59 protein-coding genes (2 of these 59 only partly in view) are annotated in these 57671 nt (G+C 74.6%); 44 read left to right on the top strand and 15 right to left on the bottom strand.

The features are described from left to right. From map to truA, 9 genes are all read left to right on the top strand, one after another. Positions 1-63, top strand: the 3' end of a protein-coding gene (gene map, locus BLS67_RS02300; protein ID WP_242653732.1) for a type I methionyl aminopeptidase. 795 nt of this gene lie to the left of the window's left edge; the window shows 63 of its 858 coding nt (coding positions 796-858); the start codon falls outside the window, past its left edge; its stop codon occupies positions 61-63. A gap of 352 nt (positions 64-415) precedes the next feature. Next, positions 416-637 carry a translation initiation factor IF-1 gene (infA, locus tag BLS67_RS02295; RefSeq protein ID WP_012950459.1) on the top strand — a complete coding sequence of 74 codons (222 nt, stop codon included), beginning with the start codon at positions 416-418 and terminating at the stop codon, positions 635-637. A 66-nt stretch (positions 638-703) separates the two neighbouring features. Further along, positions 704-817: a 50S ribosomal protein L36 gene (rpmJ, locus tag BLS67_RS02290; RefSeq protein WP_012950458.1), complete on the top strand. Its 114-nt coding sequence runs from the start codon at positions 704-706 to the stop codon at positions 815-817. A gap of 13 nt (positions 818-830) precedes the next feature. Next, positions 831-1205, top strand: coding sequence for a 30S ribosomal protein S13 (gene rpsM / locus BLS67_RS02285; protein WP_091061434.1), 375 nt, complete (start codon positions 831-833; stop codon positions 1203-1205). A gap of 110 nt (positions 1206-1315) precedes the next feature. After that, positions 1316-1720 carry a 30S ribosomal protein S11 gene (gene rpsK, locus BLS67_RS02280; RefSeq protein ID WP_055764664.1) on the top strand — a complete coding sequence of 135 codons (405 nt, stop codon included), beginning with the start codon at positions 1316-1318 and terminating at the stop codon, positions 1718-1720. Positions 1721-1765: 45 nt separating this feature from the next. Beyond that, the gene (gene rpsD / locus BLS67_RS02275) at positions 1766-2392 is read left to right on the top strand and encodes a 30S ribosomal protein S4 (RefSeq protein WP_091238774.1); all 627 of its coding nucleotides are present in this window, start codon (positions 1766-1768) and stop codon (positions 2390-2392) included. 95 nt (positions 2393-2487) lie between these two features. After that, a complete protein-coding gene (locus tag BLS67_RS02270; protein ID WP_091238771.1) occupies positions 2488-3552 on the top strand; it encodes a DNA-directed RNA polymerase subunit alpha in 1065 nt (354 codons plus the stop codon). 139 nt (positions 3553-3691) lie between these two features. Next, positions 3692-4417, top strand: coding sequence for a 50S ribosomal protein L17 (gene rplQ / locus BLS67_RS25045; RefSeq protein ID WP_091238767.1), 726 nt, complete (start codon positions 3692-3694; stop codon positions 4415-4417). Between the two features lie 7 nt (positions 4418-4424). Beyond that, on the top strand, positions 4425-5273 hold the full coding sequence (truA, locus tag BLS67_RS02260; RefSeq protein ID WP_091239390.1) for a tRNA pseudouridine(38-40) synthase TruA: 849 nt from the start codon (positions 4425-4427) through the stop codon (positions 5271-5273). On the opposite strand, the gene BLS67_RS02255 is transcribed toward truA, so the two are convergent. Both BLS67_RS02255 and mobA read right to left on the bottom strand, forming a co-directional pair. Further along, on the bottom strand, positions 5248-5922 hold the full coding sequence (locus tag BLS67_RS02255; RefSeq protein WP_091238764.1) for an SDR family oxidoreductase: 675 nt from the start codon (positions 5920-5922) through the stop codon (positions 5248-5250). The two genes, truA and BLS67_RS02255, sit on opposite strands and share 26 nt — an antisense overlap. Before the next feature lie 34 nt (positions 5923-5956). Then, positions 5957-6544, bottom strand: a complete 588-nt coding sequence (mobA, locus tag BLS67_RS02250; RefSeq protein ID WP_091238761.1) for a molybdenum cofactor guanylyltransferase — start codon at positions 6542-6544, stop codon at positions 5957-5959. Positions 6545-6576: 32 nt separating this feature from the next. Here mobA and fdhD point away from each other — a divergent pair, with 32 nt between their 5' ends. Next, on the top strand, positions 6577-7410 hold the full coding sequence (fdhD, locus tag BLS67_RS02245; protein ID WP_091238756.1) for a formate dehydrogenase accessory sulfurtransferase FdhD: 834 nt from the start codon (positions 6577-6579) through the stop codon (positions 7408-7410). Here fdhD and BLS67_RS02240 read toward each other — a convergent pair. From BLS67_RS02240 to moeA, 3 genes are read right to left on the bottom strand one after another with little or no spacing between them, the layout of a single operon-like run. Then, positions 7404-7892: a MogA/MoaB family molybdenum cofactor biosynthesis protein gene (locus tag BLS67_RS02240; RefSeq protein ID WP_091238752.1), complete on the bottom strand. Its 489-nt coding sequence runs from the start codon at positions 7890-7892 to the stop codon at positions 7404-7406. The two genes, fdhD and BLS67_RS02240, sit on opposite strands and share 7 nt — an antisense overlap. Then, positions 7889-8353, bottom strand: a complete 465-nt coding sequence (moaC, locus tag BLS67_RS02235; protein WP_165617438.1) for a cyclic pyranopterin monophosphate synthase MoaC — start codon at positions 8351-8353, stop codon at positions 7889-7891. Before moaC ends, BLS67_RS02240 begins: the two co-directional genes overlap by 4 nt. Further along, the gene (gene moeA / locus BLS67_RS02230) at positions 8350-9582 is read right to left on the bottom strand and encodes a molybdopterin molybdotransferase MoeA (protein WP_091238748.1); all 1233 of its coding nucleotides are present in this window, start codon (positions 9580-9582) and stop codon (positions 8350-8352) included. Before moeA ends, moaC begins: the two co-directional genes overlap by 4 nt. Positions 9583-9698: 116 nt before the next feature. Here moeA and BLS67_RS02225 point away from each other — a divergent pair, with 116 nt between their 5' ends. The 15 genes from BLS67_RS02225 (at position 9699) to tsaD (ending at position 26271) form a co-directional block, all read left to right on the top strand. Beyond that, positions 9699-10184, top strand: coding sequence for a beta-class carbonic anhydrase (locus tag BLS67_RS02225; RefSeq protein ID WP_091238744.1), 486 nt, complete (start codon positions 9699-9701; stop codon positions 10182-10184). 18 nt (positions 10185-10202) lie between these two features. Further along, on the top strand, positions 10203-11450 hold the full coding sequence (locus tag BLS67_RS02215) for a DUF7373 family lipoprotein (RefSeq protein WP_131801656.1): 1248 nt from the start codon (positions 10203-10205) through the stop codon (positions 11448-11450). 136 nt (positions 11451-11586) lie between these two features. After that, positions 11587-12030 (top strand): 50S ribosomal protein L13, encoded by a 444-nt coding sequence (rplM, locus tag BLS67_RS02210; RefSeq protein ID WP_091238734.1) that lies wholly within the window; start codon positions 11587-11589, stop codon positions 12028-12030. Next, positions 12027-12458: a 30S ribosomal protein S9 gene (rpsI, locus tag BLS67_RS02205; RefSeq protein WP_479723809.1), complete on the top strand. Its 432-nt coding sequence runs from the start codon at positions 12027-12029 to the stop codon at positions 12456-12458. The genes rplM and rpsI overlap by 4 nt, the downstream gene beginning before the upstream one ends. A gap of 11 nt (positions 12459-12469) precedes the next feature. Continuing rightward, positions 12470-13822 (top strand): phosphoglucosamine mutase, encoded by a 1353-nt coding sequence (gene glmM / locus BLS67_RS02200; RefSeq protein ID WP_091238731.1) that lies wholly within the window; start codon positions 12470-12472, stop codon positions 13820-13822. Between the two features lie 40 nt (positions 13823-13862). Beyond that, positions 13863-15725, top strand: coding sequence for a glutamine--fructose-6-phosphate transaminase (isomerizing) (gene glmS, locus BLS67_RS02195; protein WP_091238728.1), 1863 nt, complete (start codon positions 13863-13865; stop codon positions 15723-15725). Positions 15726-15764: 39 nt separating this feature from the next. Further along, entirely contained in the window at positions 15765-18986 is a 3222-nt protein-coding gene (locus tag BLS67_RS02190; protein ID WP_091239381.1) for a S41 family peptidase, read from the top strand. Continuing rightward, complete coding sequence (locus tag BLS67_RS02185; protein ID WP_091238725.1) at positions 18983-19369, top strand: holo-ACP synthase; 387 nt, start codon at positions 18983-18985, stop codon at positions 19367-19369. The genes BLS67_RS02190 and BLS67_RS02185 overlap by 4 nt, the downstream gene beginning before the upstream one ends. Beyond that, a complete protein-coding gene (locus BLS67_RS02180) occupies positions 19366-20829 on the top strand; it encodes an NAD(P)H-hydrate dehydratase (protein ID WP_091238721.1) in 1464 nt (487 codons plus the stop codon). Before BLS67_RS02185 ends, BLS67_RS02180 begins: the two co-directional genes overlap by 4 nt. 112 nt (positions 20830-20941) lie before the next feature. Continuing rightward, the gene (gene alr / locus BLS67_RS02175; RefSeq protein WP_091238718.1) at positions 20942-22081 is read left to right on the top strand and encodes an alanine racemase; all 1140 of its coding nucleotides are present in this window, start codon (positions 20942-20944) and stop codon (positions 22079-22081) included. Then, the gene (locus BLS67_RS02170; protein ID WP_091238715.1) at positions 22078-23247 is read left to right on the top strand and encodes an alpha/beta fold hydrolase; all 1170 of its coding nucleotides are present in this window, start codon (positions 22078-22080) and stop codon (positions 23245-23247) included. Before alr ends, BLS67_RS02170 begins: the two co-directional genes overlap by 4 nt. Further along, positions 23244-24182: a tRNA (adenosine(37)-N6)-threonylcarbamoyltransferase complex ATPase subunit type 1 TsaE gene (tsaE, locus tag BLS67_RS02165; RefSeq protein ID WP_091238712.1), complete on the top strand. Its 939-nt coding sequence runs from the start codon at positions 23244-23246 to the stop codon at positions 24180-24182. Before BLS67_RS02170 ends, tsaE begins: the two co-directional genes overlap by 4 nt. 25 nt (positions 24183-24207) lie before the next feature. Beyond that, on the top strand, positions 24208-24810 hold the full coding sequence (tsaB, locus tag BLS67_RS02160) for a tRNA (adenosine(37)-N6)-threonylcarbamoyltransferase complex dimerization subunit type 1 TsaB (protein ID WP_091238709.1): 603 nt from the start codon (positions 24208-24210) through the stop codon (positions 24808-24810). Positions 24811-24824: 14 nt separating this feature from the next. Continuing rightward, positions 24825-25244 (top strand): ribosomal protein S18-alanine N-acetyltransferase, encoded by a 420-nt coding sequence (rimI, locus tag BLS67_RS02155; protein ID WP_091239246.1) that lies wholly within the window; start codon positions 24825-24827, stop codon positions 25242-25244. Beyond that, on the top strand, positions 25237-26271 hold the full coding sequence (tsaD, locus tag BLS67_RS02150; protein ID WP_091238706.1) for a tRNA (adenosine(37)-N6)-threonylcarbamoyltransferase complex transferase subunit TsaD: 1035 nt from the start codon (positions 25237-25239) through the stop codon (positions 26269-26271). The genes rimI and tsaD overlap by 8 nt, the downstream gene beginning before the upstream one ends. An 86-nt stretch (positions 26272-26357) precedes the next feature. On the opposite strand, the gene BLS67_RS02145 is transcribed toward tsaD, so the two are convergent. Next, entirely contained in the window at positions 26358-27581 is a 1224-nt protein-coding gene (locus tag BLS67_RS02145; protein ID WP_165617436.1) for a class I SAM-dependent methyltransferase, read from the bottom strand. A gap of 184 nt (positions 27582-27765) precedes the next feature. Here BLS67_RS02145 and groES point away from each other — a divergent pair, with 184 nt between their 5' ends. Continuing rightward, a complete protein-coding gene (gene groES / locus BLS67_RS02140; RefSeq protein ID WP_055764705.1) occupies positions 27766-28074 on the top strand; it encodes a co-chaperone GroES in 309 nt (102 codons plus the stop codon). Between the two features lie 108 nt (positions 28075-28182). Beyond that, a complete protein-coding gene (gene groL / locus BLS67_RS02135; protein ID WP_091238700.1) occupies positions 28183-29823 on the top strand; it encodes a chaperonin GroEL in 1641 nt (546 codons plus the stop codon). A gap of 88 nt (positions 29824-29911) precedes the next feature. Here groL and BLS67_RS02130 read toward each other — a convergent pair whose 3' ends face one another. Next, on the bottom strand, positions 29912-30211 hold the full coding sequence (locus tag BLS67_RS02130; protein WP_091238697.1) for a WhiB family transcriptional regulator: 300 nt from the start codon (positions 30209-30211) through the stop codon (positions 29912-29914). 276 nt (positions 30212-30487) lie between these two features. Here BLS67_RS02130 and BLS67_RS02125 point away from each other — a divergent pair, with 276 nt between their 5' ends. The 3 genes from BLS67_RS02125 to BLS67_RS02115 are packed head-to-tail and all read left to right on the top strand — an operon-like array spanning position 30488 to position 33864. Further along, positions 30488-31243 (top strand): response regulator transcription factor, encoded by a 756-nt coding sequence (locus tag BLS67_RS02125; RefSeq protein ID WP_242653730.1) that lies wholly within the window; start codon positions 30488-30490, stop codon positions 31241-31243. A gap of 43 nt (positions 31244-31286) precedes the next feature. Further along, entirely contained in the window at positions 31287-32753 is a 1467-nt protein-coding gene (locus BLS67_RS02120) for a glycosyltransferase family 39 protein (protein ID WP_091238693.1), read from the top strand. Then, positions 32740-33864, top strand: a complete 1125-nt coding sequence (locus tag BLS67_RS02115) for a glycosyltransferase (protein WP_091238690.1) — start codon at positions 32740-32742, stop codon at positions 33862-33864. Before BLS67_RS02120 ends, BLS67_RS02115 begins: the two co-directional genes overlap by 14 nt. Before the next feature lie 12 nt (positions 33865-33876). Here the strand turns inward: BLS67_RS02115 and BLS67_RS02110 are convergent, their stop codons facing one another. After that, on the bottom strand, positions 33877-34275 hold the full coding sequence (locus BLS67_RS02110; protein ID WP_091238686.1) for a DUF5319 family protein: 399 nt from the start codon (positions 34273-34275) through the stop codon (positions 33877-33879). Between the two features lie 139 nt (positions 34276-34414). Between BLS67_RS02110 and guaB the strand changes: the two genes are divergently transcribed. From guaB to guaA, 3 genes are read left to right on the top strand one after another with little or no spacing between them, the layout of a single operon-like run. After that, on the top strand, positions 34415-35938 hold the full coding sequence (gene guaB / locus BLS67_RS02105; RefSeq protein ID WP_091239240.1) for an IMP dehydrogenase: 1524 nt from the start codon (positions 34415-34417) through the stop codon (positions 35936-35938). Between the two features lie 12 nt (positions 35939-35950). Beyond that, entirely contained in the window at positions 35951-37072 is a 1122-nt protein-coding gene (locus BLS67_RS02100) for a GuaB3 family IMP dehydrogenase-related protein (RefSeq protein WP_091238683.1), read from the top strand. A gap of 2 nt (positions 37073-37074) precedes the next feature. After that, complete coding sequence (gene guaA, locus BLS67_RS02095; protein WP_242653728.1) at positions 37075-38637, top strand: glutamine-hydrolyzing GMP synthase; 1563 nt, start codon at positions 37075-37077, stop codon at positions 38635-38637. Between the two features lie 107 nt (positions 38638-38744). Here guaA and BLS67_RS02090 read toward each other — a convergent pair whose 3' ends face one another. Next, positions 38745-39131 (bottom strand): hypothetical protein, encoded by a 387-nt coding sequence (locus tag BLS67_RS02090; RefSeq protein ID WP_091238677.1) that lies wholly within the window; start codon positions 39129-39131, stop codon positions 38745-38747. Further along, a complete protein-coding gene (locus tag BLS67_RS02085; protein WP_091238673.1) occupies positions 39124-40050 on the bottom strand; it encodes a PspC domain-containing protein in 927 nt (308 codons plus the stop codon). Before BLS67_RS02085 ends, BLS67_RS02090 begins: the two co-directional genes overlap by 8 nt. Positions 40051-40185: 135 nt before the next feature. On the opposite strand from BLS67_RS02085, the gene BLS67_RS02080 reads away from it, so the two are divergent. Beyond that, positions 40186-41382, top strand: a complete 1197-nt coding sequence (locus BLS67_RS02080) for an ATP-binding protein (RefSeq protein WP_242653726.1) — start codon at positions 40186-40188, stop codon at positions 41380-41382. Continuing rightward, positions 41379-42026, top strand: a complete 648-nt coding sequence (locus BLS67_RS02075; RefSeq protein WP_091238666.1) for a response regulator — start codon at positions 41379-41381, stop codon at positions 42024-42026. The genes BLS67_RS02080 and BLS67_RS02075 overlap by 4 nt, the downstream gene beginning before the upstream one ends. A gap of 109 nt (positions 42027-42135) precedes the next feature. On the opposite strand, the gene BLS67_RS02070 is transcribed toward BLS67_RS02075, so the two are convergent. Together BLS67_RS02070 and BLS67_RS02065 are read right to left on the bottom strand one after the other, a co-directional pair. Continuing rightward, positions 42136-42873, bottom strand: a complete 738-nt coding sequence (locus BLS67_RS02070) for a PIG-L deacetylase family protein (protein ID WP_091238661.1) — start codon at positions 42871-42873, stop codon at positions 42136-42138. Between the two features lie 22 nt (positions 42874-42895). Beyond that, positions 42896-43177, bottom strand: coding sequence for a chorismate mutase (locus tag BLS67_RS02065; protein ID WP_091238657.1), 282 nt, complete (start codon positions 43175-43177; stop codon positions 42896-42898). Positions 43178-43419: 242 nt separating this feature from the next. Between BLS67_RS02065 and pcrA the strand changes: the two genes are divergently transcribed. Then, entirely contained in the window at positions 43420-45711 is a 2292-nt protein-coding gene (pcrA, locus tag BLS67_RS02060) for a DNA helicase PcrA (protein WP_091238654.1), read from the top strand. A 4-nt stretch (positions 45712-45715) separates the two neighbouring features. Here pcrA and BLS67_RS02055 read toward each other — a convergent pair whose 3' ends face one another. Beyond that, positions 45716-46633 carry a M23 family metallopeptidase gene (locus tag BLS67_RS02055; protein ID WP_091238650.1) on the bottom strand — a complete coding sequence of 306 codons (918 nt, stop codon included), beginning with the start codon at positions 46631-46633 and terminating at the stop codon, positions 45716-45718. Positions 46634-46884: 251 nt separating this feature from the next. Then, positions 46885-47784 (bottom strand): alpha/beta fold hydrolase, encoded by a 900-nt coding sequence (locus BLS67_RS02050; protein WP_242653724.1) that lies wholly within the window; start codon positions 47782-47784, stop codon positions 46885-46887. Between the two features lie 154 nt (positions 47785-47938). On the opposite strand from BLS67_RS02050, the gene BLS67_RS02045 reads away from it, so the two are divergent. Next, positions 47939-49054 (top strand): hypothetical protein, encoded by a 1116-nt coding sequence (locus tag BLS67_RS02045; protein ID WP_242653722.1) that lies wholly within the window; start codon positions 47939-47941, stop codon positions 49052-49054. Here the strand turns inward: BLS67_RS02045 and BLS67_RS02040 are convergent. Then, positions 49044-50870, bottom strand: coding sequence for a CocE/NonD family hydrolase (locus BLS67_RS02040; protein ID WP_165617435.1), 1827 nt, complete (start codon positions 50868-50870; stop codon positions 49044-49046). The two genes, BLS67_RS02045 and BLS67_RS02040, sit on opposite strands and share 11 nt — an antisense overlap. A 105-nt stretch (positions 50871-50975) precedes the next feature. On the opposite strand from BLS67_RS02040, the gene sucC reads away from it, so the two are divergent. The 7 genes from sucC to BLS67_RS24010 all read left to right on the top strand — a co-directional run. Further along, positions 50976-52139, top strand: coding sequence for an ADP-forming succinate--CoA ligase subunit beta (gene sucC / locus BLS67_RS02035; protein WP_091238641.1), 1164 nt, complete (start codon positions 50976-50978; stop codon positions 52137-52139). A gap of 33 nt (positions 52140-52172) precedes the next feature. Continuing rightward, a complete protein-coding gene (gene sucD / locus BLS67_RS02030) occupies positions 52173-53051 on the top strand; it encodes a succinate--CoA ligase subunit alpha (protein ID WP_091238637.1) in 879 nt (292 codons plus the stop codon). Between the two features lie 147 nt (positions 53052-53198). Then, entirely contained in the window at positions 53199-54506 is a 1308-nt protein-coding gene (locus BLS67_RS23630; RefSeq protein WP_165617434.1) for a hypothetical protein, read from the top strand. A 146-nt stretch (positions 54507-54652) separates the two neighbouring features. Further along, positions 54653-55831, top strand: a complete 1179-nt coding sequence (locus BLS67_RS02020) for a cell division protein PerM (protein WP_091238634.1) — start codon at positions 54653-54655, stop codon at positions 55829-55831. A 25-nt stretch (positions 55832-55856) separates the two neighbouring features. Next, entirely contained in the window at positions 55857-56372 is a 516-nt protein-coding gene (locus BLS67_RS02015; protein ID WP_091238630.1) for a DUF501 domain-containing protein, read from the top strand. After that, on the top strand, positions 56369-57316 hold the full coding sequence (locus BLS67_RS02010; protein WP_091238627.1) for a Ppx/GppA phosphatase family protein: 948 nt from the start codon (positions 56369-56371) through the stop codon (positions 57314-57316). The genes BLS67_RS02015 and BLS67_RS02010 overlap by 4 nt, the downstream gene beginning before the upstream one ends. 47 nt (positions 57317-57363) lie before the next feature. Next, positions 57364-57671: the start of a type III PLP-dependent enzyme domain-containing protein gene (locus BLS67_RS24010; RefSeq protein ID WP_207500175.1), read on the top strand. Its footprint extends 1879 nt past the window's final position; only the first 308 of its 2187 coding nucleotides appear in the window; it begins with the start codon at positions 57364-57366; the stop codon falls past the right edge of the window.

Below are 57671 nucleotides of genomic sequence, written 5' to 3'. Positions count from 1 at the left end.
CTCACCGCCGAGGACGGCGGCGTCGCCGGCCTGGCCCAGTTCGGCGTGACCGCGAGGTCCTGACTGCCGTGAAGCCAGGAACGGCACCCGCCCGGTCCTGAGGAGGGGGCCCGGAGGGTTCCCGACCGAAGGACGGATGCGCTCGTCGCGGCTGGGGACGGCTCCTGGCCGCGGTGCGATCCGGAGGATCGCGATGTGATCCACCCTGGGTTGGAGCTGGTGGGGTGGCCGGGGTACAGTCTGCGATGGCGTTCGCGCCGTCCGTCGTCGTGCTGTGGCCGCACACCGGCGGGCGCCCTCTGCGAGATCGCCCGCACCAGACACCCAGCACCAGCCCACCGCGCCGCATCCGGCGTGGGTGGAACGCGAGTCGGCATGCGTGCCGGAGACACCAGACCGGGAGGTCGTGCAGGGAATGGCGAAGAAGGACGGGGCCATCGAGGTCGAGGGTCGAGTCGTCGAGCCGCTCCCCAATGCGATGTTCCGGGTGGAACTCCAGAACGGGCACCGCGTGCTCGCGCACATCAGCGGCAAGATGCGGCAGCACTACATCCGCATCCTGCCCGAGGACCGCGTCGTCGTGGAGCTCTCGCCCTACGACCTCACGCGCGGTCGCATCGTCTACCGCTACAAGTGACCTCCGCGGTCCGTCCCGCTCGGACGGTCCCGCGACCCACGAACTACCAGAAATGAGGGCGGCCCGGTGAAGGTCCAGCCGTCGGTCAAGAAGATCTGCGACAAGTGCAAGGTGATCCGCCGGCACGGCCGGGTCATGGTCATCTGCGACAACGCCCGGCACAAGCAGCGCCAGGGCTGAGGGAGTACAGAACATGGCACGACTGGCCGGCGTCGATCTGCCCCGCGAGAAGCGGATGGAGATCGCGCTCACCTACATCTACGGGATCGGCCCGACCTCGGCGAAGGCCACCCTGGCCGCCACCGGTGTCAGCCCGGACCTGCGCGCCAAGGACCTCTCCGACGAGGACCTGCTGAAGCTGCGCGACTACATCGACGAGCACTTCCGCGTCGAGGGTGACCTCCGTCGCGAGGTCGCCGCCGACATCCGCCGCAAGGTGGAGATCGGCTGCTACCAGGGTCTGCGGCACCGCCGCGGCCTGCCCGTCCGCGGACAGCGCACCAAGACCAACGCGCGCTCCAGCAAGGGCCCGCGCAAGACGATCGCCGGCAAGAAGAAGGCCCGCTGATCCAGCGGTAGCCCTCACCGGCTCACCAGCCCGACCGTCGTGCCCCCGCAGAGGGGGCGGCCGGGCGACCCACCTCCGCTCCACCCAGGCCACGAACAGAGAAGAGAGTCATGCCTCCCAGGGCACGCGCGGCAGGCGCCAAGAAGGTGCGCCGCAAGGAGAAGAAGAACGTCGCCCACGGCGCGGCGCACATCAAGAGCACCTTCAACAACACGATCGTGTCGATCACGGACCCCACGGGGAACGTCATCAGCTGGGCCTCGGCCGGCCACGTCGGGTTCAAGGGCTCGCGCAAGTCGACGCCGTTCGCGGCGCAGATGGCTGCCGAGAACGCCGCGCGCAAGGCGCAGGAGCACGGCATGCGGAAGGTCGACGTCTTCGTGAAGGGTCCCGGCTCCGGCCGCGAGACCGCCATCCGCTCCCTCCAGGCCACGGGCCTCGAGGTCGGGCAGATCTCCGACGTCACCCCCCAGCCGCACAACGGCTGCCGCCCGAAGAAGCGCCGCCGGGTCTGACCCGCGCCTTCGCCTGACTCTTCAGAAAACCCAGGGAGACCCACCGTGGCCCGTTACACCGGAGCCGACTGCCGCCTGTGCCGGCGCGAGAAGATGAAGCTGTTCCTCAAGGGCAGCAAGTGCGAGTCCGCCAAGTGCCCGATCGAGATCCGCCCCTACCCCCCGGGTGAGCACGGTCGTGGTCGCACCAAGGACAGCGAGTACCTCCTGCAGCTGCGCGAGAAGCAGAAGGCCCGTCGCATCTACGGCGTGCTGGAGAAGCAGTTCCGCGGCTACTACCAGGAAGCCAACAAGAAGTCCGGCAAGACCGGTGAGGTCCTGCTGCAGATCCTCGAGTCCCGCCTGGACAACGTGGTCTACCGCGCCGGCTTCGCCAAGTCGCGCGACATGGCCCGCCAGCTGGTCCGCCACGGCCACATCAAGGTGAACGGCCGCAAGGTCGACATCCCCTCGTACCGCGTGGTCGCCAACGACATCGTCGAGGTGGCCGCCAAGTCCGCCGAGATGGTGCCCTTCCAGGTCGCCCAGGCCGAGGCCGGCTCGCGTCCGGTCCCGGCGTGGCTCGAGGTCATCTCGAGCCAGCTGAAGGTGCTCGTGCACTCGATCCCGGCCCGGCAGGTCATCGACACCCCGGTCCAGGAACAGCTGATCGTCGAGCTGTACTCGAAGTAACGCAGGACGGCGGGACGGGCGGACAGATGCCCGTCCCGCCGGCACGTCCACCCACCGGCGTCATATAGCGGTCGCCGGAGGCCAGAAGGAGAACCATGCTCATCGCACAGCGCCCCACCCTGACCGAGGAGACCATCGACGCCTCCCGCTCACGGTTCGTCATCGAGCCGCTGGAGCCGGGCTTCGGCTACACCCTCGGCAACTCCCTGCGCCGCACGCTGCTGTCCTCGATCCCCGGTGCTGCCGTCACGAGCATCCGCATCGAGGGCACGCTGCACGAGTTCACCACCGTGCCCGGGGTCAAGGAGGACGTCACCGAGCTGATCCTGAACCTCAAGGGCCTGGTCGTGAGCTCCGACTCCGACGAGCCGGTCACCATGTACCTGCGCAAGCAGGGCCCCGGTGAGGTCACCGCCGCCGACATCGCACCCCCGGCCGGCGTCGAGGTGCACAACCCCGACCTGCACATCGCCACGCTGAACGCGAAGGGCCGGCTGGAGATCGAGCTGGTCGTCGAGCGCGGCCGCGGCTACGTGCCGGCCACCCAGAACAAGCAGCCGGGCCAGGAGATCGGGCGGATCCCCGTCGACTCGATCTACTCGCCGGTGCTCAAGGTGACCTACGCCGTCGAGGCCACCCGCGTCGAGCAGCGCACCGACTTCGACCGCCTCGTGGTCGACGTCGAGACCAAGCCCTCCATCGAGCCCCGCGACGCCATCGCGTCGGCTGGTTCGACCCTGGTCGAGCTGTTCGGCCTGCTGCGCGAGCTGAACGTCGACGCCGAGGGCATCGAGGTCGGGCCCAGCCCGGCCGAGGCCGCCGACATCGCGAACTTCTCGATGCCGATCGAGGACATGGACCTCACCGTCCGGTCCTACAACTGCCTCAAGCGCGAGGGCGTGCACACCGTCGGTGAGCTCGTCACCCGCTCCGAGGCCGACCTGCTGGACATCCGCAACTTCGGTGCGAAGTCCATCGACGAGGTCAAGCTGAAGCTGGCCGCCATGGGCCTCGCGCTCAAGGACAGCCCGCCCGGGTTCGTCCCCACCTCGGTGGAGAGCTACGACGAGACCTACGACGACAGCTACCCGGGCGAGGCGCAGTACGCCGACGGCCAGGAGTACACCGAGGGCGACTTCCGGGAGACCGAGCAGCTCTGATCGACGGACCCCGCCGCCGACACCCCACCGGGTGGCGGCGGCGGGATCCCGCCGGGACCGGCACACCGGGACCGGAGTACCACCCATCAGATGAACGCGCGGCCGGCACAGTTCTCCGGCGGCCTGAGAAGGGACCGACATGCCCACCCCCACCAAGGGCCCCCGCCTCGGCGGATCCCCGTCGCACGAGCGGCTCATGCTGGCGAACCTCGCCACCTCGCTGTTCGAGCACGGCCGGATCACCACCACGGAGACCAAGGCCAAGCGGCTGCGCCCGCTCGCCGAGAAGCTCGTCACGATGGCCAAGCGCGGCGACCTGCACGCCCGCCGCCAGGTGATGACGACCATCCGCGACAAGAACGTGGTCCACCACCTCTTCGCCGAGATCGGGCCCCGCTTCGAGAACCGCCCCGGCGGCTACACCCGCATCACCAAGGTCGGCCCGCGCAAGGGCGACAACGCCCCCATGGCGGTCATCGAGCTCGTCGAGGCGCTGACCGTCGGCCAGCAGGCCGTCGGCGAGGCCGAGCGCGCCCGCGGCACGACGTTCGCCTCCGGGGCCGGTTCCGCCGCGGCCGCCGGTGAGGTCACCGCCTCCGCCACGGAGATCGCGGACGAGGCCGGCGACCAGGCCGACGCCGAGGGCACCGTCACCGACGTGTTCACCCCCGACGACGACGTCCAGGACGAGAACGTCACCGACGAGCAGCCCACCGCCGAGAACGGCGTGGTCGTCGAGGCCGACGGCGTCTCCCCGGAGGTGGCCGACGCCGCGGCCGCCGAGGTCAACGCCGCCGAGAACAGCGACGCCGCCACCGCCGGCGACGACGCCCCCGGCGGGGAGTCCCAGCCCGACCCCAAGTGAGTCCGCGCTGAGCACCAGCTCCACCGACGAGCCCGTCACCGACCACGGTGGCGGGCTCGTCCGCGTCCGGCTGGACATCGCCTACGACGGGACGGCGCTGCACGGGTGGGCGCGGCAGCCGGCCCTGCGCACGGTGCAGGGTGAGCTCGAGCTGGCGCTGACGACCGTCCTGCGGCACGACGTCGACCTCACCGTGGCCGGCCGCACGGACGCCGGGGTGCACGCCACCGGCCAGGTCGCGCACCTGGACCTGCCCACGGCGCTGTGGCACCAGCACGAGCCGAAGCTGCTACGACGGCTGCGCGGCGTCCTGCCCGGCGACGTGTCGGTGACCGGCGCCCGGGTGGCCGCCGACGGGTTCGACGCGCGCTTCGCCGCACTGGCCCGCCACTACGCCTACCGGCTGACCGACGCGCCGTCGGGACCCCCGCCGCTGCGCCGTGCGGACACGGTGGGGTGGCCGCGCACGGTCGACGTCCCGGCGATGCGGGTGGCCGCGGCGCTGCTGCTGGGCCAGCACGACTTCGCGGCCTTCTGCCGGCGCCGTGAGGGTGCGACGACGATCCGCGTGCTGCAGGAGCTGGACGTGCAGCGGGACGACGACCTGGTGACCGTGTCGGCGTCGGCCGACGCGTTCTGCCACTCCATGGTCCGCAGCCTCGTGGGGGCGCTGCTGGCGGTGGGGGAGCGCCGTCGTCCGCCGGGGTGGCCGGCCGGTCTGCTGGCCCGGACCAGCCGGGCCGACGACGTCCCGGTGGCTCCGGCCGGCGGGCTGACGCTGCTGGCGGTGGACTACCCGCCCGACGACCAGCTCGCCGCCCGCACCCTCGTCACCCGCGCCCGGCGCGACGCGTGACGGCCTCGCTGATCGGCGTGCCACCGGAGGTCAGCTCGAGGACCTCGCCGGGGCGGGGGTGGTCCAGCAGGGCGACCAGCACGGCGGCGACGTCGTCGCGGGTGACCTCGCCGCGGTCGACGTGGTCGGCGATGTGCACGGTGCCGGCACCCGGGTCGTCGGTCAGGGTGACCGGGCGCAGCACCACGGCGTCCAGCCCGGACCGGGCCAGCACGTCCTGCTCCGCCGCAAGCTTGGCCCGCAGGTAGGCCACGAAGGTCTCGTCCATGCCGTCGGGGGTGGCGCCGTCGGCGACGGAGTCGGCACCGATGGAGGACACCAGCAGGTAGGGCCGGACCCCGGCGGCCTCGGCGGCGTCCGCGAGCAGCACGGCGGCGCCGCGGTCGACGGTGTCCTTGCGGGCGACCCCCGAGTTCGGGCCACCGCCGGCGGCGAAGACGACGGCGTCGGCGCCGCGGGCGACGTCGGTGACCTCGTCGACGGTGGCCGACTCCAGGTCCAGGACGACCGACTCGGCGCCGTCGGCGGTGAGGTCGGGGGTGTGGTCGGGGTTGCGGACGATGCCGACGACGGTGTCCCCGCGAGCGGCGAGCAGGCGGGTGAGGCGACGGGCGATCTGGCCGTGGGCTCCGGCGATGACGATGCGCATGGCCGGTGCCCTACCCGGGGAGCCGGCCGGGCAGTCAGGACGAGGGCGGGCTCACGGCGCGGGCGCGGGCCAGGTCGGCCGGGGTGTCGCAGTCGGTCCACGGGGCCGGTGCCCCGGGTGCGGTCGCCGGTCGGTACCGCCGCACGGCGAGCGGGGCGAGGAGGGCGCGCACCGACGTCGGCCCGGAGACGTCGGCCACCGCGGCCCGCAGCGCCGCCGTCCGCCAGACCCCCAGCAGCAGCTGGTCGCGGCCGGCGCCGTCGACCACCAGGACGCCGTCGCCGGTGAGCCGGGTACGCAGCTCGCCGACCAGCGCCGGGGTGAGGAAGGGCAGGTCGGCGGCCAGGACGGCGACCACCTCGGCGGTGACGGCGGTCAGCCCGGCGCACAGCGCGGGCACCGGTCCACCACCCGGTGGCTGCTCGCGGAGGACGACCACCCCGGTCGGGACCTCCTGCGGCGGTCCGACGACGACGCGTTCGTCGGCGTCGGCGACCGCGGCGAGGACCGTGGACAGCATCGACCGGCCGCCCACCGCCAGCTGCGGCTTGGCCTGCCCACCCAGCCGGGCCGCCCGTCCGCCGGCGAGGACGACGGCGGCGTAGCCCGGCAGCTCGGTCACACGGGAGACGGTAGGTGCGTACCGTCGCAGCCGTGGGACGAGTGACCAGCCGGACGCCGGTGCTGCGCATCCGCGGGCCGCAGCACAGCACCCGGCCGGACACGGTGGCCAGCGAGGAACCGCTGGAGATCCGGCTCGACGGCACGCCGCTGGCGGTCACCATGCGCACCCCGGGCGACGACTTCGACCTGGTGCACGGCTTCCTGACCACCGAGGGCGTCATCCGCTCGGCCGACGACGTCCTGGCCCTGCGCTACTGCGACTCCGTGGACGACGAGGGCCGCAACACCTACAACGTCGTGGACGTCGACCTGGCGCCCGGCGTCGAGGCGCCGGACACCGCGCTGGACCGGAACTTCTACACGACCAGCTCGTGCGGGGTCTGCGGCAAGGCCAGCATCGACGCCATCCGCACGAAGACGGTGTTCGACGTCCCCGCGGACGAGACGCGGCTGACGCTGGCGACCCTGCTCGCGCTGCCGGACCGGCTGCGGGCGGCCCAGGCCGTGTTCGACCGCACGGGCGGGCTGCACGCGGCCGGCCTGTTCACCGCCGAGGGCGACCTGGTGGCCCTGCGCGAGGACGTCGGCCGGCACAACGCCGTGGACAAGGTCGTCGGCGATGCCGTGCGGGCCGGCCGGTTGCCGCTGGCCGGGCACGTGCTGATGGTCAGCGGGCGGTCCAGCTTCGAGCTGACCCAGAAGGCCGCGATGGCCGGGGTGCCGGTGCTGGCCGCGGTGTCGGCGCCGAGTTCGCTGGCCGTCGAGCTGGCCGACTCCACCGGCATCACGCTGATCGGGTTCCTGCGCGGCGACGGGTGCAACGTCTACAGCCACACCCGCCGGTTGGTGCTCCCGGCTCAGTGATCGCCCCCGCGCAGCTGGCTCACGACGTGCGGCAGCAGCGGCCCCAGGACGGCGAGGCCGTCGCGCACCCCGCCGGTCGACCCGGGCAGGTTCACGACCAGCGTGCGGCCCGCGGTGCCGGCCAGGCCGCGCGAGAGCACGGCCGTGGGGACGGCGGGCTGGCCGTACCGCCGGATCGCCTCGGCGATCCCGGGCGCCTCGCGCTCGAGGACCAGCCGGGTGGCCTCGGGGGTGACGTCGGTGGGGGTGAGCCCGGTGCCGCCGGTGGTGAGCACGACGTCCGCGCCCGAGGCCACGGCCTCCCGCAGCACGGCGGCGAGGGCCTCGACGTCGTCCGGGCGGACGTGCGGGCCCTCGACCTCGAAGCCCAGCTCGCGCAGGCCGGCGGCCAGCGCCCGGCCTGAGCGGTCCTCGTAGACCCCGGCCGAGGCGCGGTTGGAGGCGGTGACGACCACGGCGCGGGCGCCGTCGGGCAGCGTCATCGGGTCCAGTCACCCTTCTTGCCGCCGGACTTCGCCAACAGCCGGACGTCGGTGATCACCGCGCGCGGGTCGACGGCCTTGACCATGTCGATCACCGTCAGCCCGGTCACGGCCACCGACGTCAGCGCCTCCATCTCGATGCCGGTGCGGTCGGCGGTGCGGGCGGTGACGGTGATCTCGACGGCCTCGTCGGTGACCTCCAGGTCGACGGTCACCCCGTGCAGCGCGACCGGGTGGCACAGCGGGATGAGGTCCGGCGTCCGCTTGGCCCCGGCGATGCCGGCGATGCGGGCCACGGCGATCGCGTCGCCCTTGGGCACGCCCTCGCCGCGGAGCAGCGCGACGACCTCCGGGCTGACCAGCACCCGGCCGGCGGCGGTCGCCACCCGGGCGGTGACGGCCTTGGCGGTGACGTCGACCATGCGGGCGGCACCGGACTCGTCGAGGTGGGTGAAGCTCACTGCAGCGCTCCTTCGATCAGCACGACCTCGACCTCGCTGCCGGCCGGCAGCTCGGTGACGTCCTCGGGGACGACGACGAGGGAGTTGGCGCGGGCCAGGTGGGCCACCAGGTGCGAGCCCGGCCCGCCGACCAGGTCCACGCCGGCGCCGTCGTAGCGGCCGCGGAGGAACTGCCGCCGTCCGGCCGGCGAGGTGAGCGGGCCGGCCAGCCGGGCGGTGGTGCGCAGGCGGCCGGGGTCGGTGATGCCCAGGGCGGCCCGCAGCGCCGGCCGGACGAACACCTCGAAGGAGACGAAGGAGCTGACCGGGTTGCCCGGCAGGGTGACCACCGGGACGCCGTCCACGGTCCCGGCGCCCTGGGGGCCACCGGGCTGCATGGCCACCCCGACGAACTCGACGGTGCCCAGCGCCCCGAACGCGTCCTTCACCACCTCGTAGGCCCCCATGCTGACGCCGCCGCTGGTGATCAGCAGGTCGGCGTCCGCGAGCTCCGCCCGCACGGTGGCCAGGAACTGGTCGACGTCGTCGGGCACGAAGTGCAGGGTCCGCGCCGCACCTCCCGCGGCGTCGACCGCGGTGGCCAGCAGCAGGGAGTTCGACTCGTAGATCTGCCCGGGCGCCAGCGGCTCGCCGGGGGCGACCAGCTCGGTGCCGGTGGACAGCACCAGCACCCGCGGGCGCCGGGCGACGACGACGCTCGACCGGCCCACCGAGGCGACCAGCCCCAGCTGCGACGCGCCCAGCACGGTGCCCGCCGGCAGCGCCGTCGTGCCGGCGGCGAGGTCCTCGCCGGCGTGCCGCAGGAAGCTGCCGGCGGCGGGGGAGGAGGTGATGACGACGGTGCCGGTCCCCCCGTCGGTCGCCTCCACCGGGACGACGACGTCGGCGCCCTCCGGGACAGGGGCCCCGGTCATGATGCGGTGCACGGTGCCCGGGGCCAGCGCGGGGACGTCGGTCCGCCCGGCGGGGAGGTCCTCGGCCACCGGCAGGGACACCGGCGCGGAGTCCGAGGCCGCGCCGACGTCCGCCCAGCGGGCGGCGTACCCGTCCATGGCGGAGTTGGTGAACACCGGGAGGGGCACCGCGGCGTGCACGTCCTCGGCCAGCACCCGCCCGGCGGCCGACGTCAGGGGCACCTCCTCGGTACCGGGGGAGGCGTGGGCCAGCAGGTCGGCCACCACTGCCCGGTGCTCCTCGATCGTGCGACGTCGCTTGCTCGGGGTGCTCACCGCCCCATCCTGGCCGACGCCGCTGGCGGGCGTCCCGGGCGGACCGCCGCGGCCGGCGCTAGGTTGCTGGTCGCGCGCCCGCCCGGGGCGACCCGCACTCCGGACAGGGGGTCCAGGTGACCGAGATCGACCGCATGCTCGAGGCCAACACGCAGTGGGCGGAGCGCTTCCCGGGTTCGCGCCCGGTGGCACCGGCCCGCAAGGTCGCCGTGGTGGCGTGCATGGACTCCCGCATGCCGCTGTTCCCGCTGCTGGGGCTCGAGGTGGGCGACGCGCACGTCATCCGCAACGCCGGCGGCGTCGTCACCGACGACACCCTCCGGTCGCTGACCATCTCCCAGCACCTGCTGGGCACCCGCGAGGTGGTGCTGGTGCACCACACCGACTGCGGGATGCAGAAGACCGACGACCAGGGGCTCGCCGACCTGGTCGAGGAGACCACGGGGCACCGGCCGCCGTGGACGGGCCGGACCTTCACCGACCTGGACGCCGACGTCCGCGAGTCCATGGAGATCCTGCGCGGGACGCCGTACCTGCTGTCGCACGAGGTGCGCGGCACGGTCTACGACGTGGCCACCGGGCAGCTGCGCGAGATCGTCTGAGCTGGCTAGGCTCGTCCCGTGCTGAGCGTCCGCCGAGCCCGTCGTCCGGGCGCGGTCGCCCTGCTGGCGGCGGCGGTGCTGCTGGCCGGCTGCACGAGCACCGTCGAGGGCACGGCGAGCCCGGCCGCCACCAGCGGCAGCCCGACCTCCTCGAGCCCGTCGACGACCACCGGCAGCGCGCCGCCCGCGGGCCAGGTGACCCCTGCCCCGGAGGTGGGGCCGGGCACCGGGGCGGAGGCCCGCCGCATCGCCGGGGTCACCTCGCTGCCGGTCACCGTCACCCCCGACCGCACCGACAGCTGCTTCCCCAGCGGTCCCTTCGGCACGGCCAGCGGCATCGACGGCATCTACTTCGGCGACGGGCGGGCGGGGCAGGAGCTTGACCGCTGGGGCTTCGTGGCCGGGTGGGGCAACTGCAGCCAGGACGCCGCGAACAACGCCACGCTGGTCCTGCTCACCGAGATGTCGGACCCCGCGTCGGCCGCGTCGGCGGCCGACGCGCTCAACGAGATCTCCCTCGACTTCGGCGGAGGTGACTACGAGCCGGTCGACCTGCCCGCGCTGGGGGTCAGCGGCGCGCTGTCCACCGGGGGCTCCGACTCCGCCGGCGCCCCGAGCGACACGATCCAGGCGTGGGTGGCCAGCGACCGGATGCTCGCCTACACCTACCTGGACGCGCCGACCGGCTCCGCGCCGGACCTGGCGGTGGCCCAGCTGCAGGACCAGATCGCGTTGCTGGCCGGGTTCCTCCCCACGCCCCAGGACCAGGTGGCCGACCTGCCCACCGATCCCCTCGGCCTGGCCGGGTTCGCGCTCACGACCCCGGGGGAGCAGACCCGGTTCACCGGCTCGTACGACCTCGAGGGCTACCTGCGGCTGGCCATCGACCCCACCGTCGAGCGGCAGCTGCTCTCGGCCAACGGCTTCTCGGGTGCCTACTACCGCACCAGCTACGACGAGTCGGCGTCCCTGGACTACGCCGTCTCGCTCTACACCTTCCCGACCTCGGCCCAGACCAACGCGGTCTACACCGGGTTCGCCCAGCTCGAGGCCACCGCGTTCGGCGGCGCCCCGTTCGTGCTGCCGGCCATCCCCGAGGCACCCTGCTTCGCGTTCCCGAGCGGGTCGGACAGCTACTACCAGCGCTGCTACGTGGGCTACGGGAGCTACCTGGCCAGCATCGACGTGCTGGGCCTGACCGCCGCCGACGACTACGGGCAGATGAACGCGCTGCTCCCGCAGCAGCGGGACCTCATCGACGGCTGACCGGGCCACCGGTCCGGGCTGGTATCGTCTACCGCTGGCGCGCGCTGCCGGCTGGTGCCCGCGCGTCGATCATCGGTCTCCCGTGCTCGGTGAGGCGAATCCACCAGCTACCCCGACGACGAGGAAGTGGGCCCCCGTGCGCACGTACACCCCCAAGCCCGGTGACATCACCCGGGCCTGGCACGTCATCGACGCCACCGACGTGGTGCTCGGTCGACTGGCCAGCCAGACCGCGCAGCTCCTGCGCGGCAAGCACAAGCCGCAGTTCGCCCCGCACGTGGACGCCGGCGACTTCGTCGTCGTCATCAACGCGGGCAAGGTGGCCCTCACCGGCTCCAAGCGCGACGCGAAGACGGCCTACCGCCACTCCGGCTACCCGGGTGGGCTGCGGGCGATCAACGTCGGCGACGAGATCAAGACCCGTCCCGACCGCGTGATCGAGCGCGCCGTCAAGGGGATGCTGCCGCACAACACGCTGGGCCGGCAGATGCTCTCCAAGCTCAAGGTCTACGCCGGGCCCGAGCACCCGCACGCCGCCCAGCTCCCCCAGACCTACGAGATCAAGCAGGTGTCCCAGTGACCACCCCGATGACGGCGCCCCAGACCGTGACCGACGCCGACGGTCGCCCGATCCAGACCGTGGGTCGCCGCAAGGAGGCCATCGTCCGGGTGCGTCTGCTCCCCGGCACCGGTCAGTTCAAGCTCAACGGCCGGACCATCGAGGAGTACTTCCCGAACAAGGTCCACCAGCAGCTCATCCGTGAGCCCTTCACCATCCTGGAGAAGGGCGAGCAGTACGACGTCGTCGCCATCCTCGGTGGCGGCGGTGTCTCGGGCCAGGCCGGTGCTCTGCGCCTGGCCATCGCCCGGGCGCTCATCGAGGTCGAGCCCGAGGACCGTCCGGCCCTCAAGCGTGCCGGCTTCCTGACCCGCGACCCGCGCGTCATCGAGCGCAAGAAGTACGGCCTGAAGAAGGCCCGCAAGGCGCCCCAGTACTCCAAGCGCTGACCGGGTCGGTCGTGGGTCGCCTCTTCGGCACCGACGGCGTCCGGGGTCTGGCCAACGCCGACCTCACGCCGGAGCTCGCCCTGGCGGTGGCCCGAGCGGCCGCCGGTGTGCTCGCCGACCGCGACGGGACCTCGCGTCCCGTCGCGGTCGTCGGCCGCGACCCCCGCGCGAGCGGGGAGATGCTCGAGGCCGCGGTGGTCGCCGGCCTGACCAGTGCCGGGGCCGAGGTCCTGCGGGTCGGGGTGCTCCCCACCCCGGCGGTGGCCCACCTGACGGCCGTGCTCGGCGCCGACCTGGGCGTGATGCTGTCGGCCAGCCACAACCCGATGCCCGACAACGGCATCAAGCTCTTCTCCCGCGGCGGGCACAAGCTGCCCGACGCGGTCGAGGCCGCCGTGGAGCGCGCGGTCACCACCGGGAGCGCGCTCGACCGCGCCGCGCACCGGCCCACCGGCGCCGACATCGGCCGCGTGCACGACCTGCCCGACGCCGGTGGCCGCTACGCCGACCACCTGCTGGCCGCCGTCCCGGACCCGCTGGCCGGCATCACGGTGGTGGTGGACTGCGCCCACGGCGCAGCCAGCGGGCTCGCCCCCGAGGTCTACCGGCGGGCCGGGGCGACCGTGCACGTGATCGGGGCCGAACCCGACGGCTGGAACATCAACGACGGGGTCGGCTCGACCCACCTGGACCCGGTCCGCGACGCGGTCCGGCGGACCGGGGCCGACCTGGGCCTGGCCCACGACGGCGACGCCGACCGCTGCCTGGCGGTCACGGCCGACGGGGACGTCGTCGACGGCGACGGGATCCTCGCCGTCTGCGCCCTGGGGCTGCACGAGGCCGGCGCCCTGACCGGAGGCACGGTGGTCGCGACGGTGATGAGCAACCTGGGTTTCCACCACGCCATGCGTGATGCCGGCATCCAGGTCGCGACCACCGCGGTCGGCGACCGCTACGTGCTCGAGGCCCTGCGTTCCCGCGGCCTGTCCCTCGGGGGCGAGCAGAGCGGGCACCTGGTCTTCCTCGACCACGCCACGACCGGCGACGGCCTGCTCACCGGTCTCATGCTGATGGCGCGCATGCGGGGGACCGGTGCCACGCTGGCCGAGCTCGCCGGCGCCGTCCGCAAGCTCCCCCAGGTGCTGGTCAACGTGCCGGTGGCCGACCGCATCGCGGTCAGCGAGAGCGACGACGTGGCCCGCGCGGTCAACGCGGTCGAGGAGGAGCTCGGCGAGTCCGGCCGGGTCCTGCTCCGCCCCTCGGGCACCGAGCAGCTGGTCCGCGTCATGGTCGAGGCCCCTACGCAGGAGCAGGCCGACCGGGTCGCCCACCAGCTCGCCGAGGTCGTCGCAGCCGTCGGCTGAGCGACCGGCCGGGTGTCGGCGCCCGGTACTGTCGGTCACCATGTGCGGCATCGTGGGGTACGTCGGTCCTCAGAACGCGTTGGACGTGGTCCTGGAGGGCCTGCGGCGGTTGGAGTACCGCGGGTACGACTCCGCCGGGGTGGCGGTGCTCGCCGACGGCGAGCTGAGCACGGCGAAGAAGGCCGGCAAGGTCGCCAACCTGGAGAAGGAGCTGGCCGAGCGCGCGCTGCCGGCCGCCACGATCGGGCTCGGGCACACCCGGTGGGCCACCCACGGCGGGCCCACCGACCGCAACGCGCACCCGCACACCTCGGCCGACGGCCGGGTCGTGGTGGTGCACAACGGCATCATCGAGAACTTCGCGGCGCTGCGGGCCGAGATCGAGGCCACCGGGGTCGAGTTCAGCTCCGAGACCGACACCGAGGTGGTCGCGCACCTGATGGCTGCGGTCTACCCGACGCTGCCCGCGGGGCCCGGCCGGCTGGCCGAGGCGATGCGGGTCGTGTCCCGCCGGTTGGAGGGCGCCTTCACCCTGGTGGTCAGCCACGCCGACGAACCCGACACCCTGGTCGCCTCCCGCCGCAACTCCCCGCTGGTGGCCGGCGTGGGCGACGGCGAGTACTTCCTGGGCTCCGACGTCGCCGCCTTCATCGGCCACACCCGCGACGCCCTGGAGCTGGGGCAGGACCAGGTGGTCGAGATCCACCGCGAGCGCGGCGTCACCGTCACCGACTTCGCCGGCAACCACGTCGAGCCCGTGCCCTACCGGGTCGACTGGGAGGCCGAGGCCGCGGGCAAGGCCGGCTACGACTGGTTCATGCTCAAGGAGATCGACGAGCAGCCGCAGGCCGTCGCCGACACCCTGCTGGGGCGGCTCGGCGAGCGCGGCGAGATCGTGCTGGACGAGGTGCGGATCTCCGACGAGGACCTCCGCGGCATCACCAAGATCTTCGTCATCGCCTGCGGCACCGCCTACCACGCCGGGTTGATCGCCAAGTACGCCATCGAGCACTGGACCCGCATCCCGGTCGAGGTGGAGCTGGCCAGCGAGTTCCGGTACCGCGACCCGGTGCTGGACCGCTCGACGCTCGTGGTCGTCATCTCCCAGTCCGGCGAGACGATGGACACCCTCATGGCGGTGCGGCACGCCAAGGAGCAGCAGGCCCGGGTGCTGGCGATCTGCAACGCCAACGGCTCGACCATCCCGCGCGAGTCCGACGCCGTCCTCTACACCCGGGCCGGGCCCGAGGTCGCCGTGGCCTCCACCAAGGGGTTCCTCACCCAGGTGGTGGCCTGCTACCTGGTCGGGCTGTTCCTGGCCCAGGTGCGGGGGCTCAAGTACGAGGACGAGGTCGCGGCCGTGGTGGCCGAGCTGCGCAAGCTGCCCGACCAGGTGCGTGAGGTCCTCGCCGGCATGGACGAGGTCCGCGAGCTGGGCCGGTCGCTGGCCACCGAGTCCACCATCCTGTTCCTGGGCCGGCACGTGGGCTACCCCGTGGCCCTGGAGGGGGCGCTCAAGCTCAAGGAGCTGGCCTACATCCACGCCGAGGGCTTCGCGGCCGGCGAGCTCAAGCACGGGTCGATCGCCCTGGTCGGGGCCGGTACCCCGGTGATCGTCGTGGTGCCCTCCCCGCACGGGCGGGAGTCGCTGCACGGCAAGGTCGTCTCCAACATCCAGGAGGTCCGCGCCCGCGGCGCACGCACCATCGTCATCGCCGAGGAGGGCGACGACGACGTGCTGCCCTACGCCGACCACGTCATCCGGGTGCCCCGCACCCCCACGCTGCTGGCGCCGGTGGTCACCACCGTCCCGCTGCAGATCCTGGCCTGCGAGATCGCCGACACCCGTGGTCTGGACGTCGACATGCCCCGCAACCTGGCCAAGTCCGTCACCGTCGAGTAGGCGGAGCCCGGGTGACGGGGGTCTCCTAGGGTGGGCGGGGTGCGGCCCTACCTGCGGTTCCCCGATGTCCGAGACCAGCTGGTCGTCGTCGTCGCGGCCGACGACGTGTGGGCGGTGCGCACCGACGGGGGGCGGGCCTGGCGGTTGACCGACGACGCCACCCCCGTGCGCAACCCGCGGATCTCCCCGGACGGCACGCTGGTCGCGTTCGCCTCGACCCGCGACGGGCACCCGGAGGCCTACGTCGTCCCGGTCGACGGCGGGGACCCGCGGCGGTTGACCTGGTGGGGCAGCCCGACGACGGCGGTGCTGGGCTGGACACCCGAGGGCCGGGTGCTGGTGGCCTCGGCAGCTCGGGGCCCGTCCCTGCGCACCACGGTGCCCGCGGCGGTCGACCCGGAGACCCTCGAGGTCGCGCCGCTGCCGTGGGGTCCGGTGGGCGGGGTGGCGCTGCGGCCCGACGGCGCGGTGGTGGTCAGCACCGCGGCCAGCCGGCCGCCGTCCTGGTGGAAGCGCTACCGCGGCGGCACCGCCGCCCAGCTGTGGCTGGACGGCGCGGGGGACGGCGGGTGGACCCGCCTGCTCCCCGACGTCCCGGCCGGGCTGGTCGACCCCGGCTGGGTCGGTGATCAGCTGGTCTTCGTCTCCGACCTCGCCGCCGAGCTGCCCGGCGCCCCCGCCGAGGTGGCCGACCTGTACGCCCTGGACGTCTCCGCCCCCGGTGCCCGGCCCCGGCGGATCACCCGGCACACGGCCGCCGAGGGTTACGTCCGCGACGCCCGCACCGACGGCCGGCAGGTCGTGTTCACCGCGCACGGCACGCTGCACCTGCTCCCCGGCCTGGACGGCGAGGCGGCCCCGGTGGACGTCGTCCTCCCCGGGCAGCCCCGCGGTCGTCGGTCGCGGCTGCTGGACCCCACGGCGGACCTGACCGCCCTGCGACCGGACCACACCGCCGCCACCCAGCTGGTCGAGTGGCACGGCAAGGCGTTCGCGCTGACCACGCGGCAGGGGCCGGCCCGGGCCCTGCTGGCCGACTCCGGTGTCCGGGCCCGGCTGGTCCGCCCGTTGGGCGCGACCGGCACCGCGGTGCTGGTCGACGACGCCGACGGTGACGACGCCCTGCGGGTGGTGTCCACCTCGGGGCAGGCCGAGCCCCGGCGGCTGACCACGGGCCCGCTCGGGCGGGTGCTGCACCTGGAGCCCGACGCCGCCGGCGCGCGGGTCGCCGTGCTGTCCTCCGACGGGTCGGTCCGCGTGGTCGACGTGGCCGACGGCGCCACCCGGCTGGTCGGCCGGTCCCGGCTCGGTGAACCCGTCGACCCGGCCTTCTCCCGGGACGGCCGGTGGTTGGTGTGGGCGCAGCCGTCGCGGGCGTGGGGGCCGACCGGGCTGGTGCTGGCCGACCTGTCCGGCGGCGCGGCCGAGCCGGTGCCGCTGACCGCGGGCCGGTTCGCCGACACCGCGCCGGTGTTCACCCGCGACGGCCGGCACCTGGTGTTCCTCTCCGCCCGCACCCTGGACCCGGTCTACGACGCCGTGCAGTTCGACCTGTCGTTCGCCCCCGCCGTCCGGCCCGTGCTCGTGCCGCTGCGGGCCACCGAGGTGCCCCCGTTCGGCCCGGCGGTCGACGGCCGACCCCTGGCCGCGCCGAGCACCGACGAGGCCCCGCAGGCGCCGGCGGTCGAGGTCGACGTGGACGGCTTCGAGGACCGGCTGGTGCCCTTCCCGGTGCCCTCGGGCACCTACCGCGACCTGCACGCGGTGACCGGCGGGGTGGTCTGGGTCCGGGAGACCGCGCCCGAGACCACGCTGCGCGCGGCCCGGGCCGGCGTCGAGGGCGAGGACCCGGAGACCCCGCTGGAGTTCTTCTCCTTCGCCCGGCGCCGGGCGGTCGGGCTGGCCGACCGGGCCGACGCGGTGACCGTCAGCGGTGACGGCGAGCGACTGGTGGTGCGGAGGAAGGACCAGGTCGTGGTCCGCCCGGCCGGGCGCACCGCGGAGGACGACGACCCCGAGCGGGTCGAGGTCGACCTGGACCGGCTGCGGTTCGAGCTGGACCCGGTCGCGGAGTGGCACCAGATGTACGACGAGACGGTGCGGCTCATGCGTGACCACTTCTGGCGCGCGGACCTCGACGGTGTCGACCTGGCAGCCGTCGCCGCCCGGTACCGGCCCCTGGTGGCGCGGCTGGGCAGCCGGGACGACCTGGTCGACCTGCTCTGGGAGGTGGTGGGGGAGCTGAACACCTCGCACGCCTACGTGCAGCCGACCGACGAGGGGCCGCACGCCGACCGGCGGATCGGCCTGCTCGGCGCGGACCTCTCCCGCACCGACGAGGGCTGGCGGATCGACGCGGTCCTGCCCGGCGAGAGCAGCGACCCGGCCGCCCGCTCCCCGCTGCGCGCCGCCGGCGTGGGCGCCCGGGTCGGTGACCTGGTGCTGGCCGTCGACGGCCGGCCGGTCGACCAGCTCGCCGGCCCGGCGGCCGCGCTGGCCGGGACGGCGGACACCCCGGTCGAGCTGCTGCTGCGCCCGGCCGACGGCGGACTCGACCGGCGGGTCGTCGTCGTCCCGCTGGCCTCGGAGGAGCCGCTGCGCTACCAGGCCTGGGTGCGCGGGCGGTCGGCCTACGTGCGCGAGCACTCCGGCGGGCGATTGGGCTACGTGCACGTGCCGGACATGATGAGCGCGGGCTGGGCCCAGCTGCACCGCGAGCTGCACGAGGCCGTGCAGGCCGAAGGCCTGGTGGTCGACGTCCGCCGCAACCGGGGCGGGCACACCAGCCAGCTGGTGCTGGACCTGATCGGCCGCCGGGTCGTGGGCTGGTCGACCGGGCGGCACGTCGACGGCGCCGAGAGCTACCCGCTGTCGGCGGTGCGCGGCCCGGTCGTGCTGGTCACCGACCGGCACGCGGGCTCCGACGGCGACATCGTCAGCGCCGGGGCGCGCGCCATGGGCGTCGGCCCGGTCGTGGGCGAGCGGACCTGGGGCGGGGTGATCGGCATCGACGGCCGGTTCTCCCTCGTCGACGGCACCGCGGTCACCCAGCCGCGCTACTCGTTCTGGCTGGCCGGGCAGGGGTGGGGGGTGGAGAACCACGGGGTCGACCCCGACGTCGAGGTGGTGCACTCCCCGGCCGACCACCACGGCACCGCCGACCCGCAGCTGGACCGGGCGATCGCCGAGGCGCTGGACCGGCTGGCGGAGCACCCGGCCGCGGTGCCCCCGGACCTGCCGCCGGCCCGGGCCGGCCGGTGATCGTCGGGGTCGGCATCGACGTCTGCCCGGTCGAGCGGTTCGCCGAGTCGTTGACCCGCACGCCGGGGCTGCGGGACCGGCTGTTCACCGCGGCCGAGCAGGTCACGCCGTCGGGGGCACCGCGCACGGGGGAGTCCCTCGCCGCCCGGTTCGCCGCCAAGGAGGCGCTGGCCAAGGCACTGGGGGCGCCCGGGGACCTGCACTGGCACGACGCCGAGATCGGGGTCGGTGACCACGGCCGTCCGCTGCTGACCGTCCGCGGCACCGTCGCCGCCCGAGCCGCGCAGCTCGGCGTCGACCGGTGGCACGTGTCGCTCAGCCACGACGGGGGCATGGCCTCGGCCGTGGTGATCGCGGAGTCCGACCCCCAGGAGCGCTCGTGACCGGCCTGCACACCGCCGACCAGGTGCGCGCGGCCGAGTCCCAGGTGCTGGCCCGCACGCCCGAGGGTGCGCTGATGCAGCGCGCGGCGACCGGGCTGGCGACGGTCTGCCTGCGGCTGGCCGGCCGGGCCGTGGGTCTTCGGGTCACCCTCCTGGTGGGGGCGGGCGACAACGGCGGCGACGCGTTGTGGGCGGGCGCGCTGCTGACCCGCCGGGGCGCCGCCGTCACCGGGTTGCTCCTGGACCCCGCGCGGGCGCACCCGGCCGGGCTGGCGGCGCTGCGCCGGGCCGGTGGACGGGTGACCGGTGACCCGGCCGCCGCCGGTCTGCACCGGGCCGACCTGGTGCTGGACGGGATCACCGGCACCGGTGGCCGGGGCGGGCTCCGGCCCGGCGCCGCCGAGGCCGTCGCACGGGCGGTCGCCGGGCCGGGGCTGCTGGTCGCCGTCGACCTCCCGAGCGGGGTCGACGCCGACACGGGCGCGGTCGACGGCGAGGCGTTCCCCGCCCAGCACACCGTCACCTTCGGCGCGGTGAAGCCCGGGCTGGTGGTCGGCGAGGGCCGCGGGTTCGCCGGCCGGGTGCACCTGGTGGACATCGGGCTCGAGCTCCCGGCGCCCACGGCCCGGCAGCTCACCGACGCCGACGTCGCCGCGCGGCTCGCGGACCCGGGTGCCGGCGACGACAAGTACTCGCAGGGGGTGGTCGGCGTCCACGCGGGCTCGGCCACCTACCCGGGCGCCGGCGTGCTCTGCACCGGGGCGGCGCTCCGCAGCCGCCCGGGGCTGGTGCGCTACGCCGGCACGGCCGCGGAGGGGGTGCGCGCCGCCTGGCCCGAGGCCATCGTGACCGACGGCCGCCCCGCCGACGCCGGCCGGGTGCAGGCCTGGGTGGTCGGACCGGGCGCCGGCACCGACGACGAGGCGCGCAGCGTGCTGGCGGAGGTGCTGGCCACCGACCTGCCGGTCCTGGTCGACGCCGACGCCCTCACGCTGCTGGCGGCCTCGCCCGAGCTGGCCCGTGGTCGGTCGGCGCCCACGGTGCTGACCCCGCACGACCGGGAGTTCACCCGGTTCGGCTGGGAGCTCGGCGGTGACCGGATCGGCGCCGCCCGCACGGCGGCCGCCGACCTCGGCGTGACGGTGCTGCTGAAGGGGGACGCCACCGTCGTCGCCGGCCCCGACGGCACGACGTTCGTCAACGGCACGGGCACCCCCTGGCTGGCCACCGCCGGGACCGGGGACGTGCTCAGCGGCGTCGTGGGCGCGCTCCTGGCCACCGGGATGGACGCCACCGAGGCCGCGGCGGTGGGCGCCCACCTGCACGGGCGGGCGGGTCAGCTCGCCGCGGCCGGTGGACCGCTGATCGCCTCGGACGTCGTGCGGCACCTGCCGGCCGCCGTACACCTCCTCCGCACCGCCCCGCACGTCCCCCGGGCACGTCCCCCGGTGATCAGGTGACCTGATCACCGGGTCGCCGCCCGCACGAACGGTGCAGCGGGTGGAGACCTGTGGATCAGGTCACCTGATCACCGTGAGCGGGGGATCGGAGGGCGCTGGGAGGATGGACGGCGTGACCGAGCAGAACCGGGCCGAGATCGTGGTCGACCTCGACGCGATCGCGGCCAACGTCGCCGTCCTGCGGGAGAGGGTCGACCGTCCGCTCATGGCGGTGGTGAAGGCCGACGGGTACGGCCACGGCCTGGTCCCCGCAGCCCGCGCGGCGCTGGCCGGGGGTGCCGACGCACTCGGGGTCACCGTCCTGGAGGAGGCCCTGGCGCTGCGCGCGGCCGGGGTCACCGCGCCGGTGCTGTCCTGGCAGCACGTGCCGGGCGCCGACTACGCGGCGGGGCTGCGGGCCGGCGTCGAGCTGTCGGTGAACGCGGAGTGGGCGTTGGCCGAGGTCGTGGCAGCGGCCCGGGCGACCGGCACCACCGCGCAGGTGCAGCTGTTCGTCGACACCGGGCTGTCGCGGGAGGGCGCCACCCCGGCCGACTGGCCCGCCCTCGTCGCCGACGCCGTGCGGGCCCAGGCCGACGGGGACGTCGTCGTCACCGGCCTGTGGAGCCACCTGGCCTACGCCGACGCGCCCACCCACCCGACGATCGCCGCGCAGGTCGCCGTCTTCGAGGAGGCCACCGCGCTGGCCCGGACCGCCGGGCTCACCGACGCCCGACGGCACCTGGCGAACTCCGCGGCCACCGTCGCCCTGCCGGGCACCTGGTACGACATGGTGCGGCCGGGTGTCGCCGTCTACGGCCTCGACCCGCTCGGCGGGGTCGCCGTCGACCGCGGGCTGCGGCCGGCCATGACGGTGCGGGCCCGGGTCGCCCTCACCAAGCGGGTGCCGGCCGGCACCGGGGTCTCCTACGGGCACACCCACACCACGACGGCGGAGACGAACCTGGCGCTGGTCCCGGTCGGGTACGCGGACGGCGTGCCGCGGGCCGGCGGCAACCGGGCCCCGGTGCTGGCCGCCGGCGCCCGGCGCACGATCGCCGGGCGGGTCTGCATGGACCAGTTCGTGCTCGACCTGGGGGACGACGTCCTCGCCCCCGGCGACGAGGTGGTGCTGTGGGGCCCCGGGGACGACGGCGAGCCCACCGCGCAGGACTGGGCGGACGCCGTCGACACCATCCACTACGAGCTGGTCACCCGGGTGGGCGGTCGCTTCACCCGGCGGTACACCGGCACGGCGGGGGTGCCGGCGTGAAGCAGCCGCAGCCCCGCACCGTCGGCCTCGTCGGGGGCCTGCTCGGCCTGGCCGCCGCCGGCACCGCCGTCGGCGTGGCGGCGACCCGGGCGGCGTCGTCCCGGGTGCGGGCCGAGCGCGTGGGCCCGGTGCCCGGGGCGCTGCCCCTGCCCCAGGGGGAGGCCACCGACCGCCCCGCCGCGGTGCAGCGCGCCGACGACCCGCTGGGCGCCGGCAGCCGCTCCGCCGACCGCACCGAGCTCGTGCACGCCACCGACGGCGTGCTGCTGCACGTCGAGGAGGTCGGCCCCGAGGACGCCCCCCTGACCGTGGTCTTCGTGCACGGCTACTCCCTGTCGATGGCGTCGTGGACCTTCCAGCGCCGCGACCTCGGCCGCTCGCTGGCCACCGGCAACGGGCACGCCCCGCAGGCCCGCCTGGTCTTCTACGACCAGCGCGGGCACGGCGCCTCGGCCCGCGGCGACGCCGACCGCTCGACGATCGACCAGCTGGCCGACGACCTGGTGTCGGTGCTGGACGCCCGCGTCCCCCGGGGGCCGGTCGTGCTCGTGGGCCACTCCATGGGCGGCATGACGCTGCTGCAGCTGGCCGCCCGGCGTCCCGAGCTGTTCGGCACCCGGGTGGTGGGTGCCGCGCTGGTGTCCACCTCGGCCGGCGGGCTGGACGACCTGGACCTCGGGCTGCCCGGCGTCGTCACCCGGCTGCGGGCCGCGGTGTTCCCGGTGGCCGGCTACGTGATGCGGCACCGCCCGGGCTGGGCGGAGTTCGTGCGGCGCGCGGCCGCCGACGTGGTCAGCTGGGCGACGAAGGCGCTGTCGTTCGCCGGGGACGACGTCGACCCCCGGCTGGTCGACTACGTCGACGCGATGATCGGCGGCACCCCGGTCGAGGTGATCGCCGAGTTCTACCCGGCCCTGGTCGGTCTGGACGCCTCGGCCGCGCTCGAGCCGCTGGCCGCCATCCCGGTGCTGGTGCTCACCGGCGACGCCGACAAGCTCATCCCGCAGGGCCACAGCGACCGGATCGTCGCGGCGCTCACCGCCGCGGGGGCGCGCGACGTCCGCTACCGGGTGGTGCCCGACTCGGGCCACCTGGTGCTGCTCGAGCACCCCGACGAGGTGACCGCGGCGATCACCGACCTGGTACGACGGGTGGCGGCGCGGTGACCCGCGCACTGCCCACCCTCGCCGACACGCAGGCGTTCGGCGCCGAGCTGGCCGGCCTGCTGCGGCCGGGGGACCTGGTGGTGCTGTCGGGCCCGCTGGGGGCCGGCAAGACCGCGCTCACCCAGGGCATCGGGGCGGGCCTGGGCGTCACGGGGCCGGTCACCTCGCCGACGTTCGTGCTGGCCCGGGTGCACCGCGGTGGCCGGGTGCCGCTGGTGCACGTGGACGCCTACCGGCTCGGCTCGCTGGCCGACGTCGACGACCTGGACCTCGACACGACGCTCGAGGAGTCGGTCACCGTCGTCGAGTGGGGCCACGGGCTGGTCGAGCAGCTGGCCGACGAGCACCTGGTGGTCGAGCTGGCGCGGGGCGACGACGACGTCCGCACGGCGACCCTGGTGCCGCACGGTCCCTCGTGGTCGGCGCGGCTGCGGCCGGTGCGACGGCGCGCCACGGTCCGGGTGCTGCTGCTCGACGACGCCGACCGGCTGCTGCTGTTCCACGACAGCGACGCCGGCCTGGACCCGGTGGTCACCTGGTGGATGACGCCGGGCGGGGGGATCGACCCCGGTGAGGACGACGTCACCGCCGCCGTGCGCGAGCTGGACGAGGAGACCGGGCTGCAGGTCGACCCCGCCGCGGTGCAGGGGCCCGTCGCGCGGCGCCGGGTGCGGCACGGGTTCAGCGACGTCGTCGTCGACCAGCTCGACACGTTCTACGTCGTCCGGGTGCCGGCCTTCGACGTCTCCACCGCCGGGCACACCGAGGACGAGCAGCGCACGCTGCTGGGCAGCCGGTGGTGGACCCGGGACGAGCTGGCCGCCACGACCGAGACGGTCTACCCCGGCGGGCTCCTCGACCTGCTCGACCTGGCCGAGGACCCGTCGTCCTGGCCGCGCGAGCTGCCCGACGTCGACGAGTCCACGCTGCCCTGAGGCGACCCGGCTAACCTGGCTCGTCGTGCTCACCCTGGCGATCGACACCGCGACGCCGACCCTCGTGGTCGGGGTCGCCGACGACGACCGGGTGCTGGCCGAGGCGGGCGTGCCCTCGGGCACCCGGCACGCCGAGCTGCTGACCCCGACCGTCACCGCCGTGCTGGCCGAGGCCGGGATCGCGCTGCGCGACGTCGGCCGGCTGGTCGTCGGGCTCGGGCCGGGTCCCTACACCGGACTGCGGGTCGGCATCGTCACGGCGGCCGCCCTGGGCGACGTCGTCGGCGTGCCCGTGCACGGGGTCTGCTCGCTGGACGCGGTCGGCACCGGTGCCCGGGTGGTCGTCACCGACGCGCGGCGCAAGGAGGTCTACTGGCGGGCCCACGACGGCGGCCCGCTGGGCGAGCCGGCCGTGGGCCGACCGGAGGAGCTGCAGCTCCCGGACCTGCCGGTGGTCGGCGACGTCCGGTTCGCCGACCGGCTGGGTCGCGAGGTCACCGGCGCCGAGGTGACGACGGCGGGTCTGCTGCGCGCGGTCCCGATCGGGGAGCCCGCACCGCTGACCCCGCTGTACCTGCGCCGACCCGATGCCGTCCCCAACATCACCCGCAAGGCGGTGTCGCAGTGATCGAGCTGCGGCCGATGACGCGCGACGACCTCACCGCCGTGATGCGGCTCGAGGTCGAGCTCTTCAGCCCCGACACGTGGACCCGGGCCATGTACCTGGAGGAGCTCGGGATGACCGACACCCGCAGCTACACCGTGGCCGTCGACGGCGACGAGGTCGTCGGCTACGCCGGCCTGATCGCCTACCCCGACGAGGCGCACGTGGCCACCATCGGGGTCACCGGCACCCGGCAGGGCGAGGGCATCGGGGGGCGGCTGCTGGACGCGCTGCTGGTCGAGGCCGACCGGCGCAGCCCCGTCGTCCTGCTCGAGGTGCGGGCCACCGACGAGGCCACCCAGGGGCTCTACGCCCGGCGCGGGTTCGTGCCCATCGGGGTGCGGCCGGGCTACTACCCGTTGAGCGGGGAGGACGCGCTGGTGATGCGCCGTGGCTGAGGCACTGGTGCTGGGGTTCGAGACCAGCTGCGACGAGACCGGCATCGGGCTGGTGCGGGGCCGGACGCTCCTGTCGGACGCGCTCGCGACGAGCATGGCCGAGCACGAGCGGTTCGGCGGCGTCGTCCCCGAGATCGCCTCGCGGGCGCACCTGGAGGCCATGGTCCCGACCGTGCACCGGGCGCTGGCCGACGCCGGGGTCGCGCTCACCGACGTCGACGCCGTCGCGGTGACCAGCGGGCCCGGACTCACCGGTGCGCTGCTGGTCGGGGTCGCGGCGGCCAAGGCGTACGCGCTGGCCCTCGGTGTGCCGCTGTACGGGGTGAACCACCTGGCCGCGCACGTGGCCGTCGACGAGCTCGAGCACGGCCGGCTGGCCGAGCCCAGCATCGCGATGCTGGTCAGCGGCGGGCACAGCTCGATCCTGCTGGTGCCCGACCTGGCCCAGGACGTGCAGCCGCTGGGCCAGACCATCGACGACGCGGCCGGCGAGGCCTTCGACAAGGTCGCCCGCGTGCTCGACCTGCCGTTCCCGGGCGGGCCGCCGATCGACCGCGAGGCCCTGGCCGGCGACCCGCGGGCGATCGCCTTCCCGCGCGGGCTGACCGGGCCCCGGGACGCCGCCTACGACTTCTCGTTCTCCGGCCTGAAGACGGCGGTCGCCCGGTGGGTCGAGGCGCAGCAGCGCGACGGGGTCGCCGTGTCGGTGCCCGACGTCGCCGCGAGCTTCCAGGAGGCCGTGGTCGACGTCCTCACCGCGAAGGCCGTGCGGGCCTGCCGCGACCACGGCGTCGACCACCTCGTGATCGGCGGGGGAGTGGCGGCCAACTCGCGGTTGCGCGCGGTCGCCCAGGAGCGCTGCGACGCCGCCGGCATCGTGCTGCGGGTGCCCAGCCGTCGGCTGTGCACCGACAACGGCGCGATGGTCGCGGCCCTGGGGTCGCGGCTGGTCGAGGCCGGCGTCGCGCCGTCGTCCCCGGACCTGGGTGCCGACAGCTCCCTGCCGATCACCGTGGTGTCCGCCTAGGAGAAGGACCCGATCGCCCCCCACGTCGTGCTCCGCACGCCGCGGGGCCCTGCGACCGGGCCGGCACCGCCACCGGAGCTGCGCACTCACCCCTCGCAGAGCAGGACGGTGGGGACGTCGGCCACCCGGGTCACGACGACGACCGCGCGGCCCTCGCCCTTGCCGCGCAGCTGCTTGACCAGGGCCTCCGGCTCCACCGCCGAGCCGCGCTTCTTCACCACCACCCGGCCGACGCCGCGCTCGCGCAGCAACCCCTTGAGCCGCTTCACCGAGAACGGCAGCACGTCGGTGATCCGGTAGGAACTGACCCACGGGGACTCGACCGGGCCGTCGGAGGTCAGGTAGGCGATCTGCCCGTCGACCAGGGTGGCCCCGAGCTGCGCGGCCACCGTGGCGACCAGGCCGGACCGGATCACGGCCGGGTCGGGCTCGTGCAACCACCCCCGCGGGGCGGCGACGGGTGCCCGGCCGGGGTCGGCGTCGGCGGTCAGCTCGTGGACGACCCCCGCCCGGACGACGGTCGCCCGCCGCCACGTCGCGGACAGCCCGCGGCCCCACAGCAGCGCCTCGACGATCGACCCGCCGACCGACACCCACTCGGCCTCGACGCCGGCCGGCACCCGGTCGTGGTCCAGACCGGGGGCCACCTTCACGACGCTGCGCGGCACCCGGTCCAGCAGCGTGGTCACCGTCGCCCACGGCGGGGACCACCCGTCGGGGTCCAGGATGCGGCGGCCCCCCGCCCGCCGGGCCGGGTCCAGGACGGCGACCGGGCACCCGGCGACCCGCCCCTCGGACGCCGCGGCCACCAGGTCCACCACGTCGCCGTCGACCACCTGCGCGGTGAGCCCGAGGGCGGCGACGTTGTGCGCGGTCAGCTCGCGGGCCACCGGGTCGCGGTCGACGGCGAGGACGGCGGCCCCGGCCCGGGCCAGCGCGATGGTGTCGGTGCCCCCCGCGCACCCCAGGTCGACGGCGTCGGCGGGCCCGTCGGCCAGCAGCCGCGCTGCGCGGCGGGCGGCGAGCTCGGGGCGCCCGGCCTGCTCGAGGGTGTCGCCGGTGAACAGCATCCGGTCGGCGTCGGCGCCGAAGGCTGGCCGGGCCTTCTCCCGCTGCCGGGCCACCCCCCACGCCGGGCCGCCGACCTCGGCGCCGAACTCGGCGCGCAGCCGGGACAGCGCGGTGACCACGTCGGTGCGCTCGGCCAGCAGCCGACCGGCCCGGGTCAACGCCGCCGTGCCCTCGGGGGTGGCGAGGGCGCGCAGCTGGCGCACGGTCTCGTCGGCGGACTGCTCGACCTCGGACGGCACCGGCACAGCCTGGCCCACCCTCCGGCGTGAGCGGTGGGCGACCCGCTTGAGCGGCTGGCACTCGCATGGGTAGAGTGCCAACCGACACGGGCCGGGCCTGACCCCCGCGACGGCAGACCCCGGCCCCCGTGCCACAGCGTCAGCACCATCCACTGCTCGTCGGACGAGAAGGGGGAGTCACCACGTGACCACCGCCACCAAGGTCAGCATCAAGCCGCTCGAGGACCGCGTCGTCGTCCAGGCCAACGAGGCCGAGACCACCACCGCCTCCGGTCTGGTCATCCCGGACACGGCCAAGGAGAAGCCCCAGGAGGGCACCGTCATCGCCGTCGGCCCCGGCCGCATCGACGACAACGGCAACCGCGTCCCCCTGGACGTCAACGTGGGCGACGTCGTCGTCTACTCGAAGTACGGCGGCACCGAGGTGCGCTACGCCGGCGAGGACTACCTCGTGCTCTCGGCCCGCGACCTGCTGGCCGTCGTCGTCAAGTGAGCTGAGCTTACAGCACGACCTACGAACCGCCCCGGGCGACCCGAGCACCACCGGGTCCCGGGGCGGTTCTCGTTCCCATGCCCTGAACCGCCCGATCGAGAGGTCCCCATGCCCAAGATCATCCGTTTCGACGAGGACGCCCGCCGCGGCCTCGAGCGCGGCGTCGACAAGCTGGCCGACGCCGTCCGCGTGACCCTCGGCCCCCGTGGCCGCAACGTGGTCATCGACAAGAAGTTCGGCGCCCCGACCATCACCAACGACGGCGTGACCATCGCCCGCGAGGTCGACCTCGAGGACCCCTTCGAGAACCTCGGCGCGCAGCTGGCCAAGAACGTCGCCACCAAGACCAACGACGTCGCCGGCGACGGCACCACCACCGCCACCGTGCTCGCCCAGTCGCTGGTCCACGAGGGCCTGCGCAACGTCGCCGCCGGGGCCAACCCCACCGCGCTGGGCCGGGGCATCCACGCCGCCGTCGCCGCGGTGCACGCCGCCCTCGACGCGGCCGCCATCCCGGTCGACGAGCGCCGGGCCATCGCCCACGTGGCCACCATCTCCGCGCAGGACGAGGTCATCGGCGACCTGATCGGCGAGGCCATGGAGAAGGTCGGCAAGGACGGCGTCATCACCGTCGAGGAGTCCAACACCCTCGACACCGAGCTGGTCGTCACCGAGGGCCTGGCCTTCGACAAGGGCTACCTGTCGCCGTACTTCGTCACCGACCAGGAGTCGATGGAGGCCGTCCTGGACGACGCCCTCGTGCTGCTGGTCGCCGGCAAGATCTCGGCCCTGGCCGACCTGCTGCCGCTGCTGGAGAAGGTGCTCGGCACCGGTGCCCGCCCGCTGCTGATCGTGGCCGAGGACGTCGAGGGCGAGGCGCTGTCCACCCTGGTGGTCAACTCCATCCGCAAGACCATCAAGGTCGTCGCCGTGAAGTCGCCGTTCTTCGGCGACCGCCGCAAGGCGTTCATGCAGGACCTCGCCGTCGTCACCGGTGGCCAGGTCGTCAGCGAGGACGTCGGCCTCAAGCTCTCCGAGGTGGGCCTCGAGGTCCTGGGCACCGCCCGCCGGCTCACCGTCACCAAGGACGACACCGTCCTGGTCGACGGCGGCGGCCAGCCCACGGCCGTCTCCGACCGGGTCGCCCAGATCCGTCGCGAGATCGAGGCGACCGACTCCGACTGGGACCGCGAGAAGCTGCAGGAGCGGCTCGCGAAGCTGGCCGGCGGCATCGGGGTCATCCGCGTCGGTGCGGCCACCGAGGTCGAGATGAAGGAGAAGAAGCACCGCATCGAGGACGCCATCGCCGCCACCCGCGCCGCGGTGGAGGAGGGCGTCGTCCCCGGTGGTGGCTCCGCGCTCGTGCACGCAGCCGCGGCCGTCGACGCGCTCACCCTGACCGGTGACGAGCTCACCGGCGCGCGCTCGGTGCGCAAGGCCCTGGACGCCCCGCTCTCGCAGATCGCGTCCAACGCGGGCTTCGAGGGTGCCGTCGTCGTCGGCAAGGTGCGCGAGCTCGGCGTCGGCAACGGCTTCGACGCCGCCACCGGTGCCTACGGCGACCTGGCCGCCGAGGGCGTCATCGACCCGGTCAAGGTCACGAAGGCCGCCCTGGGCCACGCCGCCTCGATCGCGGCGATGATCCTGACCACCGACTCCGCGGTGGTCGAGGCGCCCGAGGAGACCCACGAGCACGCCGGCGGCGGCCACCACGGCCACAGCCACGGCGGGCACGGCCACTCCCACTGAGGTAGCACGACGAAGGGCCGGTCGACCATCCGTGGTCGACCGGCCCTTCGTGGTTCGTGGGGAGGCGATGCGGGCGCCTCCGGGTGGCTCAGACGCCGACGCGCACCGGGGAGTTCTCCGCGGCGATCAGCCGGGTGCGCTCCTCCTCGCTCATGCCGCCCCACACGCCGTAGGGCTCGCGGACGCTGAGGGCGTGCTTGAGGCAGGCGTCGATCACGGGGCAGGTGCCGCAGACGGCCTTGGCGGCGGCCTGGCGCCGGGCCCGGGCCGGGCCGCGCTCGCCGTCGGGGTGGAAGAACAGGGAGGTGGACTCGCCACGGCAGGAGCCGTGCAGTTGCCAGTCCCACACCTCGGCGACGGGGGTGGGGAGACGGCGGATGTCAGCCATGCGTGGTCCTCCTGAGCTCGGGCGACCGGGGTGCTGCCCGGCGCTCCGAGCAACTGCCCGGTGGTGATCACGGTCAAACCACCCTGCGCGTCCTTCTTCTGCGGGATCGCCGGATGTGTGCATCCGGGCCCGCCCGACCGGCACCTCACCCCCCGGGGTGACACCCGCTGGGCAGCGCCGCCCCGGGCGCTCAAGGTGGGTCGTGGGTCCGTCGACCACCGGTCGAGGGACACGGGAGCCCCGATCGGGTGCACCCGGGTGAGGACAGGAGCAGACGTGGTCGACGACAGGACGCGCAGCGCGGTCAACGGCGGGGGCACGGCCACCATGGGCGGTGCCACCGTCTGGGTGTTCGACGAGCGCCGCCGGGTCCGGGACGACGTGGCCTCCCGCCTGGTCGCCCTGCCCTTCGTGGGCCGGGTCGAGGCGGTCGGCGATGCCGTGTCGCTGCAGGCGCGGTTGGCCACCCGGCAGCCCGACGTCCTGCTCGTGGGCACCCAGCGGGCCACCGACAACGGCCTGGCCGTCGCCACCCAGGTGCTGCGCAACCACCCCGGCCTGTCCGTGCTCGTGCTGGGCGCCCCCGACGACGCCGACAGCGTCCGCGCCGCCGTCGCCTTCGGGGCGCGCGGCTACCTCCGCTGGGACGCCTCGCCGGTCGAGATGGGTCTGGGGATCTCCCGGGCCGGTCTGCGGGTCGAGCCCGGCCGGGCGCCGCACACCGGCCCGCTGTCCACCGTCGGCGCCTCCTCGGCCCCGGCCTGGAGCGGGTCGAGCGCCCTGGCGTCCGCCGCACCCACGACGGTGCGCGCCGCCGTCCGGGTCGACGTCCCCGCGGTCTCGCTGTCCGTGCGCGAGATGCAGGTGCTCACCGGCATGAGCCAGGGCAAGTCCAACGCCCAGATCGGCCGCGAGCTCTACCTGTCCGAGGACACCATCAAGACCCACGCCCGTCGGCTGTTCCGCAAGCTCGGTGCCAAGGACCGCGCCGAGGCGGTGGCCACCGGCTTCCGTCGCGGCATGATGTCCTGACGCCGGCACCCGCCGCACCCACCGCACGACGGAGCCGCCACCCATGACGACTGCCCCCGGCGCGTCGGTCACCACCCGGCCCGGTCTGCCCGGCCTCGTCCGCAGCGGGTGGTTCCTGCCCGTGGCCCTGGCGACGGCATCGCTGGTGGTCTCCGCCGTCCGCATCGCACGACCCTCGTTCTGGCTCGACGAGGCCGCGACCGTCTCGATGGTGCAGCGCAGCCCCGCCCAGATGCTGGACACGCTGCAGCACATCGACCTGGTCCACGGCCTGTACTACCTGCTGCTCCGCCCGTGGGCGGCGGTGGCCGGCACGTCCGAGGTCGCCCTGCGCACGCCGTCGGCCATCGCCCTCGCGGTGGCCTGCGTCGGGTTCGTCCTGCTGGTGCGCGAGGTGTCGGGGGGCCGGGTCGCCGCGGTGGCGGGCGTCGCGTTCGTCCTGCTCCCGGGGTTGTCCTGGACCGGCATCGAGGCCCGCAGCTACGTGCTCGTCGTGGCCCTCGTCGTCTGGGCGGTCTGGGCCCTCCACCGGGCGCTGCGCCGACGGCAGCGGCGGTGGTGGGTGCTGTTCACCGTGCTCGTCGTCCTCTCCGTGCTGGTGCACGTCATGGCCGTCCTCATGGTGGTCCCGTACCTGGTCGCCGGCCGCGCCGCCGACCGGCTGCGGCCCACCGCCGTCGCCGTCGCGGTGGCGGTGGCCGCCGTGCTGCCCTTCGTCGTGGCCACCCAGGCGCAGGTCGGGCAGGTGTCCTGGATCCAGATCGGGCCGGTGGAGCTGGGCTACCTGGTCGGGCTGGGGCAGCTGTTCATGGGCCTGCGGGCCGACTCCGGCGTCGTCCAGCTCGCCGCCGCCGCCGTGCTGGCCCTCGTCGTGGCCGCCCTGGCCGTCGCGGCTCTCCGTGCCCGCAGCGGCCGACGGTTCGCCGTCGACACGGCGGTGGCCTGGGTGGTCGTACCCACCCTGGTCCTGGCCCTGCCCGTGCTCGCGGGGGTCCAGCTGTACCAGGAGCGCTACGTGGCCTACGCCGCGCCCGGGGCGTGCTGGCTGGTCGGCCTGGGCCTCACCGCGCTCCGCGGCCCGGTGCGGGTCCGGGCCGCGGTCGGCGCCGTGGCGGTCGCCGCCGCCGCCGTGGGCCTGGTCGCGCAGGCCGGGGTCGCGAGCAAGAACGCCGACGACTACCGGGCGCTGGCCGACCTGGCACCGGGCGCCACCTCGGTGCTGTTCGCCACCGACGAGGCGCGCGGCGTCGCGATCGCCTACCCCGACCGCTTCACCGGGATCACCGACCTGGCGGCGGCCGGCCCCTGGCGGGGGTCCGGGACGTTGTGGGGGGTGCAGCGGCCGATCGAGGACCTCGCGCTCGCGGGACGGGTCGTGGTCTACGTGGCCTCCGACCCCGACGACGCGCACCGCCGCGAGGCCGAGGCGTTGCTCGCCGCGGCCGGGTGCCGGGCCGGCGGGAGCCTCGAGGAACGACGCTGGACGGGGACGACCTATGACTGCGGCTGAGACCGCGGCCGACCGCGCCGTCGACCGCGTCGACCTCAGCGTGGTCGTGCCGACCTACAACGAGGCGGCCAACATCGCCGAGCTCCTGGTGCGGCTGGACCGCGCCGTCGGCGGGGCCACGACCGAGCTGGTCGTCGTCGACGACTCGACGGACGCGACGGCGGACATCGCCGAGGAGGTGGCCGGGTCCCTGCGGTCGCAGGTGGTGGTCCTCCACCGGTCGCAGCCGGTGGGCGGGCTGTCCGGGGCCGTCGTCGCCGGGCTCGGGGCGGCCCGCGGGGACCGGTGCGTCGTCATGGACGGCGACCTGCAGCACCCCCCGGAGGCGGTGCCGGGGCTGCTGGCCGCGCTCGAGGGCGTCGACGTGTCCATCGCCTCCCGCTACGCCGCCGGCGGGGAGGCGGCAGGGCTGTCGGGGTGGCTGCGGCACGGGGTGTCCCGCGCGACCACGCTCGTGTCCAAGGCCATGTTCCCGAACCGGTTGCGCGAGTGCACGGACCCGATGACGGGCTTCTTCGCCCTCGACCGCCGGGCCGTGGACCTGGCGGAGCTCCGACCACGCGGGTTCAAGATCCTCCTGGAGATCCTGGTGCGCCGTCAGCGCTCGGTGCGGGAGGTCGGGTTCACCTTCGGGGAACGGACCGGCGGGAACTCCAAGGCCTCGCTCCGGCAGGGTCTGTGGTTCGCCTGGCAGCTGACCGACCTGCGGTTCGGCCGGATGTCGGGCTTCGCGGCCATCGGGGCCCTCGGGGCGGTCGTGAACGTCGCGATCGTGTCGCTGCTGGTCTGGTGGGGGGCGCCGTTCCTCGTCGCGGCCGTGGTGGCGGCCGAGGCCACCATGGTCGGCAACTTCCTGCTCCAGGAGCGGTGGGTCTTCGCCGACCTCGTGGCGCACGCGGACGGGACCCGGCACCGCTTCCTGCGCTCGTTCGCCTTCAACAACGTCGAGAGCGCCATCCGCATCTCGATCGCCTGGTGGCTCGTCGAGCACGGGGTCCTCACCAGCGCGATCGCCACGGCGGTGACCCTGGCGGTCGCCTTCGTCGCGCGCTTCGTCTTCCACGCCCTCGTGGTGTACCGGCCCAGGGAGCGGACAGCGGTCACCGGCTGACCGCCGGGGTGCTCAGTCCTCGCGGGCGTGGCGCCCCGGCGTGCGGCCCTCGCCGGGTTCGTCGGCGGCGGCCCGGGCCGCCGCACCGTCGGCGTAGCCGCTGGCGTAGTCCCAGCTGACGTAGTCGTCGGGGTCGGGGTCGAAGGGGGGCTCGTGCCGGCCGGTCTGGCCCTCGTCGAGCAACTGCCGCAGGTTGGCCTGCATGAGCGCCCAGTCGACGTGGTGCTCCTCGTCGCAGTCGGGGCAGTCGACGACGATGCCCTTGACCCCGGTGTGCTCGAGCAGCGTGCGGAACACCTCGAGCTCGGCCAGGTCGTCGAGGACTCCGGCCCGCTCCTCCATGGTCAGCGGAGGCGGCGGCGGCGCGTCGTCGTTGCCGTCGGCGCCGAACGCGTCGTCCCACGAGGTCACCGGTCGAGGCTAACCGTCCCTCGGGTGCGACGGGAGCGGCAGCCTACGATCGTCGGGGTCCCGTGCGCCGTCCGGCGCCCGCACCACCAGACGACGCACCACCAGACGACGCACCACCAGACGAAAGGTGGCGGCACCCGTGCAGCCCGACGCCAGCACCCCCGAGCTCCCGGCGAAGTTCGCCCCGCTGGGGCTGACCTACGACGACGTCCTGCTGGTGCCCGGCGCCTCCGACGTCGTCCCGGCCGAGGTCGACACCTCCTCCCTGCTCACCCGCGGCATCCGGCTGGCCATCCCGCTGGTCTCCAGCGCCATGGACACCGTCACCGAGGCGCGCATGGCCATCGCCATGGCCCGCGCCGGGGGCGTGGGCATCCTGCACCGCAACCTCGCCGCCGAGGAGCAGGCCGGCCAGGTCGACCTGGTGAAGCGCTCGGAGTCCGGGATGATCACCAACCCGGTCACCTGCTCGCCCGGCGACACCCTCGCCCACGTCGACGCGCTGTCGGGCCGCTACCGCATCTCCGGCGCCCCGGTCGTCGACGCCGACGGCGTCCTGGTCGGCATGGTCACCAACCGCGACATGCGCTTCGAGTCCGACCACACCAACCGCCTGGTCGGCGATGTCATGACCCCGCTCCCGCTGGTCACCGCCCCCGTCGGCGTCGACGGCGAGACCGCGCTGGCCCTGCTGCGCCAGCACAAGGTGGAGAAGCTGCCGCTGGTCGACGACGCCGGCCGGCTGCGCGGCCTGATCACGGTCAAGGACTTCATCAAGCGCGACCAGTACCCGAACTCCACCAAGGACGCCGACAACCGCCTCGTGGTGGGTGCCGCCCTCGGGGTCGGCGAGGACGCCTACAAGCGGGCCGGTCTGCTGGTCGACGCCGGGGTCGACGTCCTCGTGGTGGACACCGCGCACGGCCACCAGCGGGCGGTGCTCGAGATGGTCGCCCGGGTGAAGAAGGACTTCGCCGGGGTGGGTCACGGCGTCCAGGTCGTCGGCGGCAACGTCGCGACCCGGGCCGGCGCGCAGGCCCTGGTCGACGCCGGTGCCGACGGCGTCAAGGTCGGTGTGGGCCCGGGCTCGATATGCACCACCCGCGTGGTCGCCGGCGTCGGCGTCCCGCAGGTCACCGCGGTCTACGAGGCGTCGCTGGCCTGCAAGCCGGCCGGCGTGCCGGTCATCGCCGACGGCGGGCTGCAGTACTCCGGCGACATCGCCAAGGCCCTGGTCGCCGGCGCCGACACCGTGATGCTGGGCAGCCTGTTCGCCGGTGTCGAGGAGGCCCCCGGCGACCTGGTGTTCATGAACGGCAAGCAGTACAAGTCCTACCGCGGCATGGGCTCCCTCGGCGCGATGCAGAAGCGCGGCAACCAGTCCTACAGCCGCGACCGCTACTTCGCCGACGACGTCCTCTCCGACGACAAGCTCGTGCCCGAGGGCATCGAGGGGCAGGTGCCCTACCGCGGTGCGCTGTCCGGGGTCGCCCACCAGCTCGTCGGGGGCCTCCGCGCGTCCATGGGCTACGCCGGTGCGGCCACGGTCGCCGACCTGCAGGAGAAGGGCCAGCTCACCCGGATCACGGCCGCCGGCCTGACCGAGAGCCACCCGCACGACATCCAGATGACCGTCGAAGCTCCCAACTACCGGGCCCGGTGACCAGCAGTGCCAGTGCGTGACAACGTCGAGATCGGGCTGAACCGCTTCGCCCGCCGCGGCTACGACCTCGACGAGGTCTCCATCGTGCCCAGCCGTCGCACCCGGGACGTCGACGACGTCTCCACGGCGTGGCAGATCGACGCCTTCCGCTTCGGGATCCCGCTGGTCGCCAGTGCCTCGGACGCCGTGATGAGCCCGGCCACCGCCGTCGCCGTCGGGCAGGCCGGCGGGCTGGGCGTGCTCAACGCCGAGGGCCTGTGGACCCGCTACCACGACCCGGCCGACGTCTACGCCCAGCTGCGCGAGGCCGCGGCGTCGGGGGAGTCCTCGACGGCCCTGCTGCAGCGGCTCTACCGCGAGCCGGTGAAGACCGACCTGATCACCGCCCGGGTCAAGGAGCTGCGCGACTCCGGCGTCACCTCCGCGGTGCGGATCAGCCCGCAGCACACCGAGGCCTACGCCCCGGCGGTGCTCGCGGCCGGGGTCGACCTGCTGGTCATCCAGGGCACCATCGTCTCGGCCGAGCACGTCACCACCCAGGACGACTCCCTGAACCTCAAGGAGTTCATCGCCGACCTCGACGTGCCGGTGATCGTGGGCGGTGCCGCCGACTACCAGACCACCCTGCACCTCATGCGCACCGGCGCGGCCGGGGTGATCGTCGGCATCGGGGCCGACAGCGCCTCCACCGGCGACGCCGTCATGGGCGTGCGGGTGCCGCTGGCCACCGCCATCGCCGACGCCGCCGCAGCCCGCCGCGACTACCTCGACGAGACCGGTGGCCGGTACGTGCACGTCATCGCCAACGGGCGCATCGAGACCTCCGGCGCGATCGCCCGGGCGCTGGCCTGCGGTGCCGACGCCGTCCAGCTGGGCGAGCCGCTGCGCTCGGCGGCCGAGGCCCCGGCCGGTGGTGCCTGGTGGGACTCCGTCGCCGCGCACCCCCGCCTGCCCCGCGGCGAGGTGTCGGGTCCGGTGGGCGTCACCGCTCCGCTGGAGCAGGTGCTGAACGGCCCCGCGGTCGAGGCCGACGGGCGCACCAACCTGTTCGGCGCGCTGGCCCGCACGATGGCCAAGACCGGCTACCGGGACCTCAAGGAGTTCCAGCGGGTCGACCTGGTCATCGGGGGTTGAGGGTGGACTTCCCGACCGTCCTGGTCGTCGACTTCGGCGCGCAGTACGCGCAGCTGATCGCCCGCCGCATCCGCGAGGCCGGGGTCTACTCCGAGCTCGTGGGCTCCGACGTCCCCGTGGCCGAGGTGCTGGCCCGCAAGCCGGCGGCCATCGTGCTGTCCGGCGGGCCGTCGTCGGTCTACGCCGAGGGGGCCCCGCAGGTCGACCCGGCGCTGTTCGAGGCCGGGGTGCCCGCCTTCGGCATCTGCTACGGCTTCCAGGCCATGGCGCAGTCGCTCGGCGGCACGGTCGCGCACACCGGCGACCGCGAGTACGGCGGCACCCCGCTGACCGTCACCACCGAGAACCGGCTGTTCGGCGAGACGCCGGTGGAGCAGTCGGTGTGGATGAGCCACGGCGACGCCGTCTCCGCGGCCCCGCCCGGGTTCACCGTCACCGCCACCTCCACCGGCGCCCCCGTCGCGGCCTTCGAGGACGTCGACCGCCGGTTGGCCGGTGTGCAGTTCCACCCCGAGGTGAAGCACACCGCGCACGGGCAGACGGTGCTCGAGCACTTCCTGTTCGACATCGCCGGCCTGGAGAAGACCTGGACGATGGCCAACGTCGTCGAGGAGCAGGTCGAGGCGATCCGCGCCCGGATCGGCGACAAGCGGGCGTTGTGCGCGCTGTCCGGCGGGGTCGACTCCGCGGTGGCCGCGGCACTCGTGCAGCGGGCGATCGGCGACAAGCTCACGTGCGTCTACGTCGACCACGGCCTGATGCGCGAGGGCGAGACCGAGCAGATCGAGCGCGACTTCGTCGCCGTCACCGGCGCCGACCTGCGGGTGGTGGATGCCCGTGAGCAGTTCCTCACCGCGCTGGCCGGGGTGCGCGACCCCGAGCAGAAGCGCAAGATCATCGGCCGGGAGTTCATCCGGGTCTTCGAGACCGCCGCCACCGACGTCGTCGCCGACGCCCAGGCGCACGGCGAGACCGTCGAGTTCCTGGTGCAGGGGACGCTCTACCCCGACGTCGTCGAGTCCGGCGGCGGCACCGGCACGGCGAACATCAAGAGCCACCACAACGTGGGCGGGCTGCCCGAGGACCTGACTTTCACCCTCGTCGAGCCGCTGCGCACGCTGTTCAAGGACGAGGTGCGCGAGGTCGGCCTGCAGCTGGGCCTGCCCGAGTCGCTCGTGTGGCGCCAGCCGTTCCCGGGGCCGGGCCTGGGCATCCGCATCGTGGGCGAGGTGACCGCCGAGCGGCTGGACACGCTGCGCAAGGCCGACGCCATCGCCCGCGCCGAGCTCACCGCCGCCGGCCTGGACCGGGAGATCTGGCAGTGCCCCGTGGTGCTGCTGGCCGACGTCCGGTCGGTCGGCGTGCAGGGCGACGGCCGCACCTACGGCCACCCGGTGGTGCTGCGCCCGGTCTCCAGCGAGGACGCGATGACCGCGGACTGGACCCGGCTGCCCTACGACGTGCTGGCGAGGATCTCGACCCGGATCACCAACGAGGTGGCCGAGGTCAACCGCGTGACCCTGGACGTGACGAGCAAGCCCCCGGGCACCATCGAGTGGGAGTGACCCCGCCCCCGCAGCTTTGATCAGGGCACCTGATCGAACTCCGTCGCCCTCCACCAGATCTGGTGGAGGGCGACGGACTTCGGTGCGGGAAGACGACCCCGGGGCGGTCAGCTGCGGGAGCGGCGGAGTTCGGCGACCAGGACGCCGACGCCGATGACCACCAGCACCACGGCGACCAGCCCACCGCCGAACACCCAGCCCGGCAGCGAGGTGCCGACCAGCCCCAGCACCGCGATGAGGCAGAACACGACCCCGGCGACCAGGGCCACCAGGTCGGGGGAGCGGCGGGCCGCCGGCTTGGTCACCGGTGCGGCGGCCCAGGTCGCCGTCCCGTGGGTCTGGGCTCGTTCGTCGGCCCGGTCGTCGGGGAGGACGGCCGTGTCGCGGGGACCGGTGCCGAACTGCTCGGTGGTCTGCCGGTCGCTGGTCGGGTCGGTCTGCATCGCGGTCTCCTCGGGGTGGTCGGCGGCGGGGGTCGGGGTCGGCTCAGCCACGGGACACCGTCACGTCGCCGAGCCCGGACTCCACGGTCAGCACGATCTCGGCGGTGCCGTCGCCGGTCCAGGGCTGCGAGCCGGTGCCGGGGGAGAAGCCGCCGTCCGAGCCCAGCCCGAGGACGTCGGACTCGCCGACCCCGTTCTGCACGGTCACCTGCACGTCCGCGGACTCGGGGACGACGACGTCGACGTCGCCCAGCCCCGCGTTCACCGTCGTGGTGATGGGCGCGGACAGGTCGGACACGTCGACCCCCGAGAGGTCCAGGTCGAGGTCGCCGACGCCGGACTCGTAGGTCGACCGCACCGCGCCGGCGGTCTCCGGCGCGTAGCTGCGGTCGCCGACCCCGCCGCGGGAGTGGTCCCGCCAGCCGGAACCGGCCGAGGCCAGCAGCAGCGCGAAGGAGAGCAGCACGCCCAGGGCGATGAGCGGCCCGCGGGACGAGCGGCCGCCGACGAACGCGCCGGTGCCGAGCCCGAGGCCCACCACCAGCAGGGCGATGCCCAGGAACACGACCGGCCCCGGGCTCCAGGCGGTGGTCCGGGCGACCAGCGCGGTCAGCCCGACGACGATCAGCAGCACGGCGACCGTGATGCCGGGGACGGGGGACCGCGGCTCCGGCGGCGCGCTCGGTGCGGCGGCCGCGGCGGGGTCGACCGGTCGCGCCGGCATCAGCAGCCAGAGCAGCAGGTAGACGACGAAACCGGTGCCGCCGGCGAAGACCAGCGCGATGAAGCCGACCCGCCACAGCAGGGTGTCGATGCCGGTGTACTCGGCCAGGCCACCGCTGACGCCGCCGATCACCTTGTCGGTGCGGCTGCGGCGCAGCGGCGGTCGGGCCGCGGGGGGCGGCGGCGTCGCGCCGCTCGGGGGCTCGGGGTAGGGCGGCAGCGGGGGAGGGGGAGTCGAGGTCGTCATGCCGATCAGCCTGTCCGCGGGAGGGGCCCGACGGTATCGGGGAACACCCTGGTCCGTCCCCCATCCCCGGGCCGGGCCCACCACTCAGGGTGTTCCCCGATGTCCCGGGGGTGCGGGTCGGGGCACGATGGCGCCGTGACGACGACGCTGCCGGGCCGCGCCGGATCGGAGCAGGTGCCCGTGCGCCCCGACCGGCCGCCGCTGCTCCGCCCCCGCGAGGGCCGGTTGCTCGGCGGCGTCGCGGCCGGCACCGCCGACCACCTGCGGCTGGACCCCGTCCTGGTCCGGATCGCCTACGTGCTGCTGGCCGTCGCCGGCGTCGGGGTGGTCGGCTACGCGATCCTGTGGTTCACGATGAAGGCGGCGCCGGCCGGTGCCCCCCGCCCGCTGCGGACCGGGGTGACCAGCCGGCGGCAGATCGCCGGGCTGGTCGTCGTCGGGTTCCTGGCCGTCGTCCTGTCCAGCCGGCTGGACACCTGGGCGCGCGGGGACGTCGTCGTCCCCCTGGTGCTGGCCGGGGCCGGGCTGGCCGTCATCTGGTACCAGCTCGACACCGACCGGGTCGACGCCCGCTCGGCCCGCTGGGGCCTGGTGGTGGGCGTGCTGCTGGCCGGCGGTGGCGTCGTGCTGCTGCTGGCCACGACCGGTCAGCTGGCCAACGCCCGCAACGGGTTCGTGGCCACCCTGGTGGTGCTGGTCGGCATCGGGCTGGCCACCGCGCCGCTGTGGCGGCGGCTGCTGGACTCCCGCGCGCAGGAGCGGTCGGCCCGCATCCGGTCCGAGGAGCGGGCCGCGGTCGCCGCGCACCTGCACGACTCGGTGCTGCAGACCCTGGCCCTGGTGCAGAAGCACGCCGGCGACCCCGCCCAGGTGACGCGGCTGGCCCGCGGTCAGGAGCGCGAGCTGCGCAGCTGGCTCTACGCCCCGGCCGAGGCGACCGGTGGGACCTGGGCGGGGCTCGTGGGCCGGCTGGTCGCCGAGGTGGAGGCCGACCACGAGGTCACCGTCGACCCGGTCGTGGTCGGTGATCTGCCGGCCGACGAGGCCGTCGACGCCCTCGCCCGGGCCACCCGGGAGGCCGTCGTCAACGCGGCCAAGCACTCCGGGGCCACCGAGGTGGCCCTGTACAGCGAGGTGACCCCCGCGGCGGTGACGGTGTTCGTGCGCGACCGCGGTGCGGGGTTCGACCCCGCAGCGGTGCCCGACGACCGCCGGGGTCTGCGCGACTCCGTGGTCGGGCGCCTGCAGCGGGTCGGCGGGTCGGCCGTCGTGCACTCGATGCCCGGGGCCGGCACCGAGGTGGAGCTGACGCTGCCGAGGAGGACGACATGACCAGGGTGTTCCTCGTCGACGACCACGCCATGGTCCGCTCGGGGGTGCGGGCCGAGCTGGGCGACGCCGTCGAGGTGGTCGGCGAGGCGGCCGACGTCCCCGAGGCGGTCGCCGGGGTGCGGGCCACCCGACCGGACGTCGTCCTGCTCGACGTGCACCTGCCCGGCGGCGGTGGCCGCGCGGTGCTCGAGACCCTGCGCACCGAGCTGCCCGACGTCCGCTGGCTGGCGCTGTCGGTGTCCGACGCCGCCGAGGACGTCATCGCCGTCATCCGGGCCGGGGCCCGCGGCTACGTCACCAAGACGATCAGCGGCCCGGACCTGCGGGACGCCGTCGCCCGGGTGGCCGAGGGCGACGCGGTGTTCTCCCCGCGGCTGGCCGGCTTCGTGCTGGACGCCTTCTCGGCCGGCCCGGCCACCCCCGCGCCCGAGCCGGACGTCGACCCCGGCCTCGACCTGCTCAGCGCGCGCGAGCGCGAGGTCATGCAGCTGCTGGCCCGTGGCTACACCTACCGCGAGATCGGCCAGCGGCTGTTCATCTCGGTCAAGACGGTGGAGTCGCACGCCTCGAACGTGCTGCGCAAGCTCCAGCTCTCCAACCGCAACGAGCTCACCCGCTGGGTGATGGCCCGAAAACTGGAGTGACGGCCTGGTTCACCCAGAGGTGGCCCGGAGGGTCGCCGAGGGGTGGACGGACACGCTCGTCGCACCCGGGGACGGCCCTTGGCCGCGGTGTCGTCCGGAGGACGACAGATCACGCGGTGTGGACGATCTGGAAGGCCTCGGCGAGGCGGCCGTCGGGGAGGCCGTGGGTGCGGGCGGTCTGCCGCATCCAGCCGCCGACGAACTCCCGCAGCTGTCCCTCGGGCTGGTGCGACACCTGGGTGACGTGCGACTCCAGGGCGGCGAACTTGCGCTCGGCGGTGTCGGTGACGTCGACCGCGTGGTGCGCCCGCGGGCTGGCCGACAGCCACACCTCGGAGACCGTCCACGCCTCGAGCCCCTCGTCGGCCAGCAGCTCGGGGAAGGCGAAGGGGTTGCGGGCGTCGGGGTAGACCGCGCGCAGGGTGGCCTCGCCGACGGTCATGTGGTCGGGGTGGCTGGCGCCGACCCGGTCCCACATCCGCTCCGGGGAGGTGGTCACCACGCGGTCGGGGCGGACCTGCCGGATGACCCGGGCGATGTCGCGGCGCAGCTCCAGGGTCTGCTCGACCCGGCCGTCGGGGTAGCCCAGCCAGTGCAGCTGCGTGACGCCGACGTGCGCGGCCGCGGCGGTCTGCTCGGCCCGGCGCAGCGGGCCCATCTGGTCGCGCGGGGTGTCGTCGAAGCCCCCGGCGTCGCCGTCGGTGACCAGGCAGTAGACAACCTCGGTGCCGGCGTCGGTCCAGGTGGCGACGGTGCCGGCGCTGCCGAAGTCGACGTCGTCGGGGTGGGCCAGCACGCACAGGACGCGGTCGACGTGCTCGGCGGGGGGTGCAGGAGGCTGGGTCACGGGGGGCGACGGTAGTCGGCGGTCAGAGCCGGCCGCGGCCCTGGCGGAGCAGCATCATGCCCAGCGCTGCGCCGTCGGTGCCCAGCGCCTGCTGGAAGCGGGCGAGGACCTGCTGCTCACGGGACAGCGAGAGCCGGGTGCCGCCGGTCGAGCGCCGCAGGGTGCCGATCTCCTGCGAGATGGCCAGCCGTTGCTGCACCAGCCGGATGATCTCGGCGTCGCAGGTGTCGATCTCCACCCGCAGCTCGCCGATCCGGGCGGCGGCCTCGTCGGCGGTGGGGGCGTTCTCGAGGGTGGTGCTCATGGTCGTACCTCCTGGTGGGGGAGGCCGTCGGACCCCGGGAACGCAAAAACCCCGGGCTCTGCGGGCCCGGGGTCTCGTCTGTCAGTGGCTAGCGCTGAGGGACGGCGACCGGAACCCGGTGGCCGTAGGAAAACTCCCGCACGCTCAGCACGCCGCGGAGTCTGCCACACCATCCCGGGCGGAGCCAGCACCCTGTGGACGCCCGGGCGCTGTCGGTACCGGCGCCTAAGCTCGACGGCGTCATGAGCAGCCCCCAGATCTCCCTCCCGGGAACCGCAGCCCTGCCCCGCCGCACCTCCGGGCAGGTGGGTCGAGAGCTCGAGCGCATGCTCGCCGGGCTCAACGGCCCGCAGCGCGACGCCGTGGTCCACGAGGGCGGTCCGCTGCTCATCGTGGCCGGCGCCGGGTCGGGCAAGACCCGGGTGCTGACCCACCGCATCGCCTACCTGCTCGGTGCCCGCGGGGCGACCCCGGGCGAGATCATGGCGATCACCTTCACCAACAAGGCCGCCGGCGAGATGAAGGAGCGGGTGGCCCAGCTGGTCGGGCCGCGGGCGCGGGCCATGTGGGTGTCCACGTTCCACTCCATGTGCGTGCGCATCCTGCGCGCCGAGGCCGCCAAGCTCGGCATGAAGAGCTCGTTCACCATCTACGACCAGGGCGACTCGGTCCGGCTGATGACCATGGTGGCCCGCGACCTCGACCTCGACGCCAAGCGCTACCCGGGGCGCAGCCTGGCCACCCAGATCTCCAACCTGAAGAACGAGCTGGTCGACGAGGAGTCCTTCGCCCCGCAGACGGCACCCGAGAAGGTGCTGGGCGAGGTGTACGCGCTCTACCAGCGGCGGCTGCGCGAGGCGCACGCCATGGACTTCGACGACCTGATCATGACCACGGTCAACCTGCTGCAGGCCTTCCCCGACGTCGCCGAGCACTACCGCCGCCGGTTCCGGCACGTGCTGGTCGACGAGTACCAGGACACCAACCACGCGCAGTACGCCCTCGTCCGCGAGCTGGTCGGGTTCCCCGGGGGTCCGGTGCCCCCGGCGGAGCTGTGCGTCGTCGGTGACGCCGACCAGTCGATCTACGCCTTCCGCGGCGCGACCATCCGCAACATCGACGAGTTCGAGCGCGACTACCCCGAGGCCACCACGATCGTGCTGGAGCAGAACTACCGCTCCACCCAGCGCATCCTGCGGGCGGCCAACCAGGTCATCGCCCGCAACACCGCGCGGCGGCCGAAGAACCTGTGGTCCGACGCCGGCGACGGCGAGCTCATCGAGGGCTACGTCGGCGAGAACGAGCACGACGAGGCCGCCTGGGTCGCCGAGCAGATCGACAAGCTGGTCGACGCCGGTGATGCCCGGCCCAAGGACATCGCGGTCTTCTACCGCACCAACAACGCCTCCCGCGTCTTCGAGGAGGTGTTCATCCGGGTCGGCATGCCCTACAAGGTCGTCGGCGGGGTGCGCTTCTACGAGCGCAAGGAGGTCCGCGACGCGCTGGCCTACCTCAAGGTGGTCAGCAACCCCACCGACGTCGTCAGCCTGCGGCGGGTGCTCAACACCCCCAAGCGCGGCATCGGCGACCGCGCCGAGGCGTGCGTCGAGACCTTCGCCGACCGCGAGCGCATCGCCTTCGCGACCGCGCTGCGCCGGGCGGACGAGGCACCGGGCCTGGCGACCCGGTCGTTGAAGAACATCCAGGAGTTCGTCTCGCTGCTCGAGGAGTTCGAGCACCTGCTGGCCACGGGTTCGGGGCCCAGCGCGCTCCTGGAGTCGATCCTCGAGCGCAGCGGCCTGCTGGGCGAGCTCGAGGCCTCGACCGACCCGCAGGACGAGGGTCGGGTCGACAACCTGCACGAGCTGGTCAGCGTGGCCGCCGAGTTCGAGGCGGTGAACCCCGAGGGCACGGTCACCGACTTCCTCGAGCAGGTCTCGCTGGTGGCCGACGCCGACCAGATCCCCGTCGCCGGCGACGACGCCGGGGTGGTCACCATGATGACGCTGCACACCGCCAAGGGCCTGGAGTTCCCGGTCGTCTTCCTCACCGCGCTCGAGGACGGCGTCTTCCCGCACCTGCGCGCCCTGGGCGACAGCAAGGAGCTGGAGGAGGAGCGCCGACTGGCCTACGTCGGCATCACCCGGGCCCGGGAGCGGCTGTTCCTGTCCCGGGCCACCGTGCGCACCTCGTGGGGGCAGCCGGCCTACAACCCGCCGTCGCGGTTCCTCGACGAGCTGCCCGGGGACGCCGTGCACTGGACCGGCATCGACCCGAAGCCGTCGGCGGCCTACGGCTCCGCCCAGCGACGGGTGGCCGCGACCGGGCTGTCGACCGGTGGTCTGCTCGGCGGGGTGGGCAACCGGCAGGTGATCAGCGTCGACGTGGGCGACCGGGTCAGCCACGACGCCTTCGGCCTCGGCACCGTGGTCGAGATCAACGGCGTCGGCGACAAGGCCCAGGCCACCGTCGACTTCGGCACCGGCGGCACCAAGCGCCTGGTCCTGCGCTACGCCCCGGTCGTGAAGCTGTAGGGCCTCAGGCCCCCGGGACCTCGATGCCGCGGTCGTTCAGCCAGGCGGCGGGGTCGGTGGGGCGGCCGTCCATGGAGCCGACGTGGATCTCGAAGTGCAGGTGCGGGCCCGTGGACTGGCCCTCGCTGCCGACCTTCGCGATGAGGTCCCCGGCGGAGACGACGTCGCCGGCCTGGACGTAGAGGTAGCGCATGTGGCCGTAGATCTCGACGTTGCCGTCGGCGTCCTGGATGTAGATGGCGTTGCCGTAGCCGGTGGCCGGGCCGGCGCGCAGCACGACGCCGTCCGCGGCGGCGACGATCGGGGTGCCCAGCGGCGCGGCGAGGTCGATGCCCCAGTGCATCTGGCCCCAGCGCATGCAGTAGCAGGTGGTCTCCACGCCGTCGGTGGGGAGCACGAAGTCCGGCTCGCGCTCGGCGCGGGAGGCGGCCAGGTCGGCGAGCCGGGCGCTGGCCTCGGCGGCGCTGAGGTCGCGGCGGGCGTCGGCGTCCTCGGTGCCGCCGGCGAAGTTGGCGTCGGTGGCGGACAGGCCGTAGTCGCCGTCACCCGCCACGGGCGTTGCGGGGGGCGGGGTGCTCGTGCTGCCGAGCACGGCGGCGAGGACGCCGCCGACGGTCAGCGCGGCCAGCAGGAGCCCTCCGCGCCGGCGCGGAGGGCGCGGCAGGCGGTGTCGTCCGGCTGTGCGGCTCACCGCGGGGACCACCGCGGAGGTGGCGGGCGAGGCGGAGGCGGGCGAGGCGGAGGCGGTGGTCAGCACGGTGGCGACCGGCTGCGGGGACTCCGCGAAGGGGTCGGGGGACAGGTCCGGGTCGAGGACGTCCAGCAGGTCGTCCACGGAGTCGCGGGCAGGTGCCTCGAGCACCGAGCGGTCGCGGACCGGACGGCCGGGCCGCGGGGGGCCCACCAGGCCGTGTCGGGACATCCGGGCACCGCCTCTCGTGGGGCCCACCCCCGGGGGAGCGGGTCGGCGGCCGGTCGGGACCGGCGCGAGCAGTCAGCGGGACCGCCGACTGCGTGATCGCATTGTGACCACGAGTGACGGTCTGGGCCCGGGAACCGGGCGGCGTGTCGGTCTGTCGACTTCTCGCCGCACGACGGCGTCGCCTCGTGCGGACCTGGTATGTGCAGCCCGCGGACCCGGGCGTGATCTGCCCGAGGACGTGCGGAGATGTGTCAGGCGGCGGCGACGTGCGTGCCGCGGCCCGTCGCGCGGTGACCGGCCAGCGTGGCCGCCACCTCGTCGACCACGGCCCGGTGGATGGGCAGGGACATGTGCCCCACCCCGTGCACCAGCACGTTGCGGGCCCGCAGGTCCGGGTGGTCGCAGCGACCGTGGCTGACCGGGAGCACCAGCTGGTCGAGGTCGCTGTAGACGGCCGTGACCGGGATGTCGACGCCCGGGGCGGGGCGGTCGAGCTCGGCCATCAGGTCGGAGCCCGACCGCAGCTGGCGGATGAGCGGTGTGGGCACCGCGTGTGCCCACAGGGTGCCGCCGTGCGGGGACCCCAGGGTGGTCAACGAGGCGACCCGGTCGGCGTCGCCGCACTGGACCAGGTAGCGCGCGACGATGCCGCCCAGGCTGTGCCCGACCACGTGGACGCGGTCGTGCCCGGTCTGCTCGCAGACCCGCGCCAGGTGCTCGGCCAGCTGACCGGCCGCGACCCGGACGTCCTGGACCAGCGGGCTGTAGTTCCAGGTGCTGACCGACGTGAAGCCGCGCCGCCGCAGCGACCGGCTCATCACCGTGAAGATGGACCGGTTGTCGACCATGCCGTGCACGAGCACGACCGGCACCCGTGCGGCGAGCGGGTCGGCTGCGAAGAACGCCCGCACGGACGGCGGCTGCCGGTCGGGGCGGCAGCGGGCGTCGGGGACGGGGACCTCGGCCCGGGTGCCCAGTGGCCAGAGCAGGGCGTGCGCCCCGACCCAGGCGAGCTCGGTCAGGCCGCCGGTCAGGGTCGCGGGGGTGCAGAGGCCGCGCAGCGCGCGGGCGGCACCGGCCACGCCGGACACGCCGTTGACCACGACCGAGGGGGCGCCGTGCCACGCTGGGACGGACGTGGACGTCGTCACCGGCTCCTCCTGGGGCGGGATGTGGTGGGGCTCACCATGCATGCCCCGTTCATCCGACCGTAATGCCCCCGTGTGCCGGACGTCACACATGACCCCCCGACACGATCACGATGCGGTCACGGTCGGTCGACGATCCCCACCCGAGGAGGCCCAGGTGGCCACGCGCAGGAGCGGAAAGCAGCAGGGACGTCCGCCGACGGCCCGCACGACGGGTGCGCAGCGGTCCCGCAGCACGGCGCAGGCCCGTCGTGGGCCGGCGGCGTCCCGCAGGAGCCGTGGGGCCCCCGCGCCGGTGGACCGGCTGGTCGTCGGCCCGGTGCCGCCCGTGGCCCGGGTGGCCGGTGGCCTGCTGGCGGTGGCCGGCCTGGTCGGCGTGGCCGCGGTCTTCCCCGGCTACCTGGTCGTGGGCGGGGTCCAGCTCTCGCTGGCCGGCGGTCCCCTCGACGTCCTGGTCGCCCTCGTGACGCCGCTGGTGGCCGTGGCCGTCGGCGTGCTCACCGTGCTGGGCCGGGTGCCCCGGTTCGGGCTCGCCTACGCCGGGGTGACCGGCGGGCTGGCGGTCGGGCACCTGCTGATCGAGCTCTACCAGGGCACGACGTCGACCGCGCGGCCCGGCGTCGAGGTGCTCGCCGGGGACCTCGTGGTCACCAGCTCGGTGGTCACCGGCCCGGGATGGGTGCTCGGTGTCGTGGCCCTGGGGACGACGGTGCTGGCCGGGGTTCTCGCCGTCGCCGCGTGGGGGCGCACGGTGATGGAGGACGCCGGGTCGCTGGACCCCCTGCGCCCGGCCCTCGGCGGTGCGGCCGTGCTGCTCGGGGCGGTCGCCGTGCTGTGCCTGGCGCTGCCGGCCGCCGACGTCCCCGACCAGCTGGTCACCGACCCCGCGACCGGCCTGGTCACGGTGGTGACCGCCGAGGGCCCCCGGGCGCTGCTGGAGCGACCGGGGCTGGCCCTGCTGGGCGGTCTGGTGCTGGCCGCGGCGCTGCTGCTGACCGCGGTCGTGTCCGCCTCGCTCCGCCCCCGGTTGGCCGCGGTCGGGGGTCTGCTCGCGGTGGCGGTGGCCGTCCTGCAGGCGGGCCTGTCCGGGTTGCGGGACGCCGTGCACTCCCCGGACCTGGACTGGACGCTCCCCGGCGCGGGGCTCCTCGTGGTCGGGCTGGTCGCGGTCGGGCTGACCGCGCTGGCCTGGCGCTGGCAGCCGGGCCGCCCCGTCGACGTGGACGTGGACGAGGACGAGGACGACGCGGCCGAGCGGTTCCTCAGCCGGTGACCGGCAGCACGAGCTCGCCGGTCGAACCCGGGCCGGTGAGCACCGTGACCGGCTGCGGCAGCGTCGACCCGCGGTAGGCCAGGTCGCCCCCGGCGAGGACCACGGCCAGCGAGTGCCCGGTCTCGAACCGGTGCACGATGCCGGGCAGCTGCACCGTGACCGGCTGCGTCAGGTCGGCCACCCGCACCGGGCTGACCAGCCGGTGCGGCAGCTCGACCGCGCCGTCGGGCCCCACGTCGTACAGCTTGGCGACCAGCGTCAGCTGACCGGCCGGACCGAGGGCCTGCGTGGCGGCGACCGTCGGGGCGGCCAGGGTCACGGTCAGCTCCGGGGAGCCGACCACGTCGACCGGCGCGGTGAGGGGTGGGGAGGTGAACCGGGCCGCCGTCCCGGGCGGGTCGGTCACCGGCAGGGTCTGGTCGAGGAACGAGGTCTCCGTGTAGCCGGGACCCACCGGCGCCACGGAGCTCCAGGACGCCGACCCGGCGACGACGGCGGCCGGGTCGGTCACCAGGTCACCAGCGCCGGACAGGTACAGCGACTCCGGCGCGCCGACCGGGAAGGTGTCGCTGTGCGCGTACGCGGCGGACACGTCACCGGTGTCGGCGTGCACCCAGTCCCGGTAGTAGGAGAAGCCGAGCTCCGGGGCCGGGCCGGCACCGCGCAGGTGGTGGTCGAACCAGGCCAGCACCTGCCGGCCCTGCACCGAGTCCTCGGGGTGGCGCATGTCGAGCTCACCGGGCTGCGGGGTCAGGTCGCTGTGCCCCCAGGACTGCCAGACCAGCGCGGTCGGCGTGCCCTGGTCGCGCAGCGCGGTGTAGGTCGCCACCGACTCCTGCAGGTCGAACAGGGTGTCGGCCTGCCCCTGCGCGATCAGCGTCGGCACGGTGACGTCGGGCAGGTAGGAGGCCACCGACCGCTCGCGCAGGAACTCGATCGACGCCGCGCTCGGGTACCCGACCGTGGCGACCTCGAGCAGGGCGGTGCAGACCCGGGCGTCGAAGTCCGCGCAGTTGCCACCGGTCAGGTTCGCCAGCTGGGCCGGGTCGGTGACCGCCGGGAGATCCTGCAGCCCGTTGACCACGCCCAGCACGGTGAACAGCGCCATCCACTGGTACTTGGGCAGCCCGGTCTGCGTCGAGCTCACCGAGGTGGGGGAGATCCCGCTGTTCTCCGGGGCCAGGGAGTAGGACAGGTCGTTCCAGGTGATCAGCGGGACGATCACGTCCAGCCGGTCGGTGCCGGCCTCGTGCTCGACGGCGGCCGCGGCGTACTGCACCTGGCCGCCGTAGGAGCCGCCGATCATCCCGGCCGCGGGGTCGTGCGGGGTGCCGGTCGTGGCGTCCTGCCGCACGACCTGGTCGACGACGACGGGCTCCCCGGTCGCGTCGTCCACGGCGGCGACGGCGGGGTCGCCGCCCAGGAAGCGGAGGAGCTGGCTGGCCGCCTCGCCGTCGTGCGCCCGGTCGTCCAGGGTGATCGGGCACAGGTCGCCGTCCACGAAGCCCAGGCCGGTGTAGGCGAGCGTGACGTAGCCCTGCTCGCCCAGGCCCTGGGCGAGGTCGGCCTGGTCGGCCTTGGTGCCCCCGAAGCCGTTGGTGGTGAGCACCGCGGGCGCGGGGTGGTCGGCGTCGACCCCGGCCGGCACGTACAGGTCGGCGTCCACCTGGCAGGTGCGGCCCTCGGTGCCCAGGCCGGTGACGGTGATCGTCAGGTCGCGGGGCACGATCTCGGTCTCGACCGCGGCGGCGGGGGCGAGGACCGCCCCCGAGCCGACGAGCGCGGTGGCCAGCAGGACGGTCGTTCCTCTTCGCACGGGTGCTCCCTCGTCGACGGTGACGGGTGCGGACGCTGTGATGCGTCCCACGGAGTGCAACGAGAGGTCGGCAGCGGGGTTGCGGTGGCGTTACGGTGCCTCTTCGTGGATCTCTTCGAGTACCAGGCCCGTGACATGTTCGCAGCGCACGGCGTGCCCGTGCTCCCCGGCGGCGTAGCCGAGACCCCTGAGCAGGCCGAGGCCATCGCCCGCGACATCGCGGGCCAGGTCGTCGTCAAGGCCCAGGTCAAGGTCGGCGGCCGGGGCAAGGCCGGAGGCGTCAAGCTCGCCGACACCCCCGAGGAGGCCAAGGCCCGCGCGACCGACATCCTGGGCCTGGACATCAAGGGGCACATCACCCGGCAGGTCATGGTCGCCAAGGCCAGCGACATCGCCGAGGAGTACTACTTCTCCTACCTGCTCGACCGCTCCAACCGCACCTTCCTGGCCATGGCCAGCGTCGAGGGCGGCATGGAGATCGAGGAGATCGCGGTGACCAAGCCCGAGGCGCTGGCCCGCATCGCCGTCGACGCCACCGTGGGCGTGGACCGCGCCAAGGCCGAGGAGATCGTCGACGCGGCGAACTTCCCCGCCGAGGTCCGCGACCAGGTCGTCGAGATCGCGATCAAGCTGTGGGACGTCTTCTCGAAGGAGGACGCCACCCTGGTCGAGGTCAACCCGCTGGCCAAGGCACCCGACGGCACCGTCCTCGCCCTCGACGGCAAGGTGACCCTCGACGAGAACGCCGCCTTCCGGCAGGCCGGGCACGACGCCCTCGAGGACGCCGCCGCGGCCGACCCGCTCGAGGCCGCGGCCAAGGAGAAGGGCCTCAACTACGTCAAGCTCGAGGGCGAGGTCGGGATCATCGGCAACGGTGCCGGCCTGGTCATGAGCACCCTGGACGTCGTCGCCTACGCCGGCGAGGAGTTCGGCGGGGTCCGCCCGGCCAACTTCCTGGACATCGGCGGCGGCGCCTCGGCGCAGGTCATGGCCGACGGCCTGGGCATCATCCTCGGCGACGCCGCCGTGAAGAGCGTGTTCGTCAACGTCTTCGGCGGCATCACCTCCTGCGACGCGGTCGCCAACGGCATCGTGTCGGCGCTGGAGATCCTCGGCGACGAGGCCACCAAGCCCCTCGTCGTCCGGCTCGACGGCAACAACGTCGAGGAGGGCCGGCGCATCCTCGCCGAGGCCGCCCACCCGCTGGTCACCGTGGTCGACACCATGGACGGCGCCGCCCGCCGGGCCGCCGAGCTCGCCGCCGCCTGATCCCGACCTGCTGACCAGAACGGAACCGTAGACATGAGCATCTTCCTCACCGAGAACAGCAAGGTCATCGTGCAGGGCATCACCGGGTCGGAGGGCCGCAAGCACACCCAGCGCATGCTGGCCTCCGGCACCGCCGTGGTCGGTGGCGTGAACCCCTCCAAGGCCGGCCAGACCGTCGACTTCGACGGCACCTCCGTGCCGGTGTTCGGCTCCGTCGCCGAGGCCATGAAGGAGACCGGCGCCGACGTCACCGTCGTCTTCGTGCCGCCGAAGTTCGCCAAGGGCGCCGTCGTCGAGGCCGTGGACGCCGGCATCGGGCTGTGCGTGGTCATCACCGAGGGCATCCCGGTGCACGACTCCACCGAGTTCTGGGCCTACGCCCAGGGCAAGAGCACCCGCATCATCGGGCCCAACTGCCCCGGCCTGATCAGCCCCGGCCGCTCCAACGCCGGCATCATCCCGGCGAACATCACCCAGGCCGGCAAGATCGGGCTGGTCTCGAAGTCGGGCACGCTGACCTACCAGATGATGTACGAGCTGCGGGACATCGGTTTCTCCACCGCCATCGGCATCGGCGGCGACCCGGTCATCGGCACCACGCACATCGACGCGCTGCAGGCCTTCCAGGACGACCCGGAGACCGAGGCCATCGTGATGATCGGCGAGATCGGCGGCGACGCCGAGGAGCGGGCGGCCGAGTTCATCAAGGCCAACGTGACCAAGCCGGTCGTCGGCTACGTCGCCGGCTTCACCGCCCCCGAGGGCAAGACCATGGGCCACGCCGGCGCGATCGTGTCCGGCTCGGCCGGCACCGCGCAGGCCAAGAAGGAGGCCCTCGAGGCCGCCGGGGTCAAGGTCGGCAAGACGCCGTCCGAGACCGCGCGCCTCATGCGCGAGCTCCTCGGCGCCTAGCAGCACCCGCGCAGCGGGGTCCCTCCTCCCGGAGGGGCCCCGCTGCGTTGCGCTTGCGCTGCGTGCAGGTGCTGGGGACGATGCGTCGCGGCAGCCTGACATGCTGATCACGAACCAGACGGTGGACCTCAGGGGAGAAGTCGAGCGATGACGAGCAGTGGACCCGACCAGACGCCGGGAGGTCCCGGCCAGGGTCCCTCCGGCTACGGCCAGCAGCCTCCCGGCTACGGCCAGCAGCCCGGCGGCTACGGCCAGCCGGGCCAGCAGTCCGGCGGCTACGGCCAGCAGCCCGGCCAGCAGCCCGGCCCGCAGTCGGGTGGCCCCGGCCAGCCCGGTCAGCCCCCGGCCGGCTACGGCCAGCAGCCCGGTGGCTACGGCCAGCCGGCCCCCTCGCAGGGTGGCTACGGTGCCCCGCAGGGCGGCTACGGCCAGCCAGGCCAGCCCGGCCAGCCGCAGTACGGCCAGCAGGGCGGCTTCGGCCAGCCCTCCTCCGGCGGTGGCTTCGACCTGAAGAAGCTCAAGGTCGGTGACTACGTCGTGGCCGGTGCCGCGGTGCTGTTCCTGGTCTTCAGCCTGCTGCCGTGGAAGACCGTGGACATCGGCTTCGGCTACGGCTCGCAGTCCGTCAACGGCTTCGACTACGGCCTGGTCACCTTCGCCTTCGTGCTGCTGCTCGTCGCGGCCGTGTGGGCGTTGCTCCCGGCCTTCCTCGACCTGAAGCTCGGTTTCCCCCGCAGCTTCGTCACCGTCGGGCTCACCGGGCTCGCCTTCCTGCTCACCCTCATCGCGTGGATCCAGACCTTCAGCGACTTCGGCTACGTGGGGTCCTCCTTCTCGTTCCTCGCCCTGCTGACGTTCCTGGTGTCGGCAGCGGCCCTGGCTTTCGCGGTCCTCGGGCTGCTGCCCGAGCTGAAGAACAAGCCGGCCCTGCACGGTGGGCTGGCCAACGCCGCCCAGTGGGCCAACCAGCCGGCCCCGCAGTTCGGCCAGCCCGGCCAGGGCGGCCCCGGCCACGGTGGTCCCCAGCACGGTGGTCCCCAGCAGGGCGGTCCGCAGCAGGGCGGGTTCGGCCAGCCGGGCGGGTACGGCGCGCCGCAGCAGTCCGGGTTCGGCCAGCAGGGTCAGCCGGGCGGGTACGGCCAGCCGCCGACCCCGGCCTACGGGCAGCCGGGCCAGGGCGGTCTGCCGGGCCAGTCCGGTCAGGCGGGTCAGCCCGGCGGATGGGGCCAGCCCTCCTCCTACGGTCAGCCCTCGGCGTCCGAGGGGCAGCAGAGCGGTTCCTCGGCCGGCGGGTGGAGCACGTCGTCCACCGGTGGTCAGCCCCCGGCGCCGCCGACGTACGCCGCCGGCAGCACCCCGCCGCCGCCCCCGGCGCGCGATGCCGAGCGCGACGGCGAGCACGGTGCCGAGCACCGGGGCGACGGCGAGCAGCCCCGGTCCTCGGGCGACGCCTGAGCCACCACGTCCCACCCACCGAGACCCGCCCCGGCACCTGCCGGGGCGGGTCTCGGCCTTCCTGCCGCCGGAGGGCGTCGGCGATGTCCGGGGTCCGACCGGCGGGTGCGGGCCCGGTGCCACGACGGACTTGGGAGAGTGGTGGGGTGCGCCCGTTGCTGACCCGATCCTCCGACCGTGGCGGTGACCGCGTCCGGTTGCCGCTGGCGATGCTGGCCCTGGCTACGTCCGCGGCCGTCACCGCGGTCGGCCTGCTGGTGCTGACCCTCGCCCTGGTCGTCCTCGCCGCTCTGGACCCGAGCGGCGGGCTCGGCGTCGGTGCCGACACCGCCCTCGCCGCCCGGCTCTGGCTGCTGGCCCACGGCGCGGGCCTCCGGCTGCCCTCCGGGACGATCGTGCTGGCGCCGCTGCTGCTCACCGCGGCGATCGGCTGGGGGGCCTCGAGCGCCGCACGCTGGGTGGTCCTCCGGCGGGACGTCTCCGGTCGGCGCGCCGTCGGCACGGTGGTGGCGGCCATCGGTGCTGGGCACGCCGTCCTGGTCCTGCTGCTCGCGCTGGTCGTGACCACGCCGGGCGCCTCCGTCGGCCTGCTCCGGGCGCTGCCGGGGGCCGTGCTGCTGCCGCTGGTGGCCGCGGGCTGGGGCGCGGCCCGGGAGTCCGGGGTGGCCGGCGACCTGCTGGACCGTGCCCCGGGGCCGGGCCGGGCGCTCGCGCGCGGGGTGCTCGCGGGGGTGCTCGCGCTGCTGGCCCTGGCGCTGGTGGTCGTCGCGGTGGCGGTGGCCGCCGACATCGGCGGTGCGGCTGCGCTGGCCACCAGCCTGGGCGGGGCGAGTGCCGGGGCGGTGGGGTTGGTCGGCCTCAGCGTGCTGCTGCTGCCCAACGCCGCCGCGGCCGTCCTGGGTCTGGCCGCGGGGCCGGGGTTCACCGTCGGGGCCGGGACCCTGGTCTCCACCGGCGGCGTGACGCTGGGTGCCGTGCCGGCGCTGCCGCTGCTGGCCGGGCTCCCCGACACCCAGGCGGTGCCGCTGCTGGCCTTCGTGTCCCAGGTGCTGCCGCTGCTGGCCGGCCTCGTGGCCGGGACGGCGATGGCCCGCCGCCTCGCCGACGTCGACGGCGGCGCCGTGACCGCGGCGCTCTGGGGAGTGGTCACCGGGGTGGGCGTCGGCGTCGCGGCGGGGCTGCTCGCGCTCGTCGGGGGAGGCTCGCTGGGCGACGGCGGACTCGCGGACGTCGGCGCCCCGGCGCTGGCGACCGGTCTGGCCACGGCTGCCCAGGCGGGGCTGGCCGCCGCGGTCGCCGCCGCCGTCGTGCGCTGGCGGCGCTGAGACCGGCACCTGGGAGACTCCAGCGGTGAGCGAGACACCCAGCCCCCAGGACCGCGAGGTCGTCGCCCGGCAGCTGGGGCGCACCCCTCGGGCGCTGACCGGCGTGGCGCACCGCTGCCCGTGCGGCCAGCCCGACGTGGTGCAGACCGCGCCCCGCCTGGAGGACGGCACCCCCTTCCCGACCGTCTACTACCTGACCTGCCCGCGGGCGACCGCCGCGGCCAGCCGGCTGGAGTCCGCCGGGCTCATGAAGGAGTGGCAGGCCGACCTGGGCACCGACCCCGAGCTGGCCGCTGCCTACACCCGCGCCCACGAGGCGTTCCTGGCGACCCGGGACGCCGTCGACGTCCTGCCCACCCGCGCCAGCGCCGGCGGCATGCCCGACCGGGTGAAGTGCCTGCACGCCCTCGCCGCGCACGCGCTGGCCGCCGGACCGGGCGTGAACCCGATCGGTGACCGCGCGCTGGCCGGCATGGGCGAGTGGTGGGCGCACGGCCCCTGCGCCGCGCCGCAGACCGGTGCCGACCAGGGCGCGTCGTGACGCGGGTCGCCGCGATCGACTGCGGCACCAACTCGATCCGGCTGCTGGTCGCCGACGTACCGCCGGTCGGGGGGCACACCGAGGTGCTGCGCCGCATGGAGGTGGTCCGCCTCGGTCAGGGCGTCGACGCCACCGGCCGGCTGGCCCCCGAGGCGATCGAGCGCACCCGGGTGGTGCTGGCCGGGTACGCCGCGCAGGCCCGGGAGCTGGGCGCCGAGCGGGTCCGCATGGTGGCCACCAGCGCGAGCCGCGACGCCGCGAACCGGGCCGACTTCGAGGAGATGGTGCAGACCACCCTCGGCCAGCTGCCCGACGTCGTGCCCGGGTTGGAGGAGGCCGGGTTGTCCTTCCTCGGCGCCACCGGGTCGCTGGCGGCGGCCGCCGCCGCCCACGGCTCGGCGGTGCCGGCCGCCCCCTACCTGGTGGTGGACATCGGCGGCGGGTCGACCGAGTTCGTGCTCGGCGACGACGACGGCGTCCGGGCCGCCCGGTCGGTGGACATCGGCTGCGTGCGGTTGACCGAGCGGCACCTGCACGGCGATCCGCCCGACGCCGACCAGATCCAGCGGGCCGAGTCCGACATCCGCGCGGCGCTGGCCGACGTCGTCGCCGAGGTGCCGGTCGGCGAGGCCGCCACCCTGGTCGGCCTCGCCGGATCGGTCACCACCGTGGCCGCACTGGCCCTGGGGCTGCCGGCCTACGACGCCGCGGCCATCCACGGCTCGCGGATCCCGGTCGGAGCCGTCCGGTCGGTCACCGCCGGCCTGCTGACGTCGACCCGCGCCCGGCGGGCCGCGCTGCCGGTCATGCACCCCGGGCGGGTCGACGTCATCGGCGGCGGTTCGCTCGTGCTGCGGGTGATCATGGACGCCCTGGCCCTCGACGAGGTCGTGGTCAGCGAGCACGACATCCTCGACGGCATCGCCCTCTCGCTGGTCGGATGACCGCCCCGGGCAGGTATCAGGGCCGCCGCTGAGCCCTCTCGGGGGGCATGACCTCCACGACGGCTCGTCTGCTCCGTTCCTCGCTCTTCTGGCTGCGCCGCTACCTGCCCGCCGAGCTGGCGGGCACCGCGGCGCTCCTGCTGGCCGGCCTGCTGACCCTCGAGCACACCGGCTCGGTGCTCGGCAGCGCCGTGGCCGCGACGGTCGCCGAGAGCGTGGGGTTCTACGCGGTCGCCCTCGCGCGGATCGCCGCCGAGCAGCGCCGGGCCGGCTCCCGGGGCCGGGTGCTCGCGGCGCGCACCGCGGGGCTGGGCCTGGCGGAGTTCGGGCCGGCCGAGGTGCTGGACTCGCTGCT

Origin of the sequence: Klenkia soli (assembly GCF_900103975.1) — a bacterium.
Classification (GTDB): Bacteria; Actinomycetota; Actinomycetes; order Mycobacteriales; family Geodermatophilaceae; genus Klenkia; species Klenkia soli.
The sequence above is the reverse complement of the archived record's forward strand: the minus strand, read 5'-3'. Positions and strand labels throughout refer to the sequence as shown.

Excerpts from the sequence above, each read along its gene's own strand:
- infA (WP_012950459.1), top strand. The coding sequence starts at position 416 with ATGGCGAAGAAGGACGGGGCCATCGAGGTCGAGGGTCGAGTCGTCGAG.
- rpsM (WP_091061434.1), top strand. The coding sequence starts at position 831 with ATGGCACGACTGGCCGGCGTCGATCTGCCCCGCGAGAAGCGGATGGAG.
- rpsK (WP_055764664.1), top strand. The coding sequence starts at position 1,316 with ATGCCTCCCAGGGCACGCGCGGCAGGCGCCAAGAAGGTGCGCCGCAAG.
- BLS67_RS02270 (WP_091238771.1), top strand. The coding sequence starts at position 2,488 with ATGCTCATCGCACAGCGCCCCACCCTGACCGAGGAGACCATCGACGCC.
- rplQ (WP_091238767.1), top strand. The coding sequence starts at position 3,692 with ATGCCCACCCCCACCAAGGGCCCCCGCCTCGGCGGATCCCCGTCGCAC.
- BLS67_RS02255 (WP_091238764.1), bottom strand. The coding sequence starts at position 5,922 with ATGCGCATCGTCATCGCCGGAGCCCACGGCCAGATCGCCCGTCGCCTC.
- BLS67_RS02240 (WP_091238752.1), bottom strand. The coding sequence starts at position 7,892 with ATGACGCTGCCCGACGGCGCCCGCGCCGTGGTCGTCACCGCCTCCAAC.
- glmS (WP_091238728.1), top strand. The coding sequence starts at position 13,863 with ATGTGCGGCATCGTGGGGTACGTCGGTCCTCAGAACGCGTTGGACGTG.
- rimI (WP_091239246.1), top strand. The coding sequence starts at position 24,825 with ATGACGCGCGACGACCTCACCGCCGTGATGCGGCTCGAGGTCGAGCTC.
- groL (WP_091238700.1), top strand. The coding sequence starts at position 28,183 with ATGCCCAAGATCATCCGTTTCGACGAGGACGCCCGCCGCGGCCTCGAG.
- BLS67_RS02130 (WP_091238697.1), bottom strand. The coding sequence starts at position 30,211 with ATGGCTGACATCCGCCGTCTCCCCACCCCCGTCGCCGAGGTGTGGGAC.
- BLS67_RS02120 (WP_091238693.1), top strand. The coding sequence starts at position 31,287 with ATGACGACTGCCCCCGGCGCGTCGGTCACCACCCGGCCCGGTCTGCCC.
- BLS67_RS02115 (WP_091238690.1), top strand. The coding sequence starts at position 32,740 with ATGACTGCGGCTGAGACCGCGGCCGACCGCGCCGTCGACCGCGTCGAC.
- BLS67_RS02085 (WP_091238673.1), bottom strand. The coding sequence starts at position 40,050 with ATGACGACCTCGACTCCCCCTCCCCCGCTGCCGCCCTACCCCGAGCCC.
- BLS67_RS02075 (WP_091238666.1), top strand. The coding sequence starts at position 41,379 with ATGACCAGGGTGTTCCTCGTCGACGACCACGCCATGGTCCGCTCGGGG.
- BLS67_RS02065 (WP_091238657.1), bottom strand. The coding sequence starts at position 43,177 with ATGAGCACCACCCTCGAGAACGCCCCCACCGCCGACGAGGCCGCCGCC.
- pcrA (WP_091238654.1), top strand. The coding sequence starts at position 43,420 with ATGAGCAGCCCCCAGATCTCCCTCCCGGGAACCGCAGCCCTGCCCCGC.
- BLS67_RS02055 (WP_091238650.1), bottom strand. The coding sequence starts at position 46,633 with ATGTCCCGACACGGCCTGGTGGGCCCCCCGCGGCCCGGCCGTCCGGTC.
- sucD (WP_091238637.1), top strand. The coding sequence starts at position 52,173 with ATGAGCATCTTCCTCACCGAGAACAGCAAGGTCATCGTGCAGGGCATC.
- BLS67_RS23630 (WP_165617434.1), top strand. The coding sequence starts at position 53,199 with ATGACGAGCAGTGGACCCGACCAGACGCCGGGAGGTCCCGGCCAGGGT.